We start from the raw sequence: 55,349 nt of genomic DNA, 5'->3' as shown, positions 1-55,349 counted from the left end.
TTCAGCGCGTCATTGATGGCGACCTGTGTTTGCCCCGCCATGACCATGGCAGTCAGGACGGTGATCGCTTCGCCGAGCAGAGCTGGATTTATCGAACCGGAACAAAGTGTGAGTGTGGGCCGGCAACCTCAACGCGTCGGCCGCCGGCTTGCGTGAGCCGAGTTCGATCCTGTCGGCAAGACACAGCACGTCGCGGCCGTCGCAGGCGAGTTCCCGGTCGGTGCGTTCCACATAGAGCAGGTCTTCGGCCGGCGGCGGGCTTGAGCCGCTTCGCGCACGTCCGCAGGCGATATGGACGATGTCGAGCGGGTCCTCCGGAGAGGCGAAGGCGAGAGACAGGACGAGAAGGTCATTCTCTTCGGCGAAGACCTCCTCGACCTGGAAACAAACGGCCGTCTGCTCCGTCAATTCACGACCGTGATCGATGACGTCTTTTTCTTCCTTTTCTTGGTGCCCTGCACCGCCGAGGCATCGGCCTTCTGCTGCACCTTGCGCGTCACGGTGATGAAGTCCGTGCCGTCACCGGTTTCCGGGCCAAGGCCGGTGTCGGAGATCGACAGCGAGGCGCCTTCGCCCATCAGCTCGGAGATACGCAGGCGCGTGTCGGCGGGGATGTCCAGCCGGTCGAGCGTCTTCGCCAGCGCGTCCGGCTGCGTGGCGTCGGCTTCGGTGGTGATGCCGAGGCGCTTCAGCGTAGTGGGCGAGAGCTGGTTGTCGACGCTGACGCCGAACCAGTCCGCCTTGCCCTTGTCGCTATCGACGTCGCGGGCGAGCAGGAAATGGGTGCCGAGCGCGATTTCCGGGTTGCGGATGGTGATGGCGGCCTCGACCAGCGGCTTGAATTTCTGGCGCACGAGGATCTGGCCGTTCGGCGGCGCGCCCTTGCCGGCTTTGGCGTAGACGGCGGCGACGAGTTCGGGCGTCACCATGCCGTCTTCCTTCAGGCCTTCGGCAAGCTGGAAGGCGCGAATGGCGATGACGGTCTGCTTGCCGTGCAGTCCGTCCGGTATCCCGGCGTCATAACCGAGCGAGGTCAGCAGCGTCTGGAGGTCGATCATCATCTCGCGGTCGCCGCGGCGGGTGACGAGGATGCGGATCGGGTCCTGCTCGGTCTTCTGTACGGCCGGCGTGAGGATTTCCGGCTTGGGATCGGTCATCGCGACCTCGACGGCCTTGTCGCCGGCCTCGATCAGGCCGGGCCGCAGACCCGCCTGGGAGAGAAGCGGTGTATCCGGCACCACGACGACGGGCTTGAACAGCGCCGCATGAACGATTTCCTGCGGCACGATCTCGCGGTCGGTGATCAGCACATGGCCGCCGCGCCGCGTCACGCTGAACAGCGTCTTGGCAAAGGCGTTCGGCAGGCGCACGCAGCCGTGCGAGGCGGGATAGGACGGCACACTGTTGGAGGCGTGCAGCGCGATGCCCGACCAGGTGAGCCGCTGCATGAAGGGCATCGGCGCGCTGTCATAGATATTGGAGAAATGCGTGCGCTTCTTCTCCAGGATCGAGAAGATGCCCGTCGGCGTCGAATGGCCGGCCTTGCCGGTGGACACATGCGAAGTGGCGACGACCACGCCGCCATCGTAGATCTTCAGTTCCTGCAGATCCTTCGACACGATGATCTGCAACGGCCCTTCGAGCGTGCCCGCAAGCGCGGTACCGCAGCTCAACAGCAGGCCAAGTATGCTCATACCAGTCGCCAGGCGAAACTTCATGTTACCCATCCGTACGCAATACAAACCGACGGCAAGCCTAGTGCATCTGATTTAAGGAAGGCTTGATGCACCCGGCCGATCCCCCGATCTGTGCCAACCCGATGCAGGGAAGAACGCCGGTTTGCCGGGATTTATTCGGTGGGGTCGTCGATTTTTCCGGCCGTCTTGAAAGTCAACTTTCCGTGAAAGCGGTCGGGGCCGGATTTGCCGAATGTATAGCCGGTCTCGACACTCGCCTTGCCGAATTTGTCGCGCAGAATGTTCATCGCCGCTTCGGCGGCGGCACGGCGGCCGGCGGCGGGATCGACGAGATCGGGCGGGTCGGCGCGGCCGGGATCGGTGAGATCCGTGACGCCGATGCCAATCAGGCGGTATTTCGTGCCGTCGGTCTCCTTGCGCAAAAGCTCGATGCCGGTGCGGAAGATGCGGTCGGCGAGCATGGTCGGGTCTTCGAGCTTGCGGTTGCGCGTGCGGCTCTTGAAGTCGGCGGTCTTCAGCTTGAGCACGACGGTATGGCCGGCGATGCCGGATTTGCGTAGCCGCGCGGCAACCTTTTCGCTGAGACGGCGCAGATGCGCGACGAGTTCGTCATAGCCGGAGAGATCATCGAAGAACGTGGTTTCGGACGAAACGCTCTTTGCGGCGTCGTTCAGGTGGACCTCGCGGTCGTCCTGGCCGCGCGAGAGGTTGAATAGCCGCTTGCCCATCACGCCGTAGCGGCGCATCAGGTCGGTCTCTTCCATGGTCTGGAGCTGGCCGACGCTGCGGATGCCGTCGCGCTCCAGCGTCTCCGCAAAGGTCTTTCCGACGCCCCAGATGAGGCGCACCGGTTTATCTTTAAGGAAATCCAATGCTTCCTTCTCGCCGATGACGGAGAAACCGCGCGGCTTGTTAAGATCGGAGGCGACCTTGGCGAGAAATTTGCAGTAGGAGAGACCGACGGAAATGGTGATGCCTATCTCCTTTTCCACGCGCTGGACGAAGCGGGCGAGCACGCGGGCAGGGGGATCGTGGTGCAGGCGTTCCGTACCCCTCAGTTCCAGAAAGGCCTCGTCGATGGACAGTGGCTGCACCAGCGGGGTCAGCTCCTGCATCATGGTGCGTACCTCGCGGCCGACCTTGACGTATTTTTCCATGTCCGGCGGAATGACGATGGCATTGGGGCAGGCCTCCAGTGCCTTGAACATCGGCATTGCCGAACGCACGCCGTGGATGCGGGCCACGTAACAGGCGGTGGAAACGACGCCGCGCTTGCCACCACCGATGATAACCGGTTTGTCGGCAAGCTCGGGATTGTCGCGCTTTTCGACGGCGGCATAAAAGGCGTCGCAGTCGATATGCGCCAGCGTCAGGTCGTAGAGTTCGTCATGATAGATGAGGCGCGGGCTGCCGCAGGCGCTGCAGCGGCGCAGGTCCGCCTTCTGCCCGGTCAGGCAGTCGCGACAGAAGCCCGGAAAGTGTGGTGCGGCAGTACGCATCTTTAGGAACAAACATTGAACATCGCGACATTAGTGCCTAAATTCACGAGTCTCAAGTGTCGCCCGGAGTGTAATGCATGACCGTACACAGACAGGCGCGGGAACGCTGTCTGCCGCTGCCGACTCACCAGTCGGCGGGGCCTGACAGTACCGCATGGGCGTGCACGACTGCTTCCGGTTTGGTGCCGGTCGCGTCGCAGAAAGCCAGCAGATCCGGCTCGTGGCTCATCAGGAAATCGACGATGCCCGCGAGGAAGCCGGTATCTTTGACGGCTGTACGCACTTCGGACGGTGAGACACCCGTCAGCGCCAGGAAACGCGATAGAAGTTCCGGCTCGCCGGCAAGCCAGCCGAGAATGGTGACGGCAGTTGCCTCCGCAGCCTCTGCCGCAAGTGTATCTTTTTGGCTTTTCATTCTTTTCCCTCGGGAAATTTACCTTTTAATCAACCAAGTGACGCTAACGTGGCTGCGGTCAGGCTGGGTGATTTCGGCTTTGCCGCAACTTATCCATCTTCCGATGGGTTGCAAGGCCGGTCAGAGGAACAGGGACTTACGATGCCCAAGCAGGTCATGATTGTCGAGGACAACGAGCTCAACATGAAGCTCTTCCGGGACCTTATCGAGGCGTCCGGCTACACGACCATCCAGACCCGGAACGGTATGGAAGCCCTTGATCTTGCCCGCAAATATCGCCCCGATCTGATTTTGATGGATATCCAGCTTCCGGAGGTCTCCGGCCTTGAAGTCACGAAGTGGCTGAAAGAGGACGACGAGCTTCACGTGATCCCTGTCATCGCGGTTACGGCCTTTGCGATGAAGGGCGACGAGGAGCGCATCCGGCAGGGCGGTTGCGAGGCCTATGTCTCCAAGCCGATTTCCGTGCCGAAATTCATCGAGACGATCAAAACCTATCTCGGCGACGCGTGAGGCAGGGGCGCGACCATGACAGCACGCATCCTCGTCGTCGATGATATTCCGGCCAACGTGAAGCTGCTTGAAGCGCGGCTGCTCGCGGAGTACTTCGACGTGCTGACGGCCGAAAACGGGTATGAGGCGCTATCGATCTGCGAGCGTACCCAGGTCGACCTCATCCTGCTCGACATTATGATGCCCGGCATCGATGGTTTCGAAGTGTGCGAGCGGTTGAAGGCCAATCCGCGCACTGCCCATATTCCCGTTGTCATGGTCACGGCGCTCGACCAGCCGTCCGACCGCGTGCGCGGCCTGAAGGCCGGTGCCGACGATTTTCTCACCAAGCCGGTCAACGACCTGCAGCTGATGTCGCGGGTGAAAAGCCTCGTTCGCCTCAAGACGCTGACGGATGAACTGCGCATGCGCGCAACGACCGCCCGCGCCATCTCGATGGAAGACGGGCTGGACAGCAATCTCGGCGACGAGCCGGGCGACATTCTGTTGGTCGACGGCCGTGCGAGCTCGCAGGAGCGTGTTGCGCGTGCCCTGAAGCCCATCGCCGAAGTCACCTGCATGTCCGATCCGCAGGCGGCGCTATTCCAGGCGGCCGAGAGCAATTACGAGCTTGTCATCGTCAACGCCAATTTCACGGATTACGACCCGCTGCGCCTTTGCTCGCAGTTACGGTCGCTGGAGCGCACGCGCTTCCTGCCGATCCTGCTGATCGCCGAGCAGGGCGACGACGACATGGTTGTGCGCGCGCTCGATCTCGGCGTCACGGATTACCTGATCCGGCCGATCGACCCCAACGAGCTGATAGCCCGCAGCCTCACCCAGATCCGCCGCAAGCGCTGTAACGACCGTCTGCGCGCGAGTGTGCGCCAGACGATAGAGCTTGCCGTGACGGACGGCCTGACGGGGCTGCACAACCGCCGCTATCTCGACAACCACATGAAGCTGCTGATCGACCGTGCGACGGCGCGTGCCCGGCCGCTCTCGGTCTGCATTACGGATATCGACCGTTTCAAGCTGGTCAACGACACCTATGGCCATGATGCCGGCGACGCGGTACTGCGCGAATTCGCCAACCGTGTGCGCTCGGCCGTGCGCGGCGCCGATCTCGCCTGCCGCTATGGCGGGGAGGAGTTCGTGCTCGTGATGCCGGACACGACGCCGGAAATGGCGGCTGGGGTGGCGGAGCGCCTCCGCACGATCGTCGAACTCGAGCCGTTCCGCATTCCGGGCACGGATGTCCTGTTGCCGATTACCGCCTCGATGGGCACCGCTTCCGTCCTGCCAGCCGGCGATAGCCCGGACAGCTTACTGAAGCGCGCCGATACCGCGCTTTACGAAGCCAAACGCTCCGGTCGCAACCGCGTTGTGGCCGCTGCGGCCTGAGCCACATCCGAACTGACTTCCGCCTACGCTTTTTCCACAGGCTCAAACGCTTTTCGGGCAAGTGCCTAATTTTTAGGGCGCTTGTCCCTCAGAAGATTTTTCCGGACATGAACCAAATCGAGGGTTCATACTGTGGCCCGTGTGGTCAAATTTGGCTATAAATCGTACGATTTACTTTTCCGATGGATTTCAACGGGTTGTACAAAATGTACTCACGCCTTGCGAAGTTGCGTCTATTTTTTAAGGTTGTATTAAGTGCGCGCAATGGTTGCTTTGCTGGGGCGAGCTTACTGTTATCTTCTATAACGTAGATGCCGCTTGCTGAGACAATCAGCCGCTCGGCGGTTAACTATGAGACAAGGAGTCTTGGCGGAAACGTTAAGAATTCGTTGATTTTTTTTCGTTTTGGCGCGATGCTCAACTCATGGGCGGCAAACAAGCCCGCACAACCGGTTACCCCATGATGCTAGGTCCGCCGCATCTCCTGGGTCGTGGGGTCGGTCGGTCGGTTACGACAAATACGGAATCCTCGTGCCGTCGTCGTACTGACCGACCCCCATTCAACGCCGCTCCCGGCAAGGGAGCGGCGTTTTTGATTCTATCCCCGCGGCCAGGTTGCATTTCGCAAGTCTAAAAAAGGAAAGGCGCCGGACGTTTCCGTCCAGCGCCTTTGCGAACCTGAAAAGGCTCCCAAGATTACTTGATCTTGGTTTCCTTGAATTCGACGTGCTTCTTCGCGACCGGATCGTACTTGGTCTTGGTCATCTTGTCGGTCATCGTACGGCTGTTCTTCGTCGTTACGTAGAAGAAACCGGTGTCGGCCGTCGACAGCAGCTTGATCTTGATGGTGGTAGCCTTGGCCATGGTCGTCCTGCCTTTATCAAAAACGAAGCCGCGGACAGCCAGTCTGCTCCACGGCTTAAATCTGGGCGGAAACTACAAATCGCGCCCGAAAAGTCAACCCCGTTTCGGTCGGAAAACGATCCGGCCCAGGGAAAGTACGAGGTAAAAGCCGAAGAAAGCAACGATTGCCCAGGCAAAACCGTCATTGCCGGACACATCCATCGCCGCGCCGATCGCCTGGGGACCGACAACCGTGCCGACGGCATAACAGAAGATGAAGGCCGCATTGGCTGCCGCGAGATCCGCGCCGACGAGTCGCGAGCCGAGGTGGCTGAGACCGACCGTATAGAGGCCCGCAACGCAGCCGCCCCACAAGAGCAGCACGACGGCCATCAGAAGCCAGTTCTGCGACACCCAGGGCAGCGAAAGAGCCCCCACAAGGCCGATGACTGCCATGATGGTGAGAAGACGCCTGCGGTCCTTCATGCGGTCGGAGATCATGCCCAGCGGGATCTGGAAAGCCATGTTGCCGATGCCCATCACCGTGAGCAGCAGGGCCGCCTGCGGCTCGCTGAAGCCCGCCCGCGTGGCATAGATCGGGAAGAGCGACAGGCCTCCGACTTCCACGGCGCCGAAGATGAAAACGGCGGCTGTCGCCGTGGGCACGAGAAGGATGTAGCGCATGAAATGCAGCTCCGGCTTCTCGTCGATGACGGGGCTCTCGCTGCGGGCGATGAAGATAGGAATGGCGGCGACGAGGATGATCAGGGCGCCGACGGCAAAGGGGCGCACGCCGTCGCTGCCGAGGATGGAGAAGAGCAGGGGACCGGTGGCGAAGCCGAGCGACAGAACCGTCGCATAGATGCCGAGCACCAGGCCGCGGCGGCGCGGCGGCGCTGCCGCGTTGATCCAGAATTCTGACAGGATGAACAGCGTGGTGATCGCGCCGTGGAAGACGAGACGGAGCGGAAACCACAGCCAGAAGTTCTCGATATAATAGAAACCGAGGCCGCTGATCGCCGACAGCAGGATGGCCAGAAGCATCGTCGTCGATGTGCCCCAGGCATGGGCCAGGCGCGTGGTGAAGGGCGCGGCGGCCATGGCGGCGACACCGGCCATGGCAGAGTTGATGCCGATCATCGTGGGGGAAATGCCGCGCTTTTCCATGATGATGGAAAGCAGCGGGAGACCGAGCCCGATGGCGATCCCGACGGCGGAAATGGCGGCGACGGCTGCGATGAGCGATCGCCAGTGGATGTGCTCCACCGGGCCGGAGGTGCCCGATTGCGGCTGCGTCATATGTAATCGACCCTTAAAGCAGGTCCCGGAGGAAGTGACCGTGCCTGTTGCGATAGAGCGGCGCCGGTCTTCCGAAGGGGAGAGACTTGTCTTCCTGAATGCTTTTTTGAAGTTCTTCAAGGATCAAGACGGTTATGTCGGGCATCTCGATGCCCGTGTGGTCAAAAATATCCACCCAGCGCACATCCTCGAGCTCATGACTGGCCGCAGCACCGGAAGGGTCGATGCCGGCCTCATCGGCAAAGAGCGTGAAGAAGCGCGTATCGAAGCGCCGCACCATGCCGGTGGGCGTGATGGCGCGGGCCAGGAAACGGAGCTTCGAGAGATCAGGACGGAACGGCAGTCCGCCTTCGGGCACGTCGGCAAGCGGCGCGCCGACGCTGAGCCCTGCCTCCTCGTAAAGCTCCCTCAGCGCTGCGACGGCGAGCGCACGCAGCCGCGAGCCCGAACAGCGTGGCACGCGCACGGCCATGCGCTCCAGCGCCAGCGGGTTCAGAGGGCTCGCGATGGAAACGAGGCGGTCGCCCGCATCACGCCGGCCGCCGGGAAAGACATAGACGTCGGGCATGAAGACATGCCTGCTGCTGCGCTTGCCCACCAGCACCCGTATCGTCCCGCCCGACCGGTCGAGAAGCAGGATGGAGGCTGCGTCGACGGGACGGACAGGCGTCATGCGGTTTTATCGCGGTAAGCGGGCGTTGCATCCTCATCGGCATCGGGCTTTTCGCCGAAGCCATGCATCCTGACCGCCCATTGCAGGCCGATCGTACCGCCTTTGACGGGTTGGAGCATTATCAGGGAGAGGATGATGGTGATCGGCGCCCAGATGGCGAGATGCTGCCAGGTGGTGAGCGGCCAGACGAGATCCGTCGCCATGTAGCCACCGAGAACGATATGGCCGACGATGGTGATGACGAGATAGGGTGGCAGGTCGTCGGCGCGCTGGTGCGTGTAGTCCTCGCCACAGGCGGCGCAGTTTTCGACCGGCTTGAGGAAGGACTTGAACAGGCGGCCGGTGCCGCAAGCCGGGCAATGGTTCAGCATGCCGCGCTTGATGGCGCGGCCGACCGGACGATCCGCCGGCTTTCCGCTTGCGGTATCGCCGAAATGCAGCCTTTTGCCGTCGGTCTCGTTCGCGTGCATATCCTGTCCTTCCTTGCCGGAACTCGTCAGCGTCTTCCGCGCGGCGGGCGCGTGCCCGGCTGGCGCCGGGTTTCGCCGCCCTTGCGTCGGCCCGACTTGTGGAAGGAGCGCACGGCCGTCGGCATCTTGCGTCCTTCGCTGATCATGTCGAACCGGAGCGAACCGGCCAACGGCACCGCTTCGGCGAGCTTGACGCGAACCGTATCGCCGAGGCGGTAGCCGAGCCCGGTCTTTTCACCGGATAGAGCCTGATGCGCCTCGTCGTAGATATAATAGTCGCGTCCAAGCATAGATATAGGCACGAACCCGTCGGCACCATATTCGGGCAGGGTGACAAAAAGTCCCGCCTTGGTGACGCCGGAGACGCGGCCATCGAATTCCTCGCCGACACGCTCTGCGAGATGGTGCGCGATCAGCCGGTCGACCGTGTCGCGCTCGGCCGCCATGGCGCGGCGCTCGAAGGTCGAGATTTCGGCCGCGATATCGTCGAACACGGCTTCCTCATCCGGCGTGATGCCGCCTTCGCCAAGTCCGAGCGAGCCCACCAGCGCACGATGCACGATCAGGTCCGCATAGCGGCGGATCGGCGAGGTGAAGTGGGCGTATTTCATGAGGTTCAGACCGAAATGGCCGATATTTTCTGGGCTGTAGATCGCCTGGCTCTGCGAACGCAGCACCATCTGGTTGACCATTTCCTGGAACGGCTTGTCCGCCACCTTGGCGAGGATGCCATTGAAATGGTTCGAGCGCATGTTGCCGCCCTTGACTAGGGATATGTCGAGCGTCTGCAGGAACTCGCGCAGCACTTCCTGCTTGGCGAGCGACGGTGCGTCGTGCACGCGGTAGATCAGAGCCTGCTTCTTTTTCTCCAGCGTCTCGGCGGCCGCGACGTTGGCCTGGATCATCATCTCCTCGATGAGCTTGTGCGCATCGAGCCGTGGCGGGATGAAAACCCGATCCACGGTGCCGTCGGGCTTCAGCAGGATCTTGCGCTCGGGCATGTCGAGTTCGAGCGGCTGACGGCGGTTACGGCCGACCGTCATGATCTTGTAGGCCTGCCAGAGCGGCTTCAGGATCGTTTCGAGGATCGGGCCGGTCTTGTCGTCGGGCGCACCGTCGATGGCCGCCTGCGCCTGCTGGTAGGAGAGCTTTGCCGCGCTCTTCATCATGATGCGGTGGAAGGTGTGGCTGGCCTTGCGGCCGTCATGCGAAAAGACCATGCGCACGGCGAGCGCCGGCCGGTCGACGCCTTCCTTGAGCGAGCAGAGATCGTTGGAGATGCGCTCTGGCAGCATGGGCACGACGCGATCCGGGAAATAGACCGAGTTGCCGCGCTTCTGCGCCTCGCGGTCGAGCGCCGATTTCGGGCGAACATAATAGCTGACATCGGCGATCGCCACGGTGACGATCACGCCGCCTGGATTGTCCGGCGAGGTGTCCGGCTCGGCATAGACGGCGTCGTCGTGGTCCTTGGCGTCGGCCGGGTCGATGGTGATGAGGGGAAGGCTGCGCCAGTCCTCGCGGTGCGCCATGGTCGCCGGACCCGCGGCTTCCGCCTCGCGAATGACCGCATCCGGGAAAATGTGGGGAATGCCGTGGGCGTAAATGGCGATCATCGAGATCGCCTTTTCCGAGGCGACGGAGCCGACCACGCTCTTGACCTGCGCGCGCGGCAGGCCGTAGCGGCCCATGCGCACGACATCGATCTCCACGAGGTCGCCGTCCTTGGCACCCGCCGTGAAATCCGCATCGACGTCCATTTCGTCGCCACGGCGGTCGATCGGCATGATGCGGCCGCCACCGCCCGCCATGGTGCGGAACACGCCCATGCCGGAATTCTTCTTCTTGTCGAGAACCTTGATGACGCGGCCGGTATAGGCCGGGCCGCCGCGCTCCTTGGCCGGGAAAATCTTTGCCAGAACCCGATCGCCGAGACCGGCGACGGGCGCCTTGTCCTTGCGCGCGCCACTCGACTGGCGAATGAGCACCGCCGGAGCCACGCCGGCATCGTCAAGCCATTCCGCCGGACGGCCGATCAGCTCGCCATCGACGTCGCGCGTGGTGATGTCGAGTACGGTGACGGGGGGCAGCGCGCCGGGCCGCACCAGCGACTTGCGGCGCTTCTCGAGAAGGCCGTCCTCTTCGAAGGATTTGAGCAGAGCCTTCAATTCCACACGCGTTTCGCCCTTCAGGCCGAAGGCCTTGGAGATTTCGCGCTTGGAGGCCTGTTCCGGGTGTTCCGCGATGAAGCGCAACAACACGTCGCGCGGCGGAATGGCGCCATGGATGATCGGCGTCTCGTTGGCAGACGCTGCCTCACGGCCCGCGCGGCCAGGCCGTTTCGTTTGTCCTGCCCGGCTGCGTGGTTCCTTGCTCATATCGTCAGGCCTTCTTTGCCTTTGCTGCAGCCTTGGGCTTGGCCGCAGCCTTTGCCTTCGGCTTTGCGGCCTTCGTCTCGTCGGATTTGGCCGCCTTCGTGGTCTTTGCCTTGGCGGGAGCCTTGGCCTTACCGCCCTTGGCAGGCATCTTGCCGGCCTTTTCGGCGATCAGAACGAGCGCTTCTTCCATCGTTAAGCTGTCGGCGGCCTTGCCCTTCGGCAAGGTAGCGTTGACCTTGCCCCAGTTGACATAGGGGCCGTACTTGCCGTCGCGTACCGTGATCGGGCCACCGTCGGGATGGTCGCCCAGCGTCTTCAGCGCCGCCGGCGTGCCCCGCGCGCGACCACCTGGCCCCTTCGACGCCTTGTCGGCAATGACGGTGACGGCGCGGTTGAGGCCGATCGAGAACACATCCTCGACGGTTTCAAGATTGGCGTAGCTGCCGTCATGCAGCAGGAACGGTCCATAACGGCCGAGGCCCGCCGAGATCATCTTGCCGGATTCCGGATGCTGGCCGATATCGCGCGGCAGCGAGAGCAGCGCGACGGCCTTCTCATGGTCGATGCTGGCCGGCGTCCAGCCCTTGGGCAGGCTCGAACGCTTCGCCTCCTTGCCGTCACCGCGCTGGACATAGGGTCCGAAACGGCCGGAGCGCAGAGTGATTTCCTCACCCGTATGCGGATCCTTGCCGAGGCTCTGCGGCTCGTTGGAGGCGGCCGCCTCCGCATCCGAACCATTGTCGGCCGAAAGCTGGCGGGTGTAGTTGCATTCCGGATAGTTCGAGCAGCCGACGAAGGCGCCGAATTTGCCGAGTTTCAGCGACAGCTTGCCGGTGCCGCAGACCTGGCAGATGCGTGGATCGCTGCCGTCCTCGCGCTTCGGGAAGACCAGCGGAGCCAGTTCCTCGTTCAGCGCATCGAGCACGTTGGTGACGCGCAGTTCCTTGGTATCCTCGATCTGCGCGAAAAAGTCCTTCCAGAAATCGCGCAGAACCTGCTTCCAGTCGAGTTCGCCGGCGGAGATCTTGTCGAGCTTTTCCTCGAGATCGGCGGTGAAGTCGTATTCGACATACCGCGTGAAGAAGCTCTCGAGGAAGGCCGTCACGAGACGGCCCTTGGCCTCCGGGATCAGCTTGCGCTTGTCGATGACGATATATTCGCGGTCGCGCAGCGTGGCGAGCGTGGCGGCATAGGTCGACGGGCGGCCGATGCCGAGTTCTTCCATCTTCTTGATAAGCGATGCTTCGGAATAGCGCGACGGCGGCTCGGTGAAGTGCTGGGTGGCGTTCACCTTCTCCTTGGCGAGCTTTTCCTGGGCGTTGATTTCGGGCAGGCGGCCGTCGTCGTCACCGTCGTCGGACTGTTCGCCGTCTTCCTTCTGGTCGGTATAGGCGGCGATGAAGCCGTCGAAGCGGATGACGGAGCCGGTGGCACGCAGGCCGGCCTTGCGTCCGCCATTGTCGGCTTCGATTTCGACGGTTGTGCGCTCGATTTCGGCCGATGCCATCTGGCTCGCGATGCCACGCTTCCACACGAGGTCGTAGAGCTTCAACTGGTCCGGATCGAGATAGCGCTTCACCTGGTCGGGCGTGCGGTCGAAGGAAGTCGGGCGTATCGCCTCGTGGGCTTCCTGGGCGTTCTTCGCCTTGGTGGAATAGATGCGAGCCTTTTCCGGCACATAGCGCGCGCCAAACTGCTCGGCGACGGCCTTGCGGGCGGCATCGATCGCCTCGGGCGCCATCTGCACGCCGTCGGTACGCATATAGGTGATGAGACCGACCGTCTCGCCGCCGATATCGATGCCTTCATAGAGCTTTTGCGCCACCTGCATGGTGCGCGAGGCCGAGAAGCCAAGCTTGGAGGACGCGGCCTGCTGCAGCGTGGAGGTGGTGAAGGGCGGTGACGGGTTGCGCTTCGTGGGCTTGGCCTCGACGCTCTCGACGCGGTAGGCCGCACCTTCGAGCAGCGTGCGCAGGTTACTCGCCTCTTCGCCGTTGCCGACCGCCCTGGGGGGAAGCCGCTTGCCTTCGGCCGAAACAAGGCGGGCCTCGAACTCGTCGCCGCGCGGCGTCTTCAGGAGGGCGGAAATGTTCCAGTACTCTTCCGAGACGAAACGCTCGATCTCGGCTTCGCGGTCACAGACCAGACGCAGCGCCACTGATTGCACGCGGCCGGCCGAACGCGCACCAGGCAGCTTGCGCCAGAGTACCGGCGACAGGTTGAACCCGACAAGATAATCGAGCGCGCGGCGGGCGAGATAGGCATCGACCAGCGGCGTGTCGATGTCGCGCGGATTGCGCATTGCCTCGAGCACGGCCGACTTGGTGATGGCATTGAAGACGACGCGCTGCACCGGCTTGTCGCCAAGCACGCGCTTCTTCTTAAGCACGTCCAGCACGTGCCAGGAGATTGCCTCGCCCTCGCGATCCGGGTCGGTTGCGAGGATGAGGCCGTCGGAATCCTTTACCGCATCGGCAATGTCCTTGATGCGCTTGGCCGACGCGCTGTCGACCTCCCACAGCATTTCGAAGTCTTCGTCCGGACGCACGGAACCGTCCTTGGCCGGCAGATCGCGCACATGGCCGAAAGAGGCAAGCACCTTGTAGCCCGGGCCAAGATATTTGTTGATCGTCTTGGCCTTGGCGGGCGATTCCACAACTACAACATTCATCGTCATTTTCTCTGATACCACGCGCCGCGGCTTGTCTCACGCGGTGAAGGGCGCATCTCGCGCCGGAAAGTCGTGTTTCGACATGAACAGGGAAAGCGTTCGGGTCAAGAGGTAGGGCTGAATTTAGTGAGATACAACGCAATGCAACCAAAACGAGCTTAATCCGTGGTTGCAATTATAAATAATCGTTGTATCGTTTCCTAGGCGTAGGAATTGCAACCTATCGGTGATTCCAGATTACTGGCACAACGGATAAGTCATGAATTCGAAACCAGCCAAGCCCATGCTCCCGCCCCACACGGCATAAGAGAACATCGCCTATATCAGACAGATGCTCGCAGAACTGCGCACCGTCGCCGCAAACGAGGGAGCAGACATGCTGCGCTATCTGATCGAAATGGCCTATGTGGAGGCCGGCGACATCCAGTCGGGCCAGCGCCCGTTCTCAATTCGGCGCGATCGAGACGCCGCCACCGGCGTGCCGCTGAAGGCGGCCGGCAAGATCAAGCTCTAACAGGACGAGATAGACGCTCGCCGCGTCGATGCCGGTATGGCGAATGATCTCGTCGATCTCGGCCGGCACCTGGCTCAGAGCCTCGGCGATCCTCTCGCGGTCGCCGTCGCTCGGCGGCAGCCGCAAAGCTGGGGCCATATCATCGCCAGGTTCCCTCGCATCGGGACGGGAGGAGAAGAGGTCCGGCTCGGCTAGTGGCCGCAGCCCCTCCAGTACGTCTTCCGGTGTCGTGGTGATCGTCGCGCCGTCCTTCAGCAGGCCGTTCGTGCCTTCGCAACGCTGGTCGAGCGGCGAGCCGGGCACGGCAAAGACCAGCCGGCCGAAATCTGCGGCATTGCGCGCCGTGATGAGCGAACCGGAACGCACAGCGGCCTCCACCACGACGAGGCCGAGCGCCATGCCGGCGATCAGCCGGTTGCGACGGGGGAAATCGCGGGCGCGGGGTTCCCACCCAAAGGGCATTTCACTGACGGCGAGGCCCTCGCCGCCGGTGAGTTCATCAAGCAGGCCGATATTCTCCGGCGGGTAAGGCTTGTCGAGACCGCCGGCCATGGCGGCGATCGTGCCGGTCTCCAGGCTGGCCCTGTGAGCGGCCGTATCGATGCCGCGTGCCAGACCCGAAACGATGGAATAGCCCGCGCGGCCGATATTCCGCGCCAGAAGTCCGGCGAATTTCATTCCCGAAATCGAGGCATTGCGCGCGCCGACGATGCCGACGGCCGGTGCCGATGTCACCCTTCGATTGCCCTTGGCGGCAAGAAGCGGCGGGGCGCCGTCGATCTGGCGCAGCAAGGGCGGATAATCGGGCTCACCGATGCCGATGAAGGTGGCGCCGTGCCGTTCGGCGATTTCCAGTTCGCGGTCGGCTTCGGCCTTCGACGCGACACGGATGCTGCGGGAGGCGCCTCCACGGCGGGATAGTTCCGGCAGCATCTCCAGCGCCGTTTCCGCGCTGCCGAAATGGTTGATCAGTTCTCGAAAGGTGACCGGACCGACATTGTCGCTGCGGATGAGCCGCAGCCAGGCGATCCTCTGTTTTTCCGTCAGCGCAATTCCCCTTGTCCTTGCGCTGTGGTCGTCCATGGCTATCCCTTGCTGCCGATCTTGCTTTCCGTGCCGCTTAGAAGGCGGCTGATATTGGCGCTGTGTTTCCACCAGGTGATGACGGTGAGTAGGAGAAAGAGCAGTGCCACCTTCTCGTGACCGAGAAACCACAATACAACCGGAGATGCCGCCGTTGCAACCAGTGCTGAAAGCGAGGAATAGCGGGTGAGATAGGCAATGCCGATCCAGATGGCAGCAAAGACCGCGAGCATGACGGGGACGAGGCCGAGCAGCAGGCCGACATAGGTCGCAACGCCCTTGCCACCCTTGAAGCCGAGCCAGACCGGGAAGAGATGGCCGAGGAAGGCTGCAAAGCCGGCGGCAATGCCCGCGTCGAGCCCCCAGCGTGAGGCGATGGCGGCAGCAGCCGTGCCCTTCAGCGCATCGAGGAGAAGTGTGGCGGCGGCGAGTTTCTTGTTGCCGGTGCGCAGCACGTTCGTCGCGCCGATATTGCCCGAACCGATCTGACGCACATCGCCGAGCCCTGCCATGCGGGTGAGGATCAGACCGAAGGGAATGGAGCCGAGGAGATAGCCGAAGGCAAGGGCGGCGAGTGTCGGCAGCGCGCCGAGCTGCCAGGTGAAAATGTCGGACACGTGGTTCTCCCCCGAGATTTCATTGCGGCGGGTGCAACAAGGCCAATGCGGGGCGGCGTCCCTTCCGCCCCAGATGCATCAGCCGAGCGAATGCACCCGTTCGCCGGCAACATAGGTGCTAACTGCGCGTCCCGTAAAGCGGGCATCTTCGAACGGCGTGTTCTTCGAGCGCGAAACGAAGGTATCCTTCGTGGCGAGCCACGGCTCGTCCGGATCGATCAGCACGATATCGGCCCTCGCACCCGGCGCCAGCGTGCCGGCATCGAGGCCGAAGATTTTTGCGGGCCGCGTGGAAAGGGCATCGATGAGGCGTATCAGCGGGACCTCACCGCTATGGTGCAGCCTGAGTGCCGCCGCCAGCATGGTTTCGAGACCGATGGCGCCGTCGGCGGCATCCGCGAAGGGCAGGCGCTTGGTGTCGACGTCCTGCGGATCGTGCGAGGAGACGATGATGTCGATCTCGCCACGGGCCAGCGCATCGACCATCGCCTTGCGGTCGTCCTCGCTTCGCAGCGGCGGGGAGAGCTTGAAGAAGGTGCGGTATTCGCCGATATCGTTCTCGTTCAGCGTCAGGTGGTTGATCGACGCGCCGCAGGTGACATTCGCACCCCGCTCGCGGGCGATCTTCACCGCTTCCGCCGATTCCGGCACCGAGATCTGCGCGGCGTGATACTTGCCGCGCGTCAGGCCTGCGATGCGCAGGTCCCGTTCAAGCGGGATCAGTTCGGCTTCGCGCGGGCTGCCGGACAGGCCGAGCCAGCTCGCAAGCAGCCCCTCGTTCATCACGCCGCCGGCGCCGAGATATTTGTCACGGGTTTCAAGCGAAATGACGCTGCCGAATTCGCGTGCATAGGTCATGGCGCGGCGCAGCACCTGCGCATTGTGCATCGGGTTGCGGCCATTGGTGAAGGCGACGGCACCGGCGGCCTGGAGCAGGCCGAATTCGGTCATCTCCTCTCCGGCGAGCCCCTTGGTCAGGGCGGCTGCAGGGTGGATGTTGACGATGGCCTTGTCGCGGGCATTCTTCAGCACGAATTCGACCAGCGCGATGTCGTCGATGACGGGATCGGTGTCCGGCATGGTGATGAAGGTGGTAACACCGCCGGCGGCGGCTGCACGCGAGGCGGACTCGATGGTCTCCCTGTGTTCCGCGCCGGGTTCGCCGACGAAGACGCGGGCATCAACCAGGCCGGGGGCGGCGATCATGCCGCGGCCGTCGACGACCTCGGCGCCTTCGGGCGCACCCTGATTCTGCGCACTGGCGCCGATCGCGGCAATCCTGCCGTTCTCGATGACGATGGAACCCTTTTCATCAAGATTGCGCGAGGGGTCGAGGATGCGGAGGTTTTTCAGGACGGCCGTGCGGGTCATGCGCGGCCCCCCTGGTTCTGCGAGACAAGAAGCGTTTCCATGACGGCCATGCGCACGGCGACGCCCATCTCGACCTGCTGTTCGATCACGCTTTGCGGACCGTCGGCGATCTCGGAGGCGATTTCGACGCCGCGGTTCATCGGCCCGGGATGCATGACGAGCGCGTCTTCCTTGGCCGCCTTCAGCTTTTCCGCGTCGAGGCCGTAATAGTGGAAGTATTCGCGCACCGAGGGCACGAAGGCACCGGACATGCGCTCGCGCTGCAGGCGCAGCATCATCACGACGTCGGCGTCCTTCAGGCCTTCCTCCATGGAGTGATAGACTTCCGCGCCCATGTCGGCGATGCCCGAGGGCAGCAGCGTGGCCGGGGCGACGACGCGCACGCGGGCGCCCATGGCATTCAGCAGCAGGATGTTGGAGCGTGCGACGCGCGAATGCAGCACGTCGCCGCAGATGGCGACGATGATGCGCGACAGCTTGCCCTTGGCGCGGCGGATGGTCAGCGCGTCGAGAAGCGCCTGCGTCGGGTGCTCGTGCTGGCCATCACCGGCATTGACCACCGAACAGGAGACCTTTTGCGCCAGAAGCGCGGCGGCACCGGCGGACGAGTGGCGCACCACCAGCACGTCGGGGTGCATGGCGTTCAGCGTCATCGCCGTGTCGATCAGCGTTTCGCCCTTCTTCACCGAGGAATTGCCGACCGACATGTTCATCACGTCGGCGCCAAGCCGTTTGCCGGCCAGCTCGAAGGACGATTGCGTGCGGGTGGAGGCTTCGAAGAAGAGATTGATCTGCGTCAGGCCGCGAAGCGTCGACGTCTTCTTCTCCCGCTGCCGGGAGATTTTCACCGCCTCGTCGGCGCGGTCGAGCAGCAGGGTGATGTCCTGCTCGGTCAGCCCCTTGATGCCGAGAAGGTGGCGATGCGGAAAGAAGTGCATGGAACTCCGCCTCAACTGTCGTTGGATACGCGGGGTCTATAGAGCCTCGGTTCCACTGCGGCAAGGCGAAGCGGCCGGCGTTTCGCGCATTCCCACGCTTTTGTGTTCGCAACGGTGCCGCGCGGCTGAACGCCCCGTTTCGCCCGTCCGCGACTTGGGCTAGAACCCGCTCATGACTCGTGACACCGAACAGAAACTCGCCGATCTCAACCAGCCGCCGCTCTGGTCGGGCATCAACGCCTATCGCTCCGATCCGCTTCTGGTGGATGCGACCGACGCGATGCCGAGGGGCCTGCGCGACGAGTTCGATGCGATAGGCCGCTATGTCACCTCGCCGGAGGCACAGGAGCTGGCGCGCATGGCGAATGAGGGGGTGCCGCAGCTGCGCACCCATGGCCCGCGCGGCGAGCGTCTCGACGTCGTCGATTATCATCCCGCCTGGCATGCGCTGATGCGCCGCTCCATGGCAAGCGGGCTTCATTCGTCGTTGTGGGAAAACGTCGCCGAGGAGCAGGGCCGGGCGCACAAGGCGCGCGCCGTACGCTTCTACCTGACGGCGCAGCTCGAATGCGGCCATCTTTGCCCGCTGACGATGACGAGCGCCTCTGTCGCCGCACTCTCGGCGTCGCCGCAGGTGCAGCGCGAATGGGGCCGAAAGATCCTGTCGCGCAAATATGACAGCGCCAACAAGCCGGCCATGCAGAAGAGTGCCATCACCATCGGCATGGGCATGACTGAAAAGCAGGGCGGCACGGATGTGCGCGCCAACACCTCGTCCGCCGAGCGCGTCGGCGAGGGCATCTATCGGCTGACGGGCCACAAATGGTTTATGTCCGCGCCAATGAGCGACGGCTTCGTGATGCTGGCGCAGACGCGCGAGGGTGTCGGCTGCTTCCTCGTGCCGCGCCTGCTCGAAGACGGCGCCAGCAACGGCCTGCGCTTCCAGCGCCTCAAGGACAAGATCGGCAACCGCTCCAACGCTTCGTCGGAGGTGGAGTTCTCCGATACGTTCGGCTTCCTGCTGGGCGCCCCCGACGCCGGCATCCGCACCATTCTCGACATGGTCACGCTGACGCGGCTCGATTGTGCGCTCGCCTCCTCGGGCATCATGCGTGCCTCGCTTGCCGAAGCCGTGCACCACGCACGAGGCCGCAATGTCTTCGGCAAGCCGCTCGTCGCCCAGCCGATCATGACGCGCGTTCTCGCCGACATGGCGCTCGACGTTGCCGGCGCGACCGCGCTTTCCCTGCGTCTCGCCGAGGCCTTTGACAAGGCGCGCGACAGCGCGGAGGATGCCGCCTATGCCCGCATCATGACGCCGGTGGTGAAATACTGGTGCTGCAAGATCGCACCCGCCCTTATCTATGAAGCGATGGAGTGCATCGGCGGCAGCGGTTATGTCGAGGAACGGCCGATCGCCCGGCATTATCGCGAGGCGCCGGTCAACGCTATCTGGGAAGGCTCCGGCAATGTCATGGCGCTCGATCTGATGCGCGTCATCGGCCGGGGCAGGGATCTGTTCGAAATCCTCTTCACCGGGCTCGCGCGCGATCTCGGCTCGGCCGGCAAGAAGACGGTGGACGTGCTGCGCGCCTGCTTGTCGCTCTGTGAACGGGACGAGGGCGCCGCCCGCATGCTGGTCGAGCAGCTGGCGCTTGCCGCCGCCGCTGCCGAGCTCTATCGCGCCGGTGCCGGCCGCGTTGCCGATGCCTTCCTGGAAACGCGCCTCGCCTCCGGCTGGCGCTCGACCTACGGCATGCTCGATTCACGCTTCGATTCGGCCTATATCGTCGACCTGCTCTATCCGCCGGCCAGATAGGCCGTCGTCGCCAGCACCATGGGAATGGTGAAGAATGAGGCGATAGTCTGAAGCGTTGCGGCGGCGGCATAGAAGGGCGCATCGCCGCCCATCTGCTTGGCCAGCACATAGCCGTTCATCGCGGTGGGCACACTGGCGCCCATCGCGATTGTCAGAAGCGGTTCGCCACGCATGCCGAGCGCATAGGCCGCCCCCGTCATGACCAACGGCATGAAGACGAGTTTCAGCCCGACTGGCAGAAGCGCAAGTGGGCGCGGTTTCAGCGCATCGGCAAGCTTAAGCCCGGCGCCCACCATGATGAGGCCGAGGCTGAGCGACGTATCCGCCACCATTTCGACGGTCTGCATCAAGGGCTTGTAGATTTCGATCCCGAGCAGGTTGATCGCGACGCCCAGCACCGAGCCGATGATCATCGGATTGGTCAGGATTTTTTGCGCAAAGATCTTCAGGCTGCGCGTGCCGCCGCCAAACCAGACGAGCATGCCGATATTGTAGAGATTGATCGGGATGATGATCAGCGTCGCCACCAGCGCGACAAGGGTCAGGCTCTGTGCGCCGTAGAGCTTTTCGGCGATGGCGAGCGCGATGAAGGCGTTCCAGCGCGTCGAGGTCTGGAAGACCGAGGTGAAGGTCGGTGCCGCAACGCCGGCGGCGCGAAAGAGCGGCCAGCACAGCGCGAGCACCGCGGCAATCACCGTCACCGACCCGATGGAGCCTATGGCAATCCTGCCGGTCGCCATGCCGGAAAACTCCGCATTGGCGAGCGTGGTGAAAAGCAGCGAGGGAAACAGCACGAAGAAACCGAGCTGTTCGAGCCCGTTCCACATATCCCGGTCAATCAGCCGCCAGCGCTTGAGAAACGCGCCCAGCATGACAAGCAGGAAGACGGGCAGGATGCTTTCGAAGATGGGGAGCATGGAACCGGATAGGGCGAGGGGAGATATGTGCTCATTCCACGCCGCGCGCCGCGTGGCAAGAGGCTGGCCGCGGGCCTTCCCAAAAGGCGCCCATGTGGAAATTAACCTTACCGAATGGTTTCCGTTGCGCGATGAAGGTTAACGGGTGAAGGTGCCGTTTACTTGGTATTAACCATGCGAGTGAGTGTAAGCCATGGCCAGTACGGCCCGGATCTCGGTCATGACGACCATGTTTTCCTTCGCGGCGGTGGACATCGTCGTCCCGTTGCTCGTGATTGTGGGGAGCATCGCTGTCAGTGAAGTGCTCTTCGCTGCCGCCGATCTCGTTACGGCGAAGAGGAGGGCGGCATGAAGTGGTTCCTCATCCTGTGGGCAGGCCCCATCGCGCTCCTGGGAAGCTGGTACGGGCTTTCCTACTACGACATGAATTTCGGCTTCTTCATGCTGACGCGCCAGACGCATGATCTGGTATTCCAGATCTACGGCCACATCCTCGGCGTTCCGCCGGAAGACCTGCCGCTCCTGGTGCTGCGCGCGATCATCGTCGATAGCTTGCTTGTCTTCGCCATCCTCGCCTTCCGCCGCCGCAGGCAGATTTCCGCCTGGTGGCAGGCCCGGCATCAATCGCCGGCGGCTTCCCTTGCCAGCGATGAAAGCCTGTCCAGCGCACCCTGAAGAATGAAGGAGGCGGCGGCCGAATCGATGCGCTCGGCCCGCTTCCTGCGCGACACATCCATCTCGATCAGCGTCCGCTCGGCCGCGACCGTCGATAGCCGTTCGTCCCAGAAGACAAAGGGAATGTCGGTCTTGTCGGACATGGAGCGCACGAAGGCGCGCGTCGCCTGGACGCGCGGGCCGGCGCTGCCGTCCATGTTCACGGGCAGGCCGATGACGAAGGCCACGACCCTCTCCTTTGCTGCAAACGCCAGCAGCGTCTCGGCATCCTGCGTGAACTTCACACGCTTCAACACTGGCCGGGGTGTCGCCAGCCGGCGGCCGAGATCGGAGACCGAAAGCCCGATCGTCTTGGTACCCAAGTCGAGGCCGGCGATCGGCTGGCCGGGCAGGAGGCTTTGCGCCAGGTCTTCCAGTGTCAGCGTCGCCATGGCCAAACCTCTCAGCGCTTGCGGACGAATTCGGTGCGCAGCACCAGGCCGCGGATCGTCTCGTGCCGGCAGTCGATCTCATCCGGAGTGTCGGTGAGGCGGATCGTCTTGATGACGGTGCCCTGCTTCAGAGTCTGTCCCGCACCCTTCACCTTCAGGTCCTTGATGAGCACGACCGAATCGCCATCGGTCAGCACATTGCCGCCGGCATCGAGCACCACGCTCTTCGCCGCCTTTTCCGCAGCGATCTCGGAGGCCGGGCGCCACTCGCCGGTTGCTTCGTCATAGATATAATCGTCGTCGCTCATGGCGGTATTCCTCAATCTCGTCTGGCCCACGCTTATAACGATCCCGCGACGGATGGAAACGGCCTTCACCGGGACTATATTGCCTTGCGAATCCCAAATGGAGAACAAGCATGAAAATCACCTGGCTCGGCCATTCCGCCTTCCGCATCGAAACGGCGAAGGCGAAGATCCTCATCGACCCGTTCTTCACCGGCAATCCGGCCTTTGACGATGCGACCCGCAAGGACGCCGTCGCCGGCCTCACGCATGTCCTGCTTACACATGGTCATGGTGACCATGTCGGCGATACGATCCAGATTGCCAAGGAGACCGGCGCCACAGTGCTCGCCAATGCTGACCTCGCCGCCTGGCTGGGCGCCAAGGGTGTCGAGAAGGTCGATATGGGCAATACCGGCGGCACCGTGCATTTCGACGGGTTCTCCACCACCTTCGTCAATGCGCTGCATTCCTCCGCGCAAATCACCGAGGACGGCACCTCCCATTCGCTCGGCAACGCCAACGGCCTTGTCCTGCATTTCGAGGACGAGCCGACGCTCTACCATATGGGCGACACCGACATCTTTTCCGACATGGCGCTGATCAACGAACTGCACCAGCCGGAGATCGGCCTCGTGCCGATCGGCGACCGTTTCACCATGGGCGGTGCCGTCGCAGCACTGGCCTGCCAGCGCTTCTTCAAGTTCGACACGATCATTCCCTGCCACTACGGCTCCTTTGGCATCATCGACCAGACGGCCGACCTCTTCGTGCAGGCGATGGACGGTGGGTCCGCCAGGATCGAGGTGCCGAAGTCCGGCGGTGTGGTGACGCGCTAAGCGGCAGGAAAACGGGCGAGGGGGCGTGGAACGGGCCATTCCCCCGTTGCGCCTCCGGGGCTTGGTCAGTATAGCGGGTATGAAATTTCCTGTCGGAGACCGTCCATGTCCGTAGATCTAGCCACTGTGAAGCGCGTCGCGCGCCTTGCCCGCATCGCTGTCAGCGAGGAAGAGGCAAGCCGGATGACCGGCGAGTTGAACGGTATCCTCGGCTTCGTCGAGCAGCTTTCCGAGGTGAATGTCGAGGGAGTCGAGCCGATGACCTCAGTCACCCCGATGGAGATGCGCAAGCGCCAGGACATCGTCAACGACGGCAACAAGGCCGACGCGATCGTCGCCAACGCCCCGGCCACCGACCGCAATTTCTTCCAGGTGCCGAAGGTTGTGGAGTAATCCTTGACCGTCACAATCGACGTCGAAAGCCCGCTTACGGATGAGGTTCGCACGCTGATCGCAGAGCTGAACACGGTCCTGCTTGCGCTGTCGCCGCCGGAGGCGTGCTATAACCTCACCGTGGAGGAGATGGCCGATCCCACGGTAACCGTCTGGATCGCGCGCGACGGCGACGCCGCGATCGGCTGCGGCGCGCTGAAGCGCCACTCCGACACGGTGGGCGAAGTCAAGCGCATGTTCACCCGGCCGGCCTGGCAGGGGAAAGGCGTCGGCCGGCATGTGCTCGACAAGATCCTGGAGACCGCCGAACGGGAGGAGCTGGAGACGCTCGTGCTCGAAACGGGCGACCAGCATCCGGCGGCATGGGCGATCTATGAGAAGGCGGGTTTTACCCGCTGCGGCCCCGTGCTCGACTACCCGGATTCACCCTATTCCGTATTCTATCAAAAGCAGCTTCGTGCTGCCTGACCTGAAGTGACCGCACCCATGACCGACCTGACCCGCCTGACCATTGCCGAAGCCCGCGAAAAGCTCTCCGCCAAGGAGATCAAGGCGGTCGAGCTGACGGACGCGTATCTTTCCGCGATCGAGGCGGCCAATCCGGCGATCAACGCCTATGTCGCCGTCACGCCCGAGAAGGCGCGCGAGATGGCCAAGGCTTCCGACGCCCGTATCGCCGACGGCAAGGCCGGCGCGCTGGAGGGCATTCCGCTCGGCATCAAGGACCTCTTTGCCACCGACGGTATTCATACGCAGGCCTGCAGCCACATTCTCGACGGCTTCAAGCCGAAATACGAATCGACCGTCACCCAGAACCTCTGGAACGATGGCGCCGTCATGCTCGGCAAGCTCAACATGGACGAGTTCGCCATGGGCTCCTCCAACGAGAGTTCCTATTACGGCGCCGTCAAGAACCCGTGGCGCGCGCAAGGTTCCAACGCCGATCTGGTGCCGGGCGGTTCTTCCGGCGGTTCGGCCGCGGCCGTCGCGGCCTTCCTTTGCGCGGGTGCGACCGCAACCGATACCGGCGGCTCGATCCGCCAGCCCGCCGCCTTCACCGGCACCGTCGGCATCAAGCCGACCTATGGCCGTTGCTCGCGCTGGGGCATCGTCGCCTTCGCCTCTTCGCTCGATCAGGCCGGCCCGATCGCCCGCGACGTGCGCGATGCCGCGATCATGCTGAAGTCGATGGCGAGCGTCGACGCCAAGGACACGACCTCCGTAGATTTGCCGGTGCCGGATTACGAAGCCGCGCTTGGGCAGTCGCTGAAAGGCATGCGCATCGGCATTCCGCGCGAATATCGCGTCGATGGCATGCCGGACGAGATCGAAGCGCTCTGGCAGCAGGGCATCGCCTGGCTGAGGGACGCCGGTGCCGAGATCGTCGATATCTCGCTGCCGCACACGAAATACGCCCTGCCGGCCTACTACATCGTGGCTCCGGCCGAGGCATCGTCGAACCTCGCCCGCTACGACGGCGTGCGCTACGGCCTGCGCGTCGACGGCAAGGATATCGTCGACATGTACGAGAAGACCCGCGCCGCCGGCTTCGGCACCGAGGTCAAGCGCCGTATCATGATCGGCACCTATGTGCTTTCGGCCGGCTACTACGACGCCTATTACCTGCAGGCCCAGAAGGTCCGTACGCTGATCAAGCGCGACTTCGAACTGGCTTTCAATGCCGGCGTCGATGCCATTCTGACGCCAGCCACGCCGTCGTCGGCCTTCGGCATCGCCGACGAGGATCTGGCGTCGGATCCGGTCAAGATGTACCTGCAGGATATCTTCACGGTGACCGTGAACATGGCCGGCCTGCCGGGCCTGTCCGTACCCGCCGGCCTGGATCACAAGGGCCTGCCGCTCGGCCTCCAGCTCATCGGCAAGCCCTTCGAGGAGGAAAGCCTCTTCAAGACAGCCCATGTCATCGAGCAGGCTGCCGGCCGCTTCACCCCGGCCAAGTGGTGGTAAGGGGCGCCTCCGCCCCATAGACCGCCTATCCGCAAAGTTGTGTCGTAACGGCAACACTTGCCGTTACGGAAACTTACGCGTGCCGTTTTCGGCTTGAACCTTTTCCACGACGCGAATAAACGCGCCCTCCCGGTCGTTCAGCCGGTGCGGATGTCAACGGATGGAGTTTTCTGCTCCTCCCGCGCGAGGCGGCCCTGCCGTCGTCGTGTACGGATGCCCCGCACCAGAAAGACCGTTTGCGGACCTAGCTCAGTGGTAGAGCGCCGAACGAGACGTTCGGAGGTCGCGGGTTCGATTCCCGTTGTCTGCTCCATTGGATAGCTCAGTGGTAGAGCATCAGATTTAGATTCTGAAGTCGAAGGTTCAAATCCTTCTCCAACAGCCTTCCAAGCTGTCTCTTATCCGGTCCGGGGACCGGACTGCGGACGGTAGACCGGGGTAGGGCCGCAAGGTCCCTCTTCGGAAAGCCCGACGCCGGACATGTGCGGTCCGGTTGCCGGTGACGATCAAGCCGCCTTTCGGCCAGCGATGGAGCCGTGCTCCAAAGCCCGCCGAAAGGCTGCGCGGTCCTCTCCCGGAAACCCGCCGCCGATGGCCGTCAACCGGTTCCCGGATCATTGCATTCGCATGCCCCGCCCGCAGGTTTCCCGGGCGACCAGGGGTTTCACGGAGACTGGCGGCAAGCATGCCGCCGATGAAACAGCAACCGTAAACGAAAGGACAATCGGTTCATGACGTAGCGTATGACCGAAGGAGCAAGACCAATGACGATGTTTCTCGATATGATTTTGGGGCGCAAGCGCGTCCTCGTGAAGGCCAACGAGCGGGTGCTCGCCCTGTACAAGGGTACGGTTCTCGGTATTTTCGGCGCGGGCGAACACAGCCTGCCGAACCGCCGCGGGCTGCTCGAGCTGGAGCGTCACGACATGAACCGGCCGGTTTTCGCGTCGGCCTACGAGAAGCCGTTGTTCGATGGTCTGCCGGAGGTCGCACAGCGTGAACTGACGGTCATCCGCACCACGGCCCGGGAAATCTCGGTCGTCGAGCGCGACGGTGAACTCTACACGGTGCTGGCGCCGAACCAGAAGCTGGTGGTCTGGAACGCTGCCGGTCCGTGGACCGAGACGCGTGTCGACCTGACGGAACGGCTCGACATCGACCCGGAGCTGATGCGCCGGCTGATGCGCGCACGCCGCACGGAGCTCACGACCGCCTTCCTCGTCAATGACGGTCAGGTCGGTCTGCTCTTCGTTGACGGAACGCATCAGCGCATGCTGCAGCCGGGCATGCACGCCTTCTGGAATGTCGGCAAGACGGTCCAGGTGCGCGTGGTGGATCTGAAGCGCCAGTCGCTCGACGTGACCGGTCAGGAACTGCTCACCCGTGACAAGGTCACGATCCGGGTGAACATTTCCGCCGAATACCGCGTCGTCGATCCGCTGAAGGCGGTGTCGGAGGTCAAGGACTTCACGGACGCGCTGTACCGTGCTCTGCAGTTCGCCTTCCGCCAGACGCTCGGCACGCTGACGCTTGACCAGATCCTTGAACGCAAGGTGACGGTCAATGCGGAAGCCGCCGGGAAGGTTCGTGCCGACATGGCCGCCATCGGGGTCGAGGTCTCGGCCATCGAGCTCAAGGACGTGATCCTGCCGGGCGAGATGCGCGATATCCTGAACCAGGTGGTCGCAGCTGAAAAGCAGGCTGAGGCCAATGTCATCCGGCGCCGCGAGGAAACGAACGCTACCCGTTCGCTCCTGAACACGGCGAAGGTGATGGCCGAAAACCCGGTCATGCTGCGGCTGAAGGAGCTGGAGGCTCTGGAAGCCATTGCCGGCAAGGTCGAGCGCCTGACCATCCACAACGGGACGGCGGGCCTGATGAACGACCTCGTGCAGTTGCGCGACAAGTAGGGGATCGCCCGGTCGAAAGACCGGGCGGTTTCGTTTTTAGTCCCATCATCGCCGTGGATAGCCTTTCGTCTCCCTCGCCAAGCCGCCTGCGCAATGCTTTCATGGCATGGGAAAGGGCCGATGCATGATCACTGTTCGCAATGTCCGTGGAGATGATGTTCCGGAACTCGTCGAGATCGGCGTGAGAGCCTGGGGGCAGGCCGTCGTCGGCGTCGTCGATCTTCAGGTGCGCAGCGAACATGCCCGCAATGCCTTCCAGCAGTTCCTTGCCGAAAAATGGCTGCGCGTCAGCGTCGTGGAGAGTGAGGGCGTGCTGGCCGGTTGGGCCTCGCGCGAAGCGCTGGACGACGAGATCAGCGATCTCTGGGTCGATCCACCCCAGCAGAAGAAGGGCCTCGGTGCCGCTTTGCTTGCCGCCATGGAAGAGGAGATCGTCGCCGCCGGTTTCGAGGCGGCGCGGCTGCAGACCCATGCGCGCAACACGGCCGCCGTCGGTTTCTTCCAGAAGCACGGCTATTCGGTGAACTGGCTTTCGGTCGATTACTCCGAACGTCTCGACCGGGACGTGGAATCGGTCGGCCTGCGCCGGCAGCTCGTCGCCGATGAACCGATCGGCTACGGGCCGGGCAGATTTTAGAGGAGGCGCAGCTTTCGCCACGCCTCCCGTCTTTCACTGATTGTCGAGCTGCGACCGCACCAGAACCAGGCCGCGCTGCGTGATGCGGTAGGGCCTGCCGCCGGAGGAGGCGATGCAGCGCCGGCGTTTCAGCTTGCGGAAGAGGTCGAGGTCGAGACCACCGGCACGCCAGCCGTCCCGCGTGATGCAGGCGACGGTGATGATCTTGCGGTTGTCGTCTTTTTCGATGTCGATCCTGCCGCCCTGGGCGAGCAGGTGAAGAATGCGCTGTTCGGCGCGCGAAATGTCCATTGTCTTGAGTGTCCGTCGGGCGTTCGAATGAACGCGAAAAAACGTCCGCCACCCACGGGGTGGCAGGGTTCAGCGTTTTTTCGACCCTGCGCGCAAGCATGATGCGGGCAGGGCCCTCAGCAGGTCTCAGACGAGTTGGACATCAAAACTCCTTTTACGGACGTCTCGAAATAACCGGGGCGTCCGCAAAGGTCAATGCGTTGGCCAGATCAGCGAGTGGTGCAGGAAGACGGCGGTCTTCACGCCATTGGCCGAGGCAAGCGAAATATTGGCCGCGCCGAGAGCGATATCACCGGCTGCGTAGAGTCCGGGCAATGAGGTTTGGCCCATGTCGTCGGTGTGCAGAATGTTGCCGATGGGCGTTTCCCTTCGCTTCAGGCCGCGATCGTCCGGGATCGTGCTGCGCACGCGCGCTTCCGGTGCAACAAACAGCGCCTTGACGAGGGCGGGAATGCCGGGGCCGGTCTCGACGGAGAGCAAACCATCGGGACCATCCGAGATCGCGGTGACGCGGCCGGGGCGGAGTTTCACATTGCGCGCCTCGAGCACGGCGAGGTCCTTTTCATCGGGCTCCGGGACTTCATTGGTGAAGAGCGTGACGTTGCCCCAATCGGCCACGACCGCCGCAAAACGTGCGGCCTCGGAGGTTCGCGCCAGCACGCCGACCGGCCCGCCGCCGACCTCGTAGCCATGGCAATAGGGGCAATGCAGCACCGTCTTGCCCCAGCGTTCCGCAAGGCCGGGAATATCGGGCAGCTTGTCCTCGAAGCCGGTGGCGAGCAGCACGCGCCGCGCATCGATCCGCCCGCCGTCGCCGGTGATCACCGAAAACGCATCCCGCTCTCCCTCCAGCCTTTCGGCCGGCACATCGCCGAAGGTGACGGTCTCGTAGGCGGCAAGCTGACGGCGGGCATCGGCGAGGATCTCGCCGCCCGGCCGGCCGTCCTGCGCAAGGAAGCCGTGCGAATGGGCGGCAAAGCGGTTGCGTGGCAGGCCGGTGTCCAGAATGGTGATGCGGCGGCGGGCGCGGGCGAGCTGCATGGCTGCGGAGAGGCCGGCAAAGCCCCCGCCGATGATGATGGCATCTTCGGTCATGGTGGATCCTTTCGATGGAACGTGCGGCATCGTTCGCCCGGCGGTTACAGGGCGTTCGATGCAGGTCTTGGGATTTGGTTGCCGTCAGCCGGTATCGGCCCGGCAATGTTTCGCCGCCACCCGAAAATCGGCGGCGAGGTCGGCGAGCGTCGTGCCGGCAAAGCGCGCCATCAGGATTGCCTCGGCGTCCTTCAGGGCATCGCCGATAACGCGGTTGACGGATTTTTCGACGACGCAGCCCGGCATTTCCGTCGCCGGGCCGATCTGGAAGACGATCGGTTCGCCGAGCGCATTGTAGATATCGAGCAACGAGATATCGGCAAGCGGCTTGGCGAAATGCCAGCCGCCGCCATGGCCGCGGCCGGATTGCACGATGCCGGCATCGCGAAGCCCGGCCATGGTGCGGCGCACGACAACGGCATTGGTATCGAGGCAGAGCGCGAGATCGTCCGAGGTCATCGGCACCTCGCGTTCAGCCATATGCATGAGTGCATGAAGCACGGCGGAAAGGCGGCTGTTTCTTTTCATGTAACAATAATAGTTACGAATCGTGCCGCCTGTCAAGACAGGCCGGCTGGAAGGGTGTCAGCCGGCTAGCAACACGCGGACGATGGTGGGACCAAAAATGAGCCCGACGGGGGCAAAAACGGTGTGCAGAATCAGGATCGCCATCAAATACGTGCGAAACGGTTCCTTGCGCGTCTTGTGCCGCAGCAGGCGTTGCGCGGCAACGGCACCTAGGCTGCCGCCGAAGAAGGCGAATTGCAGCAGGCTTGCTTCAGAAACCCGCCAGCCGCCATTCCGCGCCGCATCCTTATCCCACCAGAAGAGGCAGAACGTCACGATATTGAGGAGAAGGAAAATGATCAGAAGCGCTGTCGTCATGTTCATGATGCGGTTTTAGCTAGCCAAGCTTGCGACTTGGCTAACGACGGTGCGACGCACCCGCTGAAAACCTTGCGCCGCCTGCCCATATGTTCTACCGAGACAGCACCGAAGACAGCACAGCAAGAGCCGAAAATGACCCTCGTCGACGTCCGCACCCCTGATCCGAAACGCTTCATCCCCGGCGCCACCGGCGATTGGGAAGTCATCATCGGCATGGAGGTGCACGCGCAGGTCCTTTCGAATTCGAAACTGTTTTCCGGCGCTTCGACGGAATTCGGCAAGGCGCCGAACGCCAATGTGTCGCTCGTCGATGCCGCCATGCCCGGCATGCTGCCCGTCATCAACGAGGAATGCGTCAAGCAGGCCGTCCGTACCGGTCTCGGCCTGAAGGCTGAGATCAACCATCGCTCGATCTTCGACCGCAAGAACTACTTCTATCCGGACCTGCCGCAGGGCTACCAGATCTCGCAGTTCAAGGACCCGATCGTCGGCGAGGGCAAGATCGTCATCTCGCTTGGCCCCGATCGCCAGGGCAATTTCGAGGACATCGAGATCGGCATCGAGCGCCTGCATCTCGAGCAGGACGCCGGCAAGTCGATGCATGACCAGCATCCGACCATGTCCTATGTCGACCTCAACCGCTCGGGCGTCGCGCTGATGGAGATCGTTTCCAAGCCGGACATGCGCTCGTCGGATGAGGCCAAGGCCTATATGACGAAGCTGCGCTCCATCGTGCGCTATCTCGGCACCTGCGACGGAAACATGGACGAGGGCTCCATGCGCGCCGACGTCAACGTGTCCGTGCGCCGGCCCGGCGAGCCCTTCGGCACGCGCTGCGAAATCAAGAACGTCAACTCCATCCGTTTCATCGGCCAGGCGATCGAATACGAAGCCCGCCGTCAGATCGGCATTCTGGAGGATGGCGGTTCCATCGACCAGGAAACCCGTCTCTTCGATCCCGGCAAGGGCGAGACGCGTTCCATGCGCTCGAAGGAAGACGCGCACGACTACCGCTACTTCCCTGATCCGGATCTGCTGCCGCTGGAGTTCGACAACGCGTTCGTCGCGTCGCTGCTCGCCGATCTGCCTGAACTGCCTGATGACAAGAAGATCCGCTTCGTCAAGGATCTCGGTCTCTCGGTTTACGACGCTTCCGTACTCGTCTCGGAAAAGGCGATTGCCGACTACTACGAGGCCGTGGCCGCCGGCCGCGACGGCAAGATTGCCGCCAACTGGGTGATCAACGACCTGCTGGGCGCCTTGAACAAGGACGGCAAAGCCATTGAAGAGACTCCGGTTTCGCCCGATCAGCTCGGCGGCATCATCGATCTCATCAAGGACGGCACCATCTCCGGCAAGATCGCCAAGGACCTGTTCGAGATCGTCTGGAACGAGGGCGGCAACCCGGCCGAGATCGTCGAAGCCCGCGGCATGAAGCAGGTGACGGACACTGGCGCCATCGAGAAAGCCGTGGATGAAATCATCGCCGCCAATCCCGATCAGGTCGCCAAGGTTCTCGCCAAGCCGACGCTAGCGGGTTGGTTCGTCGGCCAGGTCATGAAGGCGACGGGCGGTAAGGCCAATCCGCAGGCCGTCCAGGCGCTGGTCAAGGCCAAGCTCGGCATCGAGGAGTAATCCCGTGTTCTTCGTCCGCACGGCCTCCGAGCGCGATCTGGCGAAAGTCAGCGCGTTGCTTACTGAGACGTGGCATGCGACCTACGACGCGCTCTACGGCATCGAAAAGGTAAGCGAAATCACCGCGCGCTGGCATTCTGTGCCAGCGCTGAAGGCCAAGCTGGAGCGCAAGGACAGCGAGTTCGTCGTGGCCGACAACGGACGGGAACTTGCCGGCATGGGCTATGCCGCCATGTTGAAGGACAGGCCGAAGACTGCCTTCCTGCACAATCTCTATGTGTTGCCGCGCCATCAGCGGCATGGCATCGGCCGCGACATGTTTGCCGAGCTCGAAACCTGCTTTCCTGATGCGAACGCCATGCTGCTTGAGGTCGACCCGCGCAATGACGCCGCCGTCGCCTTCTACTACGCGCATGGCTTTGCAAAGGTCGGTGAAAACACGCATACGGCCGACAGTGTGTCCGGCGTGCCGCTGGATCTCTACGAGAAGCCCCTTGGCGGCTGAGCCCCGGCGAAAAGCCGTGGGCGAAGGCGCGGGAATCGCTGGACATTCGGCACCCGCCGCGCCATAAGCGGAAGAAATATTCAGTCTCGGGCCACATCCCAAGCGTGGCCCTCCCAAGGACGCCAGCCCATGAGCCTTCTCAAGCAGATTTTCACCTGGTGGAACGGTCAGACGATCGGCACCCGCTTTCACACCTGGCGCTTCGGCACCAAGGTCGGCCAGGACGAATTCGGCAACACCTATTATCAGGGCGGCGGCAAGGATTCCGAGGGCCGCACGCGCCGTTGGGTGATCTACAACGGCTATGCCGATGCCTCTGCGATTCCGCCGGGTTGGCACGGTTGGATGCACCACCGCACGGACGTTTCCCCCGCCGACGAGACGTATGTCGCGCGTGAGTGGCAGAAGCCGCACCGCCCGAACGGAACTGGTACGGCGCAGGCCTACCGCCCGCCGGGCTCCATTGCGGTCGCCGGCGAACGTCCGCGCGTGACGGGCGACTATGACGCTTGGACGCCGGGCAACTGATACCGATTTGGCCACATTTCGCCGGTAGCTCCAAGCAATCGGCGACGCCGGTTCAGATCGCAGGAGACGGCTTCATGACATCAGGGGTTTTAAAGGTGAACGCCGGACGGCGGTTCCTGGCGAGTGTGCTTGCAGCTGCGGCTGCCGGCCTTGCTCTGGCGCCCGTTTCGTCCGAAGCCGCCCGCATCGAAAACCCGGTTGCCGCCTTCTCAGGCATCGACAAGATCACCGGCCGCATCACAAATTTTGATGTCTATATCGGCGAGACCGTGCAGTTCGGCGCGCTCCAGGTGACGCCGAAGGTCTGCTACAGCCGTGACGACACCGAGGCCCAGAAGGTCACCTCGTTCGTCGAAGTCGACGAAATCACCCTCGACCGGAAAATCCGCCGCATCTTCACCGGCTGGATGTTCGCCGACAGCCCCGGCCTCAACGCCGTCGAGCACCCCGTGTATGACGTGTGGCTTGTTGAGTGCAAAGGCAAATCGGACGTGCCGCCGCCGGAAGACGGCGAGACGAAGAGTCAGTAAAAGGACGCTTCAGGCGTCTGGCGACTTTTTGCCGAAGAGGCCACGGAAGAAGCGAACCACACCCCCGAAAAGCAGTACGATCAGGAAGCCGCCTTTCTTGAGAAAGGCGAGAGCGACGGCGAGGAGGCCAACCTTGGCTGCGACCTTGGCGCCCGCACCAGCGGCGATAATGCCGGCTAGACCGTAGGCTGCAAGCTTGTCGCCCTGCTGATAGTCTTCGTAGGTTTTGCCCTTGTCGAACTGGACGAGCTTGATGACGCTGGGAATGGCAGCCTTGATCTCTTCGAGCTGCGAGAGGTCCGCCACGAAATTGTACTGGACCACGCCTTCGCGCCCAAGCAGGCGGACCGAGTAGTTCAATGTGTGCGATGTCGGCTGTTCGTTGCCGAAAATCAGATCGCGCGCCCAGTGGAGGGCATGCGCGGCTTGATCGTAGCGCGGCGCAGATGCCCAGCCGACCAGCGTAATCGTCGGAAATCCCTGTTTTTCGCGCTCGATATTGCTTTCGGCCACTGATTCTTTCAGCGTTTTCAGCAGGTCGTCATAGTCTGTGGTTGCTGCGTCGAGATCAGAAATATAGCCGTCGGCGCTGTACTCAACGAGTGATCCCCAGGCCTCAGTCTCGGTTGGAGCGTATTTTGCCGGGAAAATCATCCCGAGCATTCCTTCCGCAGCGTCTGCGGGGTTGCCCCAGATGTCTACGATGACGGTCTTGGTATCCTTGGGGTCGAGATAATAGAAATCGGCGGGAATGTTCAAGGTCGCATTCGCGCCCGGCAGCGGGATGGCGCCCTGTTTGAAATCCATTCCCTCCAGATACTTCTTGGCTTCGTCCGTGAAGTCGTTCCTTTCTGGGAACATACTCTGATAGGGCTGGGCAAGCGCGCTCCCCGCCAGCATTAGAACGAGAGCGGTCGCGACAGCATATATGCGTTTCAAATTGGTATCCCCCATGTGCCGGGTGACACTATACGAAGGGGAGGCAAAAGCAATCTTGGGGCGAGTTTTGAAAACGCTAAAATTGTAGATGCGGCGAGGCGAGCGCGTTGGCCAGCATGTCCTCATATTGAATCTTCGGCACATCGATCGCTCCAAACGTTTTCAAATGTTCGGTCGTGAACTGCGTATCGAGCAAGCGGAACCCGTGGGCTTTCAGGCGATCCACGAGATGCACGAGGCAGATCTTCGACGCGTCGGTGCGGCGCGAGAACATGCTTTCGCCGAAGAAGGCTGCTCCCAGCGAGACGCCGTAGAGGCCGCCGACAAGATCTCCGCCGTCCCATGCCTCCACGGAATGCGCATGTCCCATGCGGTGCAGCGTACCGTAGAGCGATTTGATCTTGGCATTGATCCATGTCGATGGCCGGTCCGGTGCGGCTTCGGCGCAGGCGGCGACCACGGCGTCGAAGGCGGTGTCGAAGCGGATGTCGAAGGGCTTCTGGCGGATTGTCTTGGCGAGACTGCGCGAGACATGGAACTTATCGAGCGGAATGACGCCGCGCATATCCGGCTCGACCCAGAAGAGTTCCGGGTCATCGGCCGAATCGGCCATCGGAAAGAGCCCGATGGAATAGGCGCGCAGAAGCAGTTCCGGGGTTATTTCCGGGTGCCGGCTGCGACGCCCTGCCATAACCGACGCCGCCTCAGGCGTCGGTGCTGTTGGCCAGATAGTTCTCCAGCCAATGGATGTCATAGTCGCCGTTGGCGATATCCTGGTTGCCGATGAGGTCTTGGAACAACGGCAGCGTCGTCTTGATGCCGTCGATGACGAACTCGTCGAGAACGCGGCGCAGGCGCATCATGCATTCGACGCGGGTGCGGCCGTGCACGATGAGCTTGCCGATCAGGCTGTCGTAGTAGGGCGGGATCTTGTAACCCTGATAGGCACCTGAATCGACACGAACGCCCAGACCGCCCGGCGCGTGGAAATGCGTGATCGTGCCTGGAGAGGGGACGAAGGTGCGCGGATCCTCGGCATTGATGCGGCATTCGATGGCATGGCCGGAAAATACGATCTCGTCCTGCGTGACCGAGAGGCCGGCACCGGAGGCGACGCGGATCTGCTCGTGCACGAGGTCGATGCCGGTGATGGCTTCGGTGATCGGATGCTCCACCTGAAGACGGGTGTTCATTTCGATGAAATAGAACTCGCCGTTTTCGTAGAGGAATTCGACCGTGCCGGCGCCGCGGTATTTCAGCTTCTTCATGGCGTCGGCGCAGATCTGGCCGATCTTCATGCGCTGGTCGACATTGAGGGCCGGGGAATTGGCTTCTTCCCAGACCTTCTGGTGGCGGCGCTGCAGCGAGCAGTCGCGTTCACCCAGATGCACCGCATTGCCCATGCCGTCGCCGACGACCTGGATTTCGATGTGACGCGGCTTGCCGAGATATTTTTCCATGTAGACGGCGTCGTTGCCGAAAGCGGCGAGCGCCTCGGAACGGGCCGTCGAGACGGCTTCTTCAAGATCGGCTTCGGTCTTGGCGACCTTCATGCCACGACCACCGCCGCCGGCGGTGGCCTTGATGAGCACGGGGAAGCCGATCTGGCGGGCGACTTCCAGCGCGTTCTCGGGTTTCACTTCGCCGTCGGAGCCGGGAACCACGGGAATGCCGAGTTCCTGCGCCGTCTGCTTGGCGGTGATCTTGTCGCCCATAATGCGGATATGTTCCGCCGTCGGGCCGATGAAGGTGATGCCGTGCGCGTCGAGGATTTCCGCGAACTTGGCGTTTTCCGACAGGAAGCCATAGCCCGGATGCACGGCGTCGGCACCGGTGATCTCGCAGGCGGCGACGATCTGATGGATGTTCAGGTAGCTCTCGCGCGACGGCGGCGGGCCGATACAGACACTCTCGTCTGCAAGGCGCACATGCATGGCGTCGGCATCCGCCGTCGAATGCACGGCGACCGTGGCGATGCCGAGCTCCTTGCACGCCCGAAGGACGCGAAGGGCGATTTCGCCGCGGTTGGCAATGAGGACTTTGGAGATCATGGGACCTGCCTTATTCGATGATGACGAGCGGTTCGCCGTATTCGACAGGGCTTGCGTCCTGGACGAGGATTTCGGTGACCTTGCCCGAGCGCGGCGCCGGGATCTGGTTCATCGTCTTCATGGCCTCGATGATGAGGATGGTCTGGCCTTCCTTGACCGTCGCGCCGACTTCGATGAAGGCGCGCGCACCCGGAGCAGGCGACAGGTAGGCGGTGCCCACCATCGGCGCCGTCACGGCGTTCTTGTTGTTGCGCGCGTCGGCCGGTGCTGCGGCAACGGCGGCGGTCGCGGCGACAGCAGCCGGTGCAGCGACGGCCGGTGCGGCGATCGGCGCCTGAACATACTGGGGCGTGCCGGCGCGCGAGACGCGGATACGCAGGTCGTCCTGCTCCACTTCGATCTCGGTCAGGTCCGTCTCGTTGAGGATATTGGCGAGATCGCGGATCAGAGCCTGATCGATGCCGTGTTTCTTGTCAGCCATGGGATTGAGCCTCTGGTTCTTCTTATGTCGTGATGGATGAAAGCGCATGCAGTGCGAGGATATAGCTCTGCACACCAAAACCGCAGATCACGCCCTTCACGGCGGGCGCGATCATCGACTTGTGGCGGAATTCCTCGCGGGCATGCACGTTGGAAAGGTGCAGTTCGACCACCGGGATCTTGATGGCGCGGATGGCGTCATGAAGCGCGATCGAGGTGTGGGTATAGGCACCGGCGTTGATGGCGATGCCGGCGGCGACGTCGCCGGCCTCGTGGATCCAGTCGACCAGATCGCCTTCATGATTGGATTGACGGAAATCGACGGCAAAACCAAGCTTCTCGCCTTCAGCCTTGCACAGCACTTCGATATCGGCGAGCGTCTGGCCGCCATAGATACCGGGCTCGCGCTTGCCGAGGGCGTTCAGGTTGGGGCCGTTGAGCACGAAAAGGGGTAAAGCCATTCGCAATTCCGCATGCTGGATCGAGGATTACCTATAGACCGGTGGTTTCCGTGAGGAAAGCCCCAAGGCACTGGGGTTTTCCGGTCATGGGGGCGTGTCCACAAGCAGCAAGGCCTGAACAGGCCAGCATGGCAAGAAGATGGCGGTTACGAGCAGCTTGCCTTGCCGCAGGCGCGGACATTGGCGATCTTCGCGCGCAGGTCATCCGCACCGACGGCACCGAACACCATCTCGTTGCCGAGAACGTAAGAGGGCGTGCCGGTGATGCCGAGGTCGTTCGCCAGCGAATAGGCTTCTCGCACGGCATCGTCATGCGGCTTTTCGGTCATGGTCTTGCGGATGTCGGCTTCCGAAACTCCCATGTTGGCGGCCAGCGCAATGGCGCTTTCTTCCGTGGCACGGCCTTCGCCGCCGAGCAGCGCGCGGTGGAATTCGCCGTATTTCTCCGGTGCGAGGTCGCGGAAGGCAGCGCTCACCTTGTGGGCGGCAAGCGAATCTGGACCGAGGATCGGCAGTTCCTTGAGGACGAAGCGGACGTTCTTGTCCTCTTTCAGAATGTCGTCCATGTCGGAGAGGGCGCGCTTGCAGTAGCCGCAATTGTAATCGAAGAACTCGACGATGGTAACGTCACCCTTCGGATTGCCAAGCGCGATATCATAGGGCGAGTTGTAGATCGCCTTTTCATTGTCGGTAATAGCGGATTTGGCCTTGGCCTGCTTTTGCGCTTCCTGCTTCTTTTGCAGGGCTTCTTGCACGTCCAGCAGGATCTCGGGGTTCTCGACGAGATATTCCTTGATGAATTCGCCGATCTCCTTCTTCTGCGCATCGTCGAGGGCGAGGGCCGGAAGGGGCGCTGCGACCGTAAAAAGAAGAGCCACGGTGGCCGCAAGCTTGGTCTTGAATGTCATGTCAGTCTGGTCCTCGTCGTGATGCGGCCCGCAGAAGTGCCATTGCCGGCGCTGCCGCGTCAATGCGGGGCAGGGCGCTTTCAACGACCTTATGAGCGGTGAGGCGCAAACGATAGGGAAAAAGCGGCGGATTTTCGGCCCTCGCGGGATTGTGAAGGCGCAAATCTTGCGGCAGGAAGGCCTCGATCCTTCAAACCGGAAGATAAGCCCCATGAAACTTTCCCGCCGCGGCGCCGTCGAACCCTTTCACGCCATGGACGTGCTCGCCGAGGCGACGAAGAGCCGCGCCGCCGGCCGGCCGGTGATCTCCATGGCCGTCGGCCAGCCGGTGCATCCGGCCCCCGCCGCCGCCCGCGAGGCCGCTCGCAAGGCGCTGGAGGTCGGCCGCATCGGCTATACGGACGCGCTCGGCCTGCTTTCGCTGCGCCACGCCATTTCGAATTTCTACCGGAGCCATCACGGCGTTTCCGTCGATCCCGGCCGCATCGCCATCACGACGGGCTCGTCGGCAGGCTTCAACCTGGCCTTCCTTGCGCTGTTCGATGCCGGCGACCGCGTCGCCATCGCGCGTCCCGGTTATCCGGCCTATCGCAACATTCTGGCGGCGCTCGGTATCGAGACGGTCGAGATCGAGGTGAATGCCGAAAACGGCTTTACCCTGACGCCGCAAGCGCTTGAGGCCGCCGGAAAGATCGATGGCGTGCTGCTCGCAAGCCCCGCCAATCCGACCGGCACCGTCACGGGCCGCGCGAACCTCGCGGCCCTCTCGGCCTATTGCCGGGACAACGGCATCGCCTTCATCTCGGACGAGATCTATCACGGCCTGACCTTCGTCGGCGAGGAGGCGACGGCGCTGGAATTCGGCGACGAGGCCGTCATCATCAATTCGTTCTCGAAATATTATTGCATGACCGGCTGGCGCATCGGCTGGATGGTGCTGCCGGAAAAACTGGTGCGCCCCGTCGAGCGCATCGCCCAGAGCCTCTACATTTCCGCGCCGGAACTGTCGCAGATCGCGGCGGAAGCAGCGCTTGGCGCCGAGGCGGAGCTGAACGTCTATCGAGACGCCTACCGCGTGAACCGCGACTTCCTGGTGAAGCGCCTGCCGGAAATCGGCTTCTCCATCGCTTCGCCGATGGATGGTGCTTTTTATGCGTATGTCGACGTCAGCCGCTTCACCAATGACAGCATGGCCTTCGCCCGCCGCATGCTGGCCGAGACGGATGTGGCGGCCACGCCCGGCATCGACTTCGATCCCAGGGATGGCCACCACACGATGCGTTTCTCCTATGCCGGCTCCTTCGAGGATATGAACGAGGCGGTCGATCGCCTCGCACGCTGGCTCGCCTGAGGCCGGAAAGGGATTCCGTTTCAGCACCTTGTGGCGGGAAACGGAATCGATCCGTCAGGGGCCTGAATCGCTTTCTCAGACCCGGTTGATCGACACGCCGCCATCGACCAGCATGGCCGTGCCGGTGGTGAAGCTCGATGCGTCCGAGCAGAGGAAGAGAGCTGCTTCCGCGATCTCTTCCGGTGCCGCGATGCGCTTGAAGGCGTTGAGGCCGGCGACGAATTGCCGGGCTTCCGGCGTGTTGGCGACCTCCCGGCCCATCGGCGTGTCCGTTGCGCCCGGCAGCAGCGCATTCACGCGAATGCCCTTCGGGCCATATTCCGATGCAAGCACCTGCACGAGGCCGACGAGACCGGATTTCGAGGCGGCATAGGCGGCAAGGCCCGGAAAGCCTGCGGTATAGCCGACGAAAGTGGAGGTGAAGACGAGGCTGCCGCCTCCACGCGCCTCCATCGCCGGCAGCTGGTACTTTGCCGCCAGGAAACCGCTCGTCAGGTTGACGGTGAGCACGTCCTGCCATTCCTGCTCGGAAAGTGATGGCAGCGGTCCGATCGGGCCGGTCGTGCCGGCATTGTTGAAGGCGATATCGACGCCGCCGAATTCCGCCTGTGCCGCCTCGACCAGTGCCCGGTGATGCGCCTCCTCGCCGACATCGCCAGGCAGGGCGATCACGGCGCCGCCTTCCGTGCGGATTTCGTCCGCGACATCGTTCAACCGTTCCTGCCCGCGGGCGGACAGAACGAGCTTTGCGCCACGGCGGGCAAAGAGCAGGGCGGTGGCGCGGCCGATGCCGGAGCTTGCACCGGTGATGATGGCGACCTTGTTTTCGAGGCGGGTCATGGATGTCTCCTTGCTGGTTTCTGACGACCGCCGATGTCGCAGAAGGCCGACCGGGCAACCACCCGATTCCCGCGTAAACGAAAAAGGCCCGGTTAAAACCGGGCCTTTCGAATTCTGCACTGCAAGCCGTTGCTTAGAAGAAGCCGCGGCGCTGCCACCAGCCGCCCTTCTTGGGCTTGTCAGCATCTTCTTCCGCGGCGGCTTCTTTCGTCGTGGAGGACTTCACCACCGGTTCGGATGCAATCTTGTTGATGTCGCGGTTTCCACGGGCGGGTTTGGCGGTGTCTTCGAGATCGGCCGCGGCTTCCTCGACGGCCGGCTCGACCGGCGTCGTTTCTTCCGCGACGGCTGCGGGCTGCGCTTCTATTTCCACCCGGGCCGCTTCGTCGGTCGTCACCTCTTCGGCAGCGGCCTTGGCGCGGCTCTTGCGAGCGCGCTTCGGCTTGGCCGCCGCTTCACCGGCAACAGCTTCGACCGGCGTTTCCTCGGCGACGACAGCGACTTCCACTACCTCGGCTTCGACGGCGACAACCTCTTCGGCTTCACCTTCACCTTCGTCACCGTCTTCATCGCCTTCACCGGCCGCTTCGACAGCACCGTCTTCCGGACGATTGCGACGACCGCCACGCTTGCCACGACGGCGACGCTTGCGGCGATCGCCAGCATCCTCCGAGGCCTCGGCAGTCTTCGGCGCTTCCGCACCGTCGTCACCCTCTGCATCGGCATCATCTTCTTCGAGGGCGTCTTCGTCGCCAGCCTGTTCGCCGCCGAAGGAGGCGGTGTCGGCACCTTCGCCATCGCGACCACGGCCACGGCGGCGGCGGCGGCGCTTGCGCTTGTTGTTGCGGCCGTTCTCATCCGAGGAGGCCGAAGTCTGGGTAGTCGGCGCGGCGGCGGCCGGACGGGCTGCTTCGTCCTCTTCCTCGTCGATCTCGTCCTCGATCACGACATCGTCGTCTTCGGGCTCAGGCTCGAAATGCAGGATCTGCTCGATCTTGACCGGGTTCTCGACAGCTTCGCCACGGTCGATCGCGAAATGCTGCGCGCCGACATGGGCATCGGCCTCGATGAGGATGGCGACGCCGAAGCGGCCTTCATAATCGATGATCGTGCCGCGCTTGTGGTTGAGCAGGTAGAGCGCGATATCGGGCGTCGTGCGCACACTGATATTGTGCGTGGTGTTCTTGAGGAGATACTCCTCGATGCCGCGCAGGACATGCAGGGCCACCGACGACTGCGAGCGCACATGGCCCGTGCCGTTGCAGTGCGAGCAGACCTGCATGGTAGATTCGAGGACAGAGGCGCGGATGCGCTGGCGCGACATTTCGAGCAGGCCGAAATGCGAGATGCGGCCGACCTGGATGCGCGCGCGGTCGTTCTTGAGATGGTCCTTCAGACGCTTCTCGACGGCCCGGTTGTTGCGCTTCTCCTCCATGTCGATGAAGTCGATGACGACGAGGCCGGCAAGGTCGCGCAGGCGCAGCTGACGGGCGACTTCTTCCGCCGCTTCCAGGTTCGTCTGCAACGCGGTTTCTTCGATCGAGTGTTCGCGCGTCGAGCGGCCCGAGTTGACGTCGATCGAGACGAGCGCCTCGGTCTGATTGATGATGATGTAACCGCCGGACTTCAGCGTCACCTGCGGCTGCAGCATACGGTCGAGCTGGGCTTCAATGCCCGAGCGCGAAAAAATCGGATGCACGTCGCGATAGGGCTGGACGACCTTCGCATGGCTCGGCATCAGCATCTTCATGAAGGCCTTCGCTTCGCGATAGCCTTCCTCGCCGGCAACGACGATCTCGCTGATATCCTTGTTGTAGAGGTCGCGGATCGAGCGCTTGATGAGCGAGCCTTCCTCGTAAACGAGGGTCGGCGCGGTCGACTGCAGCGTCAGCGTGCGAACGTTTTCCCACAGGCGCATCAGGTATTCGAAGTCGCGCTTGACCTCGACGCGGGTGCGGTTGGCGCCGGCGGTGCGCAGGATGACGCCCATGCCCTGCGGAACCTCAAGGTCGCGGGCGATTTCCTTCAGGCGCTTGCGGTCCTGAAGGTTCGTGATCTTGCGGGAAATGCCGCCGCCGCGCGCCGTGTTCGGCATCAGAACGGAGTAGCGGCCGGCCAGCGACAGATAGGTGGTGAGAGCAGCACCCTTGTTGCCGCGCTCTTCCTTGGCGACCTGCACGAGCAGGATCTGGCGGCGCTTGATGACTTCCTGGATGCGGTACTGCTTGCGCGGCTTGCGGCTGACGCGATCCGGCACCTCTTCCATGGCGTCTTCGGCGCCGACGGATTCGATGACTTCCTTTTCTTCACCGTTGTGATCGTCATCATCGTCGTCGTCATCGCGACGACGGCGGCGCTTGCGGTCGGAGGGCTCGGAGATTTCGTCGGTATCGACGGCCATGGCCATCGCGCCACCCGGCGTTTCGTCATCGCTGCCTTCAGAAGGAGCGGCGGCGTCCTCAGTTTCAGCGGCTGGGGCTTCCTCGGTCTTCGTCTTGGCCTTGCGCGTGCGGCGCGGCTTCTTCGGCTTTTCGGCCGGCGCGTCTTCCGCGGCGAGATCGGCGGAGGCCTCGACGACCTCAGGCTCGGCGGCGACGTCGACCGTTACTTCTTCGACGGCCGCGGCGACAGCGACGTCGGCTTCCGTTCCTGCCGGCGATTCGCTTTCCTCGGAACGGTCATTTGCCGTCTCGACATGTTCGATATCGTCGTCGCGGCGGTGTTCTTCGGCTTCCGCTCTCAGGAGCGCCTGACGATCTGCCAGCGGGATCTGGTAGTAATCCGGATGGATTTCGGCGAAGGCCAGAAAGCCGTGGCGGTTGCCGCCGTAATCGACGAAGGCCGCCTGGAGCGACGGTTCGACGCGCGTGACCTTGGCAAGGTAGATATTGCCACGGATCTGCTTCTTGTGTTCGGATTCGAAGTCGAATTCTTCTATGCGGTTTCCGCGTACGACAACGACGCGCGTCTCCTCGGAGTGAGACGCGTCGATAAGCATTTTCTCTGCCATGTAGATTGAACTCCTCGGCGCAGCCGCAATCCTGGCGGCAAGCTGTACCCTGAAGCGGGTGAGCCGGGGGAGGAGGGGGATGCGCCGGATAAGTAAGTTCTCGTTAGGCCCGGGTGAGGGGTAAGCGGACGGAGGAAGGCCGGAGCGCGAACGTCCCGGTGCCTGTTACCCTCTGATAGCGTCCGCTGCGTCAACATCAACGTCCAACGAGAATGCCAGTGCCATAGACCCTGAAGGTCCGATGAAATTGCCCTTTGGTAAGGGCGTTTGGTGGAAATCCACCTTGTCTGTTCCGGCCACCGCCGGTTTACGCGATCTGTTCGGCCGGGAAAAAGGGGCTATGACGGCGGATGAGGCCCCTGTTCGGCGCCAAGTCCCGAAGGAGTGGCTGCCTGCCCAGGGCGATTCTATCCCGTCTGGTCTTTTTCCCTGATTTTGCTTTTATGGCGGATATGTCACAATGGCAAGGGAAAAGCCAAAAGCGTCATAATCTTGATGGATTTGCCATCATGGTGCAGCGGTTGCGGCGGCACGCCTCCCGGCAAGCTTTGGTTAACCATATGGGGGCATCTATGAGGCTTGTCCTCAGCCGCGCCGCGCGGTTTTCACGCGTTCGAACGGACTGCCTGTGGTGATGCTACGCTTTCTCTGGGAAAAATCGCTTCGTCATTTGACGGGTGCATTTGCTGTTTTGCTGGCGCTGACCGTTACCGCGCCAGCCTTTGCCCTGTCCGCCACGGCTGCGCCGCTGCTGGCCTTTTCCGCGCGCATTGCCGGCGACGACGCCCGCACGCGGCTGATCATCGACTTCGACCGCAAGCCCGACTTTAAAGTCCACTATGTCGCCAGTCCCTACCGCGTGCTGATCGACCTGCCGGAGACTGATTTCGGCATCAAGGCCGAACAGCTCGAAGCGCGCGGCATCTTTTCGGAGATCCGCTACGGCACCATGGCCGAGGGACGCTCGCGCATTGTGCTGACGGCGGAGAAGCCGATCACCGTGGTACTCGCCGAGGTGCAGGAGGAGCAGGGGGCTGCAAGCTATCGTCTCGTCATCGATGCTGCGATCGTCAAGAAAGAGGCGTTCCAGGCGCAGATGGAAAAGCAAAGTTGGCAGGAAACAGCGACCCCGGCCAATGTCGAGCAGAAGCCCGTCATGCTGCCGGGCGGCAGCGCCGAAGGACCGTTCGTCATTGCTGTCGACGCGGGCCATGGCGGCATCGACAACGGTGCGCGCGGCGGCGTCACCAAGACGGAGGAAAAGCACGTCACGCTCGCCTTCGCCAAGGCGCTTGCCGATGCGCTCAATAAATTGCCAGACACCAAGGCCATTCTGACCCGCGACAAGGATGAGTTCCTATCACTCTCCCAGCGGGTGCAGCTTGCCCGCAATGAGGGCGCCAATCTGCTCATCTCCATTCATGCCGACACGCTGAAGCAGAAGGATACGCGCGGAGCGACGGTCTATACGATTTCCGACAAGGCCTCCGACAGCCTCGCCGCCAGCCTTGCCGAGCGTGAAAACCTCTCCGACCAGATTGCGGGTATCGCCTTCGTCGACGAACCGGCCGAGGTTGCCGATATTCTGCTCGACCTGACACGTCGCGAGACGCAGGCCTTCTCAATCAATCTGGCGCAGAGCGTGGTCAGCACCTTCAAGAACGAGGTGTTGCTGATCAACAATCCGCATCGCCATGCCGGTTTTCGCGTGCTGACGGCACCGGATGTGCCGTCGATCCTGCTCGAACTTGGCTTCATGTCGAACAAGGACGACGAGCAGCTTTTGATCGACCCGGCCTGGCAGACGAAGGTGGCCGGCCTTGTTGCGAAAGCGGTCGGCGAGTACCGCGCGACGGTCGTTGCGAACGGCGGTTAAGTCTATCCTGCCTTTGCCCGAGCAAGTATCGGGAGGCCGTGGTATTGTTCTGCCTGTGCCGGAAAAGTGACAGCGGCGGCCATTGTGCGGTGGCGAAGCCGGGATGCATGCTGTAAGCCCTATTTTCCTCACATTCCGATCGCTAGACGGGTGCGGGAAACGTGGGACGACTCGTCTTCGACAGGGCAGGCGCAACGGTCGTATTGGGCCGCGGCGACAAAAGGCCGGGCAGCAACTCTGCCCGATGAAATTAAAAGACATAAGGCATCGGTAACTGGCTCATGATCAGACTGATTGGATATTTCTTCGGGATCGGCGCCGTGGCGTTCCTCGGCGTGGCGGCAGCAGTCGCCCTCTATCTCGGAAGTGTCACCAAGGATCTTCCCGATTATGAAGTCCTCAACAGCTATGCGCCGCCGGTAACCACACGCGTGCATGCCGGCGACGGCGCGCTGATGGCCGAATATGCCCGTGAACGCCGCCTCTATCTGCCCATCCAAGCGATCCCGGACCGCGTGAAGGCCGCTTTCCTTTCGGCCGAAGACAAGAATTTCTATCAGCATCCCGGCGTTGACGTGACGGGCCTGTTCCGCGCCATCATGGTCAACCTGCAGAATTTCGGCTCGGGCCGCCGCCCGGTCGGTGCATCGACGATCACGCAGCAGGTCGCCAAGAACTTCTTGCTCTCGTCAGACCAGACCATCGACCGCAAGGTCAAGGAAGCCATCCTCTCGTTCCGCATCGAGCAGGCCTATTCCAAGGACCGCATTCTCGAACTCTATCTGAACGAGATTTTCTTCGGCCTGAATTCCTACGGTATTGCCGGCGCGGCACTCACCTATTTCGACAAGTCGGTCACGGAACTGACTGTCGCCGAGACCGCCTATCTCGCCGCGCTGCCCAAGGGCCCGTCGAACTACCATCCCTTCCGCCGCACGGAAGCCGCTATCGAGCGCCGCAACTGGGTGATCGACCGTATGGTGGAGAACGGTTATGTCACAAAAGCTGATGGCGATGAGGCGAAGACGCAGCCGCTCGGCGTGACGCCGCGCCACCGCGGCACCTATCTGTTTGCCTCGGATTATTTCTCCGAAGAGGTGCGCCGCCAGATTATCGAGCGCTATGGCGACAACGCCCTTTATGAAGGCGGCCTGTCGGTCCGCACCTCGCTGGACCCGCGCATCCAGATCGCTGCCCGCAAGGCGCTTCAGCATGGCCTGATCAGCTATGACGAGCGCCGCGGTTTCCATGGCCCGGTCAAGACGATCGAGATCGGCGGCGACTGGGGTGTCGAGCTGGCCAAGATCGAGCCGTTTTCTGATGTGCCGGAATGGAAGCTTGCTGTCGTGCTGGCGGTTGATGACGGTGGGGCTGATATCGGCCTGCAGCCGAGCAAGGAAGCCTCCGGCAAGGTCGTCGAACAGCGCGTGACCGGCCGCATAGAGGCCAAGGGCATGAGCTGGGCCTATCGTTCGGCCAAGGGCGATCGCAAGACGGCGAAATCTCCGGCCGGCGTTTTCAATGTCGGCGACGTCGTCTATGTCGAGCCGACCGAGGATAGCAACATCTATCGCCTGCGCCAGCCGCCGAAGGTTCAGGGCGGTCTCGTCGCAATGGACCCGCATACCGGCCGCGTACTGGCCATGGTCGGCGGCTTTTCCTATGGCCAGTCGGAGTTCAACCGCGCCACTCAGGCGATGCGCCAGCCGGGCTCGTCCTTCAAGCCCTTCGTCTACGCCGCCGCACTCGACAATGGCTATACACCTGCATCGGTTATCATGGATGCGCCGATCGAGATCGTCGCAGGCGGCCAGGTCTGGCGTCCGCAGAACTACGGCGGCGGCTCGGCCGGCCCGTCGACGCTGCGCCTCGGCATCGAGCGCTCGCGTAACCTGATGACGGTTCGCCTCGCCAACGACATGGGCATGAACCTTGTCGCCGAATATGCCGAACGCTTCGGTATCTACGACAAGATGCTCCCCGTTCTCGCCATGTCGCTCGGCTCGGGCGAAACCACGGTTCTCCGCATGGTCTCGGCCTATTCGGTGCTGGCGAACGGCGGCAAGCAGATCAAGCCCTCGCTGATCGACCGCATCCAGGACCGTTACGGCAAGACGATCTTCCGTCACGAAGAGCGGACCTGTGAAAACTGCAATGCCAACGACTGGGAAAATCAGGAAGAGCCCGTTCTCACCGACAACCGCGAGCAGGTCCTTGATCCGATGACCGCCTATCAGATCACGTCGATGATGGAGGGCGTCGTCACGCGCGGCACGGCGGCCGGCAAGATCAAGCTGGACCGCCCGACGGCCGGCAAGACCGGCACGACCAATGATGAAAAGGACGCCTGGTTCGTCGGCTATACGCCCGATCTTGTCGCCGGCCTCTATATCGGCTTCGACAACCCGGCCCCGCTCGGTCGCGGTGCGACCGGCGGCTCGCTCTCCGCGCCGATCTTCAACGAGTTCATGACGGCCGCCGTCGAAGGCACCAAGCCGACGAAATTCATCGTGCCCGAGGGCATGCAGTTCATTCCCGTCAATCGCAAGACCGGCATGCAGGCGAACGAGGGCGATCCGGATACGATCATGGAAGCCTTCAAGCCCGGTACCGGCCCGGCCGACGTCTTCTCGGTCATCGGCGGCGAGGAATATGCCAGCCCCGAGGAAATCCTGAAGAGCTCGCCGCAGGCCAACCAGGCGGTCACGGGCGGCAGCGGCGGCCTGTTCTGATCCATCATCATCTCGGATGAGGGCGGGCACGGGGCTTTACATCCGCGCCCGCCCTCTCTATTTCGAGGCCACCGAAACAGAGCATTGAAGAAACGGATATGCGCGCGGAAATCGAGAACGTCGTCGACGAAATCAAGCAGGCCATAAGCCTGCTGAGGAGGCATCTTTGACTGGGATCAGGCGGTAAGACGACTGGACTGGTTGAACAACAAGGCAGAGGATCCCAACCTCTGGAACGATGCCCAGGAAGCTCAGAAGCTGATGCGCGAGCGCCAGCAGCTGGACGAAAGCATCAATGGCGTGCGCGCCATCGAGCAGCAGCTGAAGGACAATATCGAACTCATCGAACTCGGTGAGGAAGAGGGCGATGCCGATATCGTCAAGGATGCCGAGGATGCCCTGAAGGCGGTTCGCACCGAAGCGTCGCGCAAGCAGGTCGAGGCCATGCTTTCGGGCGAGGCGGACACCAACGACACCTATCTCGAAGTGCACTCCGGCGCCGGCGGTACGGAAAGCCAGGACTGGGCCAACATGCTTCTGCGCATGTACACCCGCTGGGCGGAGCGCTCGGGCTACAAGGTGGAGCTTCTGGAAATACATGACGGCGAAGAAGCCGGCATCAAATCCGCGACGCTGCTCGTCAAGGGGCACAATGCCTATGGCTGGCTGAAGACCGAGTCGGGCGTGCACCGCCTGGTCCGCATCTCGCCCTATGACAGCAATGCGCGCCGTCACACCTCGTTCTCGTCGATCTGGGTCTATCCGGTCATCGACGATTCGATCACCATCGACATCAACGAGAGCGACTGCCGCATCGACACCTACCGTTCGTCGGGCGCCGGCGGCCAGCACGTCAATACGACCGACTCGGCCGTGCGCATCACGCACATCCCGTCGGGCATCGTCGTTGCCTGCCAGCAGGAGCGTTCGCAGCACAAGAACCGCGCCAAGGCGTGGGACATGCTGCGTGCCCGTCTATACGAGGCGGAGTTGAAGAAGCGCGAAGAAGCGGCCAATGCCGAGGCGGCCTCCAAGTCCGATATCGGCTGGGGCCACCAGATCCGCTCCTACGTCCTGCAACCCTACCAGCTGGTCAAGGACCTGCGCACAGGCGTCGAAAGCACGGCGCCCTCGGATGTTCTCGACGGCGAACTCAACGAGTTCATGGAGGCGGCCCTTGCCCATCGTGTGAACGGTGGCGCGGACGCGGTCGTGGACGACCTCAACTGAGTTTGAAATACACACTGAAAACGGGCGCTTCGGCGCCCGTTCTCGTTTCTGCGGCGCTCAATTCGTCGCGCGCTCGATCTTGATCTCGCCGAGATCGTCGATCAGCACCGTCCAGCTTTCCGGCTCCGTCGCCTTCGGGTCCGTCTTCAGATGGACGGTGGCGAAGAGGCCGGGCTGGGTAGTGACGCCGGAGGAATTCTCCGGTCTTATATCAGTGACATAGGGTTTCAGCGCAGAAAACTCGTCCAGAACAGTCGAGGAAACGATCTTGGGCCCTTTGGCGGTTGCCTCGATCTGCTGGAGATGGATCTGCGCCGTTCCGTCCTGCTGGCGCACGGCTATCAGCTTGTAATAGCCGCGACGCGGAGCGGGTTTTTCAGCAGTCGTCTTTTCAGCCGCCGCGGCAGCCGCATCGCCATCCGCCTCCGCAGGCTCTTCCCAGAACCCGGTGCTCACCACGAAGGTGATTGCTTCCGAGACCGGTGATTCTTCCTCGGCAAAAGCCGGCATGCCGGCGATCAGGAGAACGGCGAGAGCGGCGGTGAGGGCACGTTTCATGATCTGCTCCTGTCCCTGAAAAGGAGAGGGTGTCAGTAATCGAATTGTTCGGCAAGAATCCGGTCGGACCAAGAATGATCCGGGTCCGAGAGAATATGCGCGGAAAGGCCCTCCGATTCGGCAATCCGCACCGAGGTCACCGATTTGACCTCGGTATTGTCGGCCACGGCATTGACCGGTCGCTTTTCCGCTTCCAGCACCTCGATCTTGACGGTCACCTTGTTGGGCAGCAGAGCCCCGCGCCAACGCCGCGGCCGGAAGGGGCTGACCGGCGTCAAGGCCAGTAGCGGCGCCTCCAGGGGCAGGATGGGGCCGTGGGCAGAGAGATTGTAGGCCGTGGAGCCTGCGGGGGTCGCCAGCAGCAGGCCATCGCAGATCAGCTCTTCCAGCCGCACACGGCCATCGACGCTGACCCGCAGCTTTGCCGCCTGGTAGGACTGGCGGAAGAGATAGACCTCGTTGATGGCCAGCGCCCGCCGTTCCTGCCCGCTCGCATCGCTCGTCACCATTTCCAGCGGCCGGAAGGCATTTTCGACAGCGCCGCCGATGCGCTCGCGCAGGTTGGCCGAATCGTAGCGGTTCATCAGGAAACCGATCGAGCCGCGGTTCATGCCATAGACCCGCTTGCCGGTATTCATGGTCGTGTGCAGCGTCTGCAGCATGAAACCGTCGCCGCCGAGCGCGACGATCACGTCGGCCTCTTCCGGATCGGCATTGCCATAGATGGCGATCAGCTCGTCGCGCGCATCCTGCGCTTCGGGCGCCTGCGAGGCGACGAAGGAAAGGGTGTTCAACTCACGCGCCATGCCACTGATCCGCATCCTCAATGCAAAGGTTCAAGCCTCGCGCGGTGCACAAGGCCGGTCTTTGTCGCATGCCTTTACGGCATGCGCATCTGAAAAATATGACAATGATCTGTGAACTCGGCTGTGGATACGGCCGCCGGCGATCAGGCCTTGCGCGCACCAACACGCGCTTCAAGTGCCTTCAACGCCGCTTCACCGGCAGCTGCCGCCTCGAAAGGGTTGCGGAACGGGCCGATCAGAGGATTGGTTACGCCGCGGAATGTCAGCGCGACGAAAAATTTCCCGTCCGAGCGCTTCTCGATCTGGACCTTGGAGACCGGTTCTTTTTCTGTAGCCACGGTAAAATCCTCCGGAGCGCCGCGCGTGAAAAACCGGCCAGGCCGGCCATCCAATCTGTCGCGAAGCGGAAATAATGGTGCCCCCACCAGGACTCGAACCCGGGACCCCCTGATTACAAATCAGGTGCTCTACCAACTGAGCTATAAGGGCACGCAATGCGAGGGAGTTAGCATATTTTCCGCCGGAGTAAAGCGAAAAGGGAGGATCAGATCGACCAGTTGCTGTCGTCGGCGGGTTTGGGCACGATTTCCTGGCAGCGGTGCATGGAGCGCGGCAGGTTTTCGGCGAGGTGCTCGATTAGTGCCCGCACCGCCGGCAGCATGCCATGGCGGGAGGTGAAGACGGCGTGGACCGTCGCTTCCGTCGATGACCAGTCCGGCAGCACCGGGGTCAGTAGGCCATTGCGGAATCCGCGCTCGACGATGATGTCGGGCAGCAAGCCAAGGCCGATGCCCTCGATCGTCGCGCGTTCCAGCACGCTAAAATCCGAGCAGGTGAGGACCGGCGAGTGCGAGACGTCATGAATTTCTCCGCTCGAATGCAGCAGCGTCCAGATGGCGCGCGGATTGTTTTCCTGCATCGAGAGCGTGGGAATGCGGCCGATCGTGTGGAGATCGACGGGGCCGTAGCGCTTCAGAAAACGCGGACTTGCTGCGAGGTAGCGGCGCGTGGCGCCGAAACGGCGCACGATCAGCGACTGGTCCGTGTCGTAGCTGTCGCGCACGCGCAGCGCGACATCGATTCGCTCCTCGATGAGATCGACGGGGCGCCCGGTGGTGAGGATCGACAGGCGCACCAGCGGATAACGTTTCAGGAAACCCGGCAGCACATCGGCCATCATGGGGGCGAAACCCGGCGGCATGGAGAGCCGCACGGTTCCCGCCGGCTCCGCCTTGGCGACGGCGACGACCGCTTCCGCCGCCTCGACGCCTGACAGCACCGCCTCACAGCGCTCATAGAAGGACTGGCCGATGTCGGTGATGGCGAGTTTTCGGGTGGAGCGCTCGATGAGGCGCACGCCGAGCTGCTCCTCGAGGGCTGCGACCCGCTTGCTGATCTTCGATTTCGGCACGGACAGCGCATTTGCTGCCGCTGTAAAACCCTTGTGCCGCACAACGGCGGCATAGAGGGCGAGATCGTTCAGGTCCTGCATGTGGTGTCTCCGGTCATGACCTGATTATTGTTTCCCTGGTGAAACAGTCAATTGGATTTTTGCCGTCTAATCGCGCGATTGTTTTCAGATCATATGTTTTGCACCCAAACCGAACAGAGGTGCTGACCCATGAACGTTCTTCACATCGACTCCGGCATTCTCGGAGATCATTCTGTATCCCGTCGCCTGACCGCTGCCGTTGCCGCCCAGATCAAGGCCGAACAATCCGGCGCGACCGTCACCTATCGCGACCTCGTCTCCAACCCGCTGCCGCATCTCTCCGGCGCGCATCTGAGTGCCGCCAATGCCGCGCCGGACCAGATCGACACGCAGGTCGCCGCCGAGGTTGCCGAAAGCAAGGTCGTGCTGGAAGAATTCCTCGCCGCCGATACGATCATCCTCGGCGTGCCCATGTACAATTTCTCGCTGCCGAGCCAGCTCAAGGCCTGGATCGACCGCGTCGCCGTCGCCGGCAAGACGTTCCGCTACACGGCCGAAGGCCCGGAGGGTCTCGCCAAGGGCAAAAAGATCATCATCGTTTCCACCCGCGGCGGCCATTATAGCGCCGGCCCGGCAGCTGTGATGGATCATCAGGAAAGCTATCTGCGCGCCGTGCTCGGTTTCCTCGGCGTCACCGATATCGAGATCGTTCGCGCCGAAGGTCTCAACCTCTCGGTCGATTCGAAGGTCCAGGCGATTTCCGAAGCCGAGCGCACGATCAGCGACCGCAACGGCCTGAAGCTCGCCTCCTAAGCGAGATCAGATATCCAAAACAACGAAGGCCCGCCGGCATCCACCGGCGGGCCTTCGTTGTTTTCATGTGATGCGTGTTCAGCCGAGGAGATGGCGCTGCGTGGCGTAGAGCGCGATGGCCGCGGCGTTCGACACATTCAGCGACTTGATGGCGCCGGGCATGTCGAGGCGGGCGAGCGCCTTGCAGGTGGCGCGCGTCTTCTGGCGCAGGCCCTTGCCCTCGGAACCCATGACGAGCGCGATGCGCTGACCCGATAGCGTGCCTTCCAGCGGGGCGGGGCCTTCCGAATCAAGGCCGATGGTCAGGAAGCCTAGCTTGTGCAACTCTTCCAGCGCATCCGAGAGATTGGTGATCTGGATATAGGGGATCAGCTCCAGCGCTCCGGAGGCGGTCTTGGCCAGCACGCCCGATTCCGTCGGCGAATGGCGCTGCGTGGTGATGACGGCGCCGGCATTGAAGGCGACGGCCGAGCGCATGATGGCGCCGACATTGTGTGGATCCGTCACCTGGTCGAGCACGAGCAGCAGCGGGCTGTCCTTCAGCGCCTCCAGCCGGCGAACGGGCAGGGGCCGCGTTTCCAGCATGACGCCCTGATGGATCGCCTCCGGGCCGAGCACCTTGTCGAGGTCCGATGGCAGCACGGTTTCGACCGGGTAGGGCAGGGTCGACAAATCGGGCAACTCCAGCCGCTGGGCGGCGTTGAGGCTGACCGACAGCTTGATGATCTTGCGCTCGGGATTGTCGAGGGCGGCGCGCACCGTATGCAGGCCGTAGAGATAGACCTGATCGGGCGCGAGCGTGGGCGCTTTCCAGCCCTCGGCCGGCTTGCGGCGGCGGTCGTCCCGGGGTGTCGGGATATCGCCGCGCTCACGCTTCTGGTCGCGGTGCGCCCGGCGCAGTTTTGCGTAATGGGTGTCTTTTGCGGTCTTGCCGCCGGTATCGTCTTTGCTCATGGCGCCTTATAAAGCATGTCGCGCAAAAGTGTGCAGCGGTTTTGCATCGGCGACAGGCGAAAAATTCAAATGGCGCGCGGCGCGTGCAAATCGCGGCCATCCACAGGCGGGTGCTGGCGGCGACATTTTTCTCAATTTTTTCCGTGACGTCGTGTTGACAGGATGAATTGTGCCCGTCATATACGCCGCCAGATCGAAGGCGCCGCCGAAAAGGCACTGCCGATAGGTCGAACTGGTCGCTTGATCCCGACAGAATAATGGAGGGATGCCCGAGTGGTTAAAGGGGACGGACTGTAAATCCGTTGGCTCAGCCTACGTTGGTTCAAATCCAACTCCCTCCACCATTCTGTTGTACGGATCAAGACCTCCCCGCGGGTATAGCTCAATGGTAGAGCAGCAGCCTTCCAAGCTGAATACGCGGGTTCGATTCCCGCTACCCGCTCCATTTTCTTCCTTCACAAAAAGAATCAGCACTTCGCACTAAGGCTTTGCCTTGAAAAAGCGATTCCGCATGCCGATTTATGGTCCATCTGGCTTGCCTCAGCTCGTTTCCGGCGGTTTTCATCATGCATTTAAAGCTTGCGCATTCGTTGCGAAAGCCTTAAACGCCTGCCAAACCGGACGGGCCGGTTAGCCCAACTTTCGTTCAGTAGGAAATAAAGAGATGGCAAAGAGCAAGTTTGAGCGCAACAAGCCTCACGTAAACATCGGCACGATCGGCCACGTTGACCACGGCAAGACGTCGCTGACGGCAGCGATCACGAAGTACTTCGGCGAGTTCAAGGCGTACGACCAGATCGACGCTGCACCGGAAGAAAAGGCGCGCGGCATCACCATCTCGACGGCGCACGTCGAATACGAGACGCCGAACCGCCACTACGCGCACGTTGACTGCCCCGGCCACGCCGACTACGTCAAGAACATGATCACCGGTGCTGCCCAGATGGACGGCGCGATCCTGGTTTGCTCGGCTGCTGACGGCCCGATGCCGCAGACCCGCGAGCACATCCTGCTCGCCCGCCAGGTCGGCGTTCCGGCAATCGTCGTGTTCCTCAACAAGGTCGACCAGGTTGACGACGCCGAGCTCCTCGAGCTCGTCGAGCTGGAAGTTCGCGAACTTCTGTCGTCCTACGACTTCCCGGGCGACGACATTCCGATCATCAAGGGCTCGGCTCTGGCCGCTCTGGAAGATTCGGACA

At 62.6% G+C, this 55,349-nt stretch carries 56 protein-coding genes and 5 tRNA genes; 26 read left to right on the top strand and 35 right to left on the bottom strand.

Features of this window, described 5'->3' with window-relative positions; translation table 11 throughout:
- Window positions 1–9 precede the first annotated feature (9 nt).
- The 4 genes from D0Y60_RS20635 to D0Y60_RS20620 form a co-directional block, all read right to left on the bottom strand.
- Entirely contained in the window at window positions 10–408 is a 399-nt protein-coding gene (locus D0Y60_RS20635; RefSeq protein ID WP_117371837.1) for a hypothetical protein, read from the bottom strand.
- Window positions 405–1,718, bottom strand: a complete 1,314-nt coding sequence (locus D0Y60_RS20630) for a L,D-transpeptidase family protein (protein WP_117371836.1) — start codon at window positions 1,716–1,718, stop codon at window positions 405–407. Before D0Y60_RS20630 ends, D0Y60_RS20635 begins: the two co-directional genes overlap by 4 nt.
- A 131-nt stretch (window positions 1,719–1,849) precedes the next feature.
- The gene (locus tag D0Y60_RS20625) at window positions 1,850–3,196 is read right to left on the bottom strand and encodes a DNA polymerase IV (RefSeq protein WP_117371835.1); all 1,347 of its coding nucleotides are present in this window, start codon (window positions 3,194–3,196) and stop codon (window positions 1,850–1,852) included.
- A gap of 124 nt (window positions 3,197–3,320) precedes the next feature.
- The gene (locus D0Y60_RS20620) at window positions 3,321–3,611 is read right to left on the bottom strand and encodes a DUF3572 domain-containing protein (protein WP_117371834.1); all 291 of its coding nucleotides are present in this window, start codon (window positions 3,609–3,611) and stop codon (window positions 3,321–3,323) included.
- A 141-nt stretch (window positions 3,612–3,752) separates the two neighbouring features.
- Between D0Y60_RS20620 and D0Y60_RS20615 the strand changes: the two genes are divergently transcribed.
- Window positions 3,753–4,124, top strand: coding sequence for a response regulator (locus D0Y60_RS20615; protein ID WP_010065708.1), 372 nt, complete (start codon window positions 3,753–3,755; stop codon window positions 4,122–4,124).
- Between the two features lie 15 nt (window positions 4,125–4,139).
- Window positions 4,140–5,507, top strand: coding sequence for a PleD family two-component system response regulator (locus tag D0Y60_RS20610; RefSeq protein WP_117371833.1), 1,368 nt, complete (start codon window positions 4,140–4,142; stop codon window positions 5,505–5,507).
- Window positions 5,508–6,203: 696 nt separating this feature from the next.
- Here D0Y60_RS20610 and rpmG read toward each other — a convergent pair.
- The 6 genes from rpmG to topA form a co-directional block, all read right to left on the bottom strand.
- Window positions 6,204–6,371, bottom strand: a complete 168-nt coding sequence (gene rpmG, locus D0Y60_RS20605) for a 50S ribosomal protein L33 (protein WP_003547442.1) — start codon at window positions 6,369–6,371, stop codon at window positions 6,204–6,206.
- Window positions 6,372–6,464: 93 nt separating this feature from the next.
- The gene (locus D0Y60_RS20600; RefSeq protein WP_117371832.1) at window positions 6,465–7,649 is read right to left on the bottom strand and encodes an MFS transporter; all 1,185 of its coding nucleotides are present in this window, start codon (window positions 7,647–7,649) and stop codon (window positions 6,465–6,467) included.
- A gap of 13 nt (window positions 7,650–7,662) precedes the next feature.
- Complete coding sequence (locus D0Y60_RS20595) at window positions 7,663–8,322, bottom strand: NUDIX hydrolase (protein WP_117371831.1); 660 nt, start codon at window positions 8,320–8,322, stop codon at window positions 7,663–7,665.
- Window positions 8,319–8,792: a DUF983 domain-containing protein gene (locus tag D0Y60_RS20590; protein WP_117371830.1), complete on the bottom strand. Its 474-nt coding sequence runs from the start codon at window positions 8,790–8,792 to the stop codon at window positions 8,319–8,321. Before D0Y60_RS20590 ends, D0Y60_RS20595 begins: the two co-directional genes overlap by 4 nt.
- 26 nt (window positions 8,793–8,818) lie before the next feature.
- Window positions 8,819–11,170 carry a ribonuclease R gene (gene rnr / locus D0Y60_RS20585; RefSeq protein ID WP_117371829.1) on the bottom strand — a complete coding sequence of 784 codons (2,352 nt, stop codon included), beginning with the start codon at window positions 11,168–11,170 and terminating at the stop codon, window positions 8,819–8,821.
- A gap of 4 nt (window positions 11,171–11,174) precedes the next feature.
- Window positions 11,175–13,841, bottom strand: coding sequence for a type I DNA topoisomerase (topA, locus tag D0Y60_RS20580; RefSeq protein ID WP_117371883.1), 2,667 nt, complete (start codon window positions 13,839–13,841; stop codon window positions 11,175–11,177).
- 331 nt (window positions 13,842–14,172) lie between these two features.
- Between topA and D0Y60_RS20575 the strand changes: the two genes are divergently transcribed.
- Window positions 14,173–14,355 carry a hypothetical protein gene (locus D0Y60_RS20575; RefSeq protein ID WP_245409255.1) on the top strand — a complete coding sequence of 61 codons (183 nt, stop codon included), beginning with the start codon at window positions 14,173–14,175 and terminating at the stop codon, window positions 14,353–14,355.
- Here D0Y60_RS20575 and dprA read toward each other — a convergent pair.
- The 4 genes from dprA to D0Y60_RS20555 form a co-directional block, all read right to left on the bottom strand.
- Complete coding sequence (gene dprA, locus D0Y60_RS20570; RefSeq protein WP_117371827.1) at window positions 14,287–15,438, bottom strand: DNA-processing protein DprA; 1,152 nt, start codon at window positions 15,436–15,438, stop codon at window positions 14,287–14,289. The genes D0Y60_RS20575 and dprA overlap by 69 nt on opposite strands.
- Window positions 15,439–15,440: 2 nt before the next feature.
- On the bottom strand, window positions 15,441–16,046 hold the full coding sequence (gene plsY / locus D0Y60_RS20565) for a glycerol-3-phosphate 1-O-acyltransferase PlsY (protein ID WP_117371882.1): 606 nt from the start codon (window positions 16,044–16,046) through the stop codon (window positions 15,441–15,443).
- An 87-nt stretch (window positions 16,047–16,133) separates the two neighbouring features.
- Window positions 16,134–17,426, bottom strand: coding sequence for a dihydroorotase (locus D0Y60_RS20560; RefSeq protein WP_117371826.1), 1,293 nt, complete (start codon window positions 17,424–17,426; stop codon window positions 16,134–16,136).
- Window positions 17,423–18,364, bottom strand: a complete 942-nt coding sequence (locus D0Y60_RS20555; protein WP_117371825.1) for an aspartate carbamoyltransferase catalytic subunit — start codon at window positions 18,362–18,364, stop codon at window positions 17,423–17,425. Before D0Y60_RS20555 ends, D0Y60_RS20560 begins: the two co-directional genes overlap by 4 nt.
- Window positions 18,365–18,536: 172 nt before the next feature.
- On the opposite strand from D0Y60_RS20555, the gene D0Y60_RS20550 reads away from it, so the two are divergent.
- Window positions 18,537–20,183, top strand: a complete 1,647-nt coding sequence (locus tag D0Y60_RS20550; RefSeq protein ID WP_117371824.1) for an acyl-CoA dehydrogenase family protein — start codon at window positions 18,537–18,539, stop codon at window positions 20,181–20,183.
- Here the strand turns inward: D0Y60_RS20550 and D0Y60_RS20545 are convergent.
- Entirely contained in the window at window positions 20,165–21,100 is a 936-nt protein-coding gene (locus tag D0Y60_RS20545; RefSeq protein WP_117371823.1) for an AEC family transporter, read from the bottom strand. The genes D0Y60_RS20550 and D0Y60_RS20545 overlap by 19 nt on opposite strands.
- A 220-nt stretch (window positions 21,101–21,320) precedes the next feature.
- On the opposite strand from D0Y60_RS20545, the gene D0Y60_RS25260 reads away from it, so the two are divergent.
- Complete coding sequence (locus tag D0Y60_RS25260; protein WP_281048168.1) at window positions 21,321–21,452, top strand: hypothetical protein; 132 nt, start codon at window positions 21,321–21,323, stop codon at window positions 21,450–21,452.
- Entirely contained in the window at window positions 21,449–21,775 is a 327-nt protein-coding gene (locus D0Y60_RS20540; protein WP_117371822.1) for a DUF6105 family protein, read from the top strand. The genes D0Y60_RS25260 and D0Y60_RS20540 overlap by 4 nt, the downstream gene beginning before the upstream one ends.
- Here D0Y60_RS20540 and ruvX read toward each other — a convergent pair.
- Window positions 21,721–22,206, bottom strand: coding sequence for a Holliday junction resolvase RuvX (ruvX, locus tag D0Y60_RS20535; RefSeq protein WP_117371821.1), 486 nt, complete (start codon window positions 22,204–22,206; stop codon window positions 21,721–21,723). The two genes, D0Y60_RS20540 and ruvX, sit on opposite strands and share 55 nt — an antisense overlap.
- A gap of 11 nt (window positions 22,207–22,217) precedes the next feature.
- Window positions 22,218–22,514: an alkylphosphonate utilization protein gene (locus tag D0Y60_RS20530; protein WP_117371820.1), complete on the bottom strand. Its 297-nt coding sequence runs from the start codon at window positions 22,512–22,514 to the stop codon at window positions 22,218–22,220.
- Between the two features lie 110 nt (window positions 22,515–22,624).
- Between D0Y60_RS20530 and D0Y60_RS20525 the strand changes: the two genes are divergently transcribed.
- From D0Y60_RS20525 to D0Y60_RS20490, 8 genes are all read left to right on the top strand, one after another.
- Window positions 22,625–23,329, top strand: coding sequence for a metal-dependent hydrolase (locus D0Y60_RS20525; RefSeq protein ID WP_117371819.1), 705 nt, complete (start codon window positions 22,625–22,627; stop codon window positions 23,327–23,329).
- A 105-nt stretch (window positions 23,330–23,434) separates the two neighbouring features.
- A complete protein-coding gene (gatC, locus tag D0Y60_RS20520) occupies window positions 23,435–23,722 on the top strand; it encodes an Asp-tRNA(Asn)/Glu-tRNA(Gln) amidotransferase subunit GatC (protein ID WP_117371818.1) in 288 nt (95 codons plus the stop codon).
- Window positions 23,723–23,725: 3 nt separating this feature from the next.
- On the top strand, window positions 23,726–24,190 hold the full coding sequence (locus D0Y60_RS20515) for a GNAT family N-acetyltransferase (RefSeq protein ID WP_117371817.1): 465 nt from the start codon (window positions 23,726–23,728) through the stop codon (window positions 24,188–24,190).
- A gap of 18 nt (window positions 24,191–24,208) precedes the next feature.
- Window positions 24,209–25,690, top strand: coding sequence for an Asp-tRNA(Asn)/Glu-tRNA(Gln) amidotransferase subunit GatA (gene gatA, locus D0Y60_RS20510; RefSeq protein ID WP_117371816.1), 1,482 nt, complete (start codon window positions 24,209–24,211; stop codon window positions 25,688–25,690).
- Window positions 25,691–25,928: 238 nt separating this feature from the next.
- Window positions 25,929–26,003, top strand: a tRNA-Ser gene (locus D0Y60_RS20505).
- Window positions 26,002–26,072, top strand: a tRNA-Leu gene (locus tag D0Y60_RS20500). The genes D0Y60_RS20505 and D0Y60_RS20500 overlap by 2 nt, the downstream gene beginning before the upstream one ends.
- A 382-nt stretch (window positions 26,073–26,454) precedes the next feature.
- Window positions 26,455–27,600 carry a slipin family protein gene (locus D0Y60_RS20495; RefSeq protein ID WP_117371815.1) on the top strand — a complete coding sequence of 382 codons (1,146 nt, stop codon included), beginning with the start codon at window positions 26,455–26,457 and terminating at the stop codon, window positions 27,598–27,600.
- 124 nt (window positions 27,601–27,724) lie between these two features.
- Window positions 27,725–28,237, top strand: a complete 513-nt coding sequence (locus D0Y60_RS20490) for a GNAT family N-acetyltransferase (protein ID WP_117371814.1) — start codon at window positions 27,725–27,727, stop codon at window positions 28,235–28,237.
- A 33-nt stretch (window positions 28,238–28,270) separates the two neighbouring features.
- Here the strand turns inward: D0Y60_RS20490 and D0Y60_RS20485 are convergent, their stop codons facing one another.
- The 4 genes from D0Y60_RS20485 to D0Y60_RS20470 form a co-directional block, all read right to left on the bottom strand.
- On the bottom strand, window positions 28,271–28,528 hold the full coding sequence (locus tag D0Y60_RS20485; protein WP_117371813.1) for a YjhX family toxin: 258 nt from the start codon (window positions 28,526–28,528) through the stop codon (window positions 28,271–28,273).
- Window positions 28,529–28,720: 192 nt separating this feature from the next.
- Window positions 28,721–29,623 (bottom strand): NAD(P)/FAD-dependent oxidoreductase, encoded by a 903-nt coding sequence (locus tag D0Y60_RS20480; protein WP_117371812.1) that lies wholly within the window; start codon window positions 29,621–29,623, stop codon window positions 28,721–28,723.
- 84 nt (window positions 29,624–29,707) lie between these two features.
- Window positions 29,708–30,151, bottom strand: a complete 444-nt coding sequence (locus D0Y60_RS20475; protein ID WP_117371811.1) for an Rrf2 family transcriptional regulator — start codon at window positions 30,149–30,151, stop codon at window positions 29,708–29,710.
- Between the two features lie 57 nt (window positions 30,152–30,208).
- Window positions 30,209–30,514, bottom strand: a complete 306-nt coding sequence (locus D0Y60_RS20470) for a DUF1294 domain-containing protein (protein ID WP_117371810.1) — start codon at window positions 30,512–30,514, stop codon at window positions 30,209–30,211.
- Window positions 30,515–30,643: 129 nt separating this feature from the next.
- On the opposite strand from D0Y60_RS20470, the gene gatB reads away from it, so the two are divergent.
- From gatB to D0Y60_RS20450, 4 genes are all read left to right on the top strand, one after another.
- Window positions 30,644–32,146, top strand: a complete 1,503-nt coding sequence (gene gatB / locus D0Y60_RS20465; protein WP_117371809.1) for an Asp-tRNA(Asn)/Glu-tRNA(Gln) amidotransferase subunit GatB — start codon at window positions 30,644–30,646, stop codon at window positions 32,144–32,146.
- 4 nt (window positions 32,147–32,150) lie between these two features.
- Window positions 32,151–32,651, top strand: a complete 501-nt coding sequence (locus tag D0Y60_RS20460; protein ID WP_117371808.1) for a GNAT family N-acetyltransferase — start codon at window positions 32,151–32,153, stop codon at window positions 32,649–32,651.
- 129 nt (window positions 32,652–32,780) lie between these two features.
- Window positions 32,781–33,179 (top strand): NADH:ubiquinone oxidoreductase subunit NDUFA12, encoded by a 399-nt coding sequence (locus D0Y60_RS20455; protein WP_117371807.1) that lies wholly within the window; start codon window positions 32,781–32,783, stop codon window positions 33,177–33,179.
- 74 nt (window positions 33,180–33,253) lie between these two features.
- On the top strand, window positions 33,254–33,709 hold the full coding sequence (locus D0Y60_RS20450; RefSeq protein ID WP_117371806.1) for a DUF2155 domain-containing protein: 456 nt from the start codon (window positions 33,254–33,256) through the stop codon (window positions 33,707–33,709).
- Between the two features lie 9 nt (window positions 33,710–33,718).
- On the opposite strand, the gene D0Y60_RS20445 is transcribed toward D0Y60_RS20450, so the two are convergent.
- The 6 genes from D0Y60_RS20445 to D0Y60_RS20420 all read right to left on the bottom strand — a co-directional run bounded on the left by D0Y60_RS20445 (window position 33,719) and on the right by D0Y60_RS20420 (window position 38,548).
- On the bottom strand, window positions 33,719–34,648 hold the full coding sequence (locus D0Y60_RS20445; RefSeq protein ID WP_245409254.1) for a DUF2167 domain-containing protein: 930 nt from the start codon (window positions 34,646–34,648) through the stop codon (window positions 33,719–33,721).
- Between the two features lie 76 nt (window positions 34,649–34,724).
- Window positions 34,725–35,339, bottom strand: a complete 615-nt coding sequence (aat, locus tag D0Y60_RS20440; protein ID WP_117371804.1) for a leucyl/phenylalanyl-tRNA--protein transferase — start codon at window positions 35,337–35,339, stop codon at window positions 34,725–34,727.
- A gap of 13 nt (window positions 35,340–35,352) precedes the next feature.
- Window positions 35,353–36,699, bottom strand: a complete 1,347-nt coding sequence (accC, locus tag D0Y60_RS20435) for an acetyl-CoA carboxylase biotin carboxylase subunit (RefSeq protein WP_117371803.1) — start codon at window positions 36,697–36,699, stop codon at window positions 35,353–35,355.
- Between the two features lie 10 nt (window positions 36,700–36,709).
- Window positions 36,710–37,180 carry an acetyl-CoA carboxylase biotin carboxyl carrier protein gene (gene accB, locus D0Y60_RS20430; protein ID WP_117371802.1) on the bottom strand — a complete coding sequence of 157 codons (471 nt, stop codon included), beginning with the start codon at window positions 37,178–37,180 and terminating at the stop codon, window positions 36,710–36,712.
- Window positions 37,181–37,202: 22 nt separating this feature from the next.
- On the bottom strand, window positions 37,203–37,640 hold the full coding sequence (gene aroQ, locus D0Y60_RS20425; RefSeq protein ID WP_117371801.1) for a type II 3-dehydroquinate dehydratase: 438 nt from the start codon (window positions 37,638–37,640) through the stop codon (window positions 37,203–37,205).
- A gap of 146 nt (window positions 37,641–37,786) precedes the next feature.
- Entirely contained in the window at window positions 37,787–38,548 is a 762-nt protein-coding gene (locus tag D0Y60_RS20420) for a DsbA family protein (protein ID WP_117371800.1), read from the bottom strand.
- 211 nt (window positions 38,549–38,759) lie between these two features.
- On the opposite strand from D0Y60_RS20420, the gene D0Y60_RS20415 reads away from it, so the two are divergent.
- Entirely contained in the window at window positions 38,760–39,899 is a 1,140-nt protein-coding gene (locus tag D0Y60_RS20415; RefSeq protein WP_117371799.1) for an aminotransferase class I/II-fold pyridoxal phosphate-dependent enzyme, read from the top strand.
- A 75-nt stretch (window positions 39,900–39,974) separates the two neighbouring features.
- Here the strand turns inward: D0Y60_RS20415 and D0Y60_RS20410 are convergent, their stop codons facing one another.
- The gene (locus D0Y60_RS20410) at window positions 39,975–40,739 is read right to left on the bottom strand and encodes an SDR family oxidoreductase (RefSeq protein WP_117371798.1); all 765 of its coding nucleotides are present in this window, start codon (window positions 40,737–40,739) and stop codon (window positions 39,975–39,977) included.
- Window positions 40,740–40,872: 133 nt separating this feature from the next.
- The gene (locus D0Y60_RS20405; RefSeq protein ID WP_117371797.1) at window positions 40,873–43,749 is read right to left on the bottom strand and encodes a ribonuclease E/G; all 2,877 of its coding nucleotides are present in this window, start codon (window positions 43,747–43,749) and stop codon (window positions 40,873–40,875) included.
- Between the two features lie 670 nt (window positions 43,750–44,419).
- On the opposite strand from D0Y60_RS20405, the gene D0Y60_RS20395 reads away from it, so the two are divergent.
- The 3 genes from D0Y60_RS20395 (at window position 44,420) to prfB (ending at window position 49,587) form a co-directional block, all read left to right on the top strand.
- Complete coding sequence (locus D0Y60_RS20395; RefSeq protein ID WP_245409253.1) at window positions 44,420–45,625, top strand: N-acetylmuramoyl-L-alanine amidase; 1,206 nt, start codon at window positions 44,420–44,422, stop codon at window positions 45,623–45,625.
- A gap of 281 nt (window positions 45,626–45,906) precedes the next feature.
- A complete protein-coding gene (locus D0Y60_RS20390) occupies window positions 45,907–48,357 on the top strand; it encodes a penicillin-binding protein 1A (protein ID WP_117371794.1) in 2,451 nt (816 codons plus the stop codon).
- A gap of 98 nt (window positions 48,358–48,455) precedes the next feature.
- Window positions 48,456–49,587 (top strand): peptide chain release factor 2 gene (gene prfB, locus D0Y60_RS20385; RefSeq protein ID WP_117371793.1). Its coding sequence is split into 2 segments (ribosomal slippage): window positions 48,456–48,524 and window positions 48,526–49,587, totalling 1,131 coding nucleotides; the frame shifts between segments, so codons are not numbered across the junction.
- Between the two features lie 57 nt (window positions 49,588–49,644).
- Here the strand turns inward: prfB and D0Y60_RS20380 are convergent.
- From D0Y60_RS20380 to D0Y60_RS20360, 5 genes are all read right to left on the bottom strand, one after another.
- Entirely contained in the window at window positions 49,645–50,097 is a 453-nt protein-coding gene (locus D0Y60_RS20380) for a hypothetical protein (RefSeq protein ID WP_245409257.1), read from the bottom strand.
- An 80-nt stretch (window positions 50,098–50,177) separates the two neighbouring features.
- Window positions 50,178–50,951 carry an NAD kinase gene (locus D0Y60_RS20375; protein ID WP_117371791.1) on the bottom strand — a complete coding sequence of 258 codons (774 nt, stop codon included), beginning with the start codon at window positions 50,949–50,951 and terminating at the stop codon, window positions 50,178–50,180.
- A 143-nt stretch (window positions 50,952–51,094) separates the two neighbouring features.
- Window positions 51,095–51,289 (bottom strand): hypothetical protein, encoded by a 195-nt coding sequence (locus tag D0Y60_RS20370; protein WP_117371790.1) that lies wholly within the window; start codon window positions 51,287–51,289, stop codon window positions 51,095–51,097.
- 75 nt (window positions 51,290–51,364) lie between these two features.
- Window positions 51,365–51,440 (bottom strand) — tRNA-Thr (locus tag D0Y60_RS20365).
- A 55-nt stretch (window positions 51,441–51,495) separates the two neighbouring features.
- A complete protein-coding gene (locus D0Y60_RS20360) occupies window positions 51,496–52,443 on the bottom strand; it encodes a LysR family transcriptional regulator (RefSeq protein WP_117371789.1) in 948 nt (315 codons plus the stop codon).
- 129 nt (window positions 52,444–52,572) lie between these two features.
- Here D0Y60_RS20360 and D0Y60_RS20355 point away from each other — a divergent pair, with 129 nt between their 5' ends.
- On the top strand, window positions 52,573–53,196 hold the full coding sequence (locus D0Y60_RS20355) for an FMN-dependent NADH-azoreductase (RefSeq protein ID WP_117371788.1): 624 nt from the start codon (window positions 52,573–52,575) through the stop codon (window positions 53,194–53,196).
- A 78-nt stretch (window positions 53,197–53,274) separates the two neighbouring features.
- Here D0Y60_RS20355 and rlmB read toward each other — a convergent pair whose 3' ends face one another.
- A complete protein-coding gene (gene rlmB / locus D0Y60_RS20350) occupies window positions 53,275–54,150 on the bottom strand; it encodes a 23S rRNA (guanosine(2251)-2'-O)-methyltransferase RlmB (RefSeq protein WP_117371787.1) in 876 nt (291 codons plus the stop codon).
- A 259-nt stretch (window positions 54,151–54,409) separates the two neighbouring features.
- Between rlmB and D0Y60_RS20345 the strand changes: the two genes are divergently transcribed.
- The 3 genes from D0Y60_RS20345 to D0Y60_RS20335 form a co-directional block, all read left to right on the top strand.
- Window positions 54,410–54,494 (top strand) — tRNA-Tyr (locus D0Y60_RS20345).
- Window positions 54,495–54,521: 27 nt separating this feature from the next.
- Window positions 54,522–54,595: transfer RNA gene (locus tag D0Y60_RS20340), tRNA-Gly, on the top strand.
- Between the two features lie 219 nt (window positions 54,596–54,814).
- Window positions 54,815–55,349, top strand: a 535-nt coding sequence (locus D0Y60_RS20335) for a GTP-binding protein (RefSeq protein WP_117371786.1), incomplete at its 3' end; no start/stop codon positions are given.

This window comes from Shinella sp. WSJ-2 (assembly GCF_003432075.1).
GTDB lineage: Bacteria > Pseudomonadota > Alphaproteobacteria > Rhizobiales > Rhizobiaceae > Shinella.
Note: the sequence above shows the minus strand (reverse complement) of the source record. Positions and strands in the feature narration are given on the sequence as shown.

Bases quoted from the DNA above. Each gene is read 5' to 3' on its own strand.
- D0Y60_RS20550 (WP_117371824.1), top strand. From the start codon at position 18,537: ATGACTCGTGACACCGAACAGAAACTCGCCGATCTCAACCAGCCGCCG.
- rpmG (WP_003547442.1), bottom strand. From the start codon at position 6,371: ATGGCCAAGGCTACCACCATCAAGATCAAGCTGCTGTCGACGGCCGAC.
- D0Y60_RS20615 (WP_010065708.1), top strand. From the start codon at position 3,753: ATGCCCAAGCAGGTCATGATTGTCGAGGACAACGAGCTCAACATGAAG.
- D0Y60_RS20485 (WP_117371813.1), bottom strand. From the start codon at position 28,528: ATGGACATTTCGCGCGCCGAACAGCGCATTCTTCACCTGCTCGCCCAG.
- D0Y60_RS25260 (WP_281048168.1), top strand. From the start codon at position 21,321: ATGACGACCATGTTTTCCTTCGCGGCGGTGGACATCGTCGTCCCGTTG.
- D0Y60_RS20390 (WP_117371794.1), top strand. From the start codon at position 45,907: ATGATCAGACTGATTGGATATTTCTTCGGGATCGGCGCCGTGGCGTTC.
- rnr (WP_117371829.1), bottom strand. From the start codon at position 11,170: ATGAGCAAGGAACCACGCAGCCGGGCAGGACAAACGAAACGGCCTGGC.
- aroQ (WP_117371801.1), bottom strand. From the start codon at position 37,640: ATGGCTTTACCCCTTTTCGTGCTCAACGGCCCCAACCTGAACGCCCTC.
- D0Y60_RS20360 (WP_117371789.1), bottom strand. From the start codon at position 52,443: ATGCAGGACCTGAACGATCTCGCCCTCTATGCCGCCGTTGTGCGGCAC.
- aat (WP_117371804.1), bottom strand. From the start codon at position 35,339: ATGGCAGGGCGTCGCAGCCGGCACCCGGAAATAACCCCGGAACTGCTT.
- topA (WP_117371883.1), bottom strand. From the start codon at position 13,841: ATGAATGTTGTAGTTGTGGAATCGCCCGCCAAGGCCAAGACGATCAAC.
- D0Y60_RS20625 (WP_117371835.1), bottom strand. From the start codon at position 3,196: ATGCGTACTGCCGCACCACACTTTCCGGGCTTCTGTCGCGACTGCCTG.
- gatA (WP_117371816.1), top strand. From the start codon at position 24,209: ATGACCGACCTGACCCGCCTGACCATTGCCGAAGCCCGCGAAAAGCTC.
- accB (WP_117371802.1), bottom strand. From the start codon at position 37,180: ATGGCTGACAAGAAACACGGCATCGATCAGGCTCTGATCCGCGATCTC.
- dprA (WP_117371827.1), bottom strand. From the start codon at position 15,438: ATGGACGACCACAGCGCAAGGACAAGGGGAATTGCGCTGACGGAAAAA.
- gatB (WP_117371809.1), top strand. From the start codon at position 30,644: ATGACCCTCGTCGACGTCCGCACCCCTGATCCGAAACGCTTCATCCCC.
- D0Y60_RS20380 (WP_245409257.1), bottom strand. From the start codon at position 50,097: ATGCCGGCTTTTGCCGAGGAAGAATCACCGGTCTCGGAAGCAATCACC.
- D0Y60_RS20355 (WP_117371788.1), top strand. From the start codon at position 52,573: ATGAACGTTCTTCACATCGACTCCGGCATTCTCGGAGATCATTCTGTA.
- D0Y60_RS20560 (WP_117371826.1), bottom strand. From the start codon at position 17,426: ATGACCCGCACGGCCGTCCTGAAAAACCTCCGCATCCTCGACCCCTCG.
- D0Y60_RS20495 (WP_117371815.1), top strand. From the start codon at position 26,455: ATGACGATGTTTCTCGATATGATTTTGGGGCGCAAGCGCGTCCTCGTG.
- rlmB (WP_117371787.1), bottom strand. From the start codon at position 54,150: ATGAGCAAAGACGATACCGGCGGCAAGACCGCAAAAGACACCCATTAC.
- D0Y60_RS20600 (WP_117371832.1), bottom strand. From the start codon at position 7,649: ATGACGCAGCCGCAATCGGGCACCTCCGGCCCGGTGGAGCACATCCAC.
- D0Y60_RS20455 (WP_117371807.1), top strand. From the start codon at position 32,781: ATGAGCCTTCTCAAGCAGATTTTCACCTGGTGGAACGGTCAGACGATC.
- D0Y60_RS20480 (WP_117371812.1), bottom strand. From the start codon at position 29,623: ATGACCGAAGATGCCATCATCATCGGCGGGGGCTTTGCCGGCCTCTCC.
- D0Y60_RS20415 (WP_117371799.1), top strand. From the start codon at position 38,760: ATGAAACTTTCCCGCCGCGGCGCCGTCGAACCCTTTCACGCCATGGAC.
- D0Y60_RS20470 (WP_117371810.1), bottom strand. From the start codon at position 30,514: ATGAACATGACGACAGCGCTTCTGATCATTTTCCTTCTCCTCAATATC.
- D0Y60_RS20375 (WP_117371791.1), bottom strand. From the start codon at position 50,951: ATGGCGCGTGAGTTGAACACCCTTTCCTTCGTCGCCTCGCAGGCGCCC.
- accC (WP_117371803.1), bottom strand. From the start codon at position 36,699: ATGATCTCCAAAGTCCTCATTGCCAACCGCGGCGAAATCGCCCTTCGC.
- D0Y60_RS20450 (WP_117371806.1), top strand. From the start codon at position 33,254: ATGACATCAGGGGTTTTAAAGGTGAACGCCGGACGGCGGTTCCTGGCG.
- D0Y60_RS20575 (WP_245409255.1), top strand. From the start codon at position 14,173: ATGCTCGCAGAACTGCGCACCGTCGCCGCAAACGAGGGAGCAGACATG.
- gatC (WP_117371818.1), top strand. From the start codon at position 23,435: ATGTCCGTAGATCTAGCCACTGTGAAGCGCGTCGCGCGCCTTGCCCGC.
- D0Y60_RS20555 (WP_117371825.1), bottom strand. From the start codon at position 18,364: ATGCACTTCTTTCCGCATCGCCACCTTCTCGGCATCAAGGGGCTGACC.
- D0Y60_RS20545 (WP_117371823.1), bottom strand. From the start codon at position 21,100: ATGCTCCCCATCTTCGAAAGCATCCTGCCCGTCTTCCTGCTTGTCATG.
- D0Y60_RS20420 (WP_117371800.1), bottom strand. From the start codon at position 38,548: ATGACATTCAAGACCAAGCTTGCGGCCACCGTGGCTCTTCTTTTTACG.
- D0Y60_RS20410 (WP_117371798.1), bottom strand. From the start codon at position 40,739: ATGACCCGCCTCGAAAACAAGGTCGCCATCATCACCGGTGCAAGCTCC.
- D0Y60_RS20405 (WP_117371797.1), bottom strand. From the start codon at position 43,749: ATGGCAGAGAAAATGCTTATCGACGCGTCTCACTCCGAGGAGACGCGC.
- D0Y60_RS20475 (WP_117371811.1), bottom strand. From the start codon at position 30,151: ATGAAAAGAAACAGCCGCCTTTCCGCCGTGCTTCATGCACTCATGCAT.
- D0Y60_RS20490 (WP_117371814.1), top strand. From the start codon at position 27,725: ATGATCACTGTTCGCAATGTCCGTGGAGATGATGTTCCGGAACTCGTC.
- D0Y60_RS20590 (WP_117371830.1), bottom strand. From the start codon at position 8,792: ATGCACGCGAACGAGACCGACGGCAAAAGGCTGCATTTCGGCGATACC.
- ruvX (WP_117371821.1), bottom strand. From the start codon at position 22,206: ATGGCGACGCTGACACTGGAAGACCTGGCGCAAAGCCTCCTGCCCGGC.
- D0Y60_RS20540 (WP_117371822.1), top strand. From the start codon at position 21,449: ATGAAGTGGTTCCTCATCCTGTGGGCAGGCCCCATCGCGCTCCTGGGA.
- D0Y60_RS20530 (WP_117371820.1), bottom strand. From the start codon at position 22,514: ATGAGCGACGACGATTATATCTATGACGAAGCAACCGGCGAGTGGCGC.
- D0Y60_RS20620 (WP_117371834.1), bottom strand. From the start codon at position 3,611: ATGAAAAGCCAAAAAGATACACTTGCGGCAGAGGCTGCGGAGGCAACT.
- D0Y60_RS20595 (WP_117371831.1), bottom strand. From the start codon at position 8,322: ATGACGCCTGTCCGTCCCGTCGACGCAGCCTCCATCCTGCTTCTCGAC.
- D0Y60_RS20610 (WP_117371833.1), top strand. From the start codon at position 4,140: ATGACAGCACGCATCCTCGTCGTCGATGATATTCCGGCCAACGTGAAG.
- D0Y60_RS20525 (WP_117371819.1), top strand. From the start codon at position 22,625: ATGAAAATCACCTGGCTCGGCCATTCCGCCTTCCGCATCGAAACGGCG.
- D0Y60_RS20630 (WP_117371836.1), bottom strand. From the start codon at position 1,718: ATGAAGTTTCGCCTGGCGACTGGTATGAGCATACTTGGCCTGCTGTTG.